This window comes from Ensifer sp. Root127 (genome assembly GCF_001425225.1).
Taxonomy (GTDB): Bacteria; Pseudomonadota; Alphaproteobacteria; order Rhizobiales; family Rhizobiaceae; genus Ensifer; species Ensifer canadensis.
Window position 1 is genome coordinate 114,208 of sequence record NZ_LMDX01000052.1, and the last position, 55,136, is coordinate 169,343.

Consider the following 55,136-nt stretch of genomic DNA (forward strand, 5'->3'; position numbering starts at 1 on the left):
CCGCCATCACATGAAGGGATCAGCAGGCAACGGAAGCGCGCACCATCGGCCGAAACACCGCATCGGCGTCGCGCGCCAGTTCGGACACCGTGTGACGTTCCAGTGCCTTCGTCACGTCGACAGCGTCCCCGTCCAGCGCCTCTGGCGCAATGAGGTTGCCGATGCGGAAATCGAAGAGGTCACCCTTCTTGTTGAGCAACTCGTGGAACACCGTCATGTCGCGCAGTTCGGTCGACCACTTGGCAAACCAGTAGAACAGGCCGGAGTTGCGCGCGCTCATATGAACCGGCAGGATCGGCAGGCCGTATTTGCGCGCAAAGCCGACCGCCGACGTCTTCCACGGCCGCTCGTTGAGACGGCCATCGGCCCAGTAGGCGATGCGGCCGGAGGGAAACAGCACCGTCGCCTTGCCCTCGCCGATCGCTCGGTTGGTCACCTGCAGCGTTTCACGGGCCTTGAGCTTGCTCTTGTGCTCTTCGCGCCATTCGACCGGAATGACCATCTCAACGAAACGCGGGTTGACGCGGATCGCGTCGCGGTTGGCGAAGAACATCATGTCCGGCCGCCGCGTCTTCAGGAGATCGAAGACGGCGATGCCGTCGGCAATCCCGGTCGGATGATTGCTGACCAGCAGGAACCCGCCCTTGGCAGGAATGCGCTCGGCCCTATCGACACGCACGTCGAGTGAGAGAAGCGAACTCAGATGCTCGAAGGCATGGAAGCCCGGCACGTTGGCCACGGCGTCGGCGAATTCCAGCGCCTTTCGGTAGTTCAGAAGCGTGTAGAGAAAGGGCCGGATAACGGGCCACATCGGGCTCCTGACGATCCTCTGGCCGCGTTCGGCAATGAGTGTATCGACGATGTGGCCGGGCTGCCCTTGCGAGACCAGGGCGATCACTTCAGCAAAATGCGCGAATCCGTTCACCGAATCCCGTCCCGCCATGGTTTCATCCGATTCTTTGCGGCTGAACATCGCAACTCAATATGATCGAAGGATGACAAAATCCAAGGCTACGTTAGCAAAAACATAAGAGGCTTCAGGGCATTGTCGATGACCGACCACCTTGGAAAGCGACAATGAACGAGCTGCTCGTCATCGGCCATCCAGACCTGCTTGCAGAGCGCCAGAGATGGCTGCAAGGGCTCTTGCAGGAGCGCCGCCTGTCCGACAATACCGTCGACGCCTATGAGCGCGACACGCGACAATTCCTCACATTCCTCACCGGCCATCTCGCCGGCCCGCCCCGTCTTTCAGACATCAGCACATTGCGGCCGGCCGACCTTCGCGGCTTTCTCGCCCAGCGTCGCAAGGGCGGTGCGGGCGCGCGCACGCTCGGCCGGGGCCTAGCCGGCCTGCGCTCCTTTCTGCGCTATCTCGAACGCATCGGACTTGCCAATGCCGCCGGTGCCGCGGCCGTCCGTTCGCCGAAGCAGCCGAAATCGCTGCCTAAGCCGCTGACGGACCGCGAGGCACTCAATGTCGTCACGACGGACGCGCAGCTTGCCGAAGAGCCGTGGGTGGCCGCGCGCAACGCCGCCGTGCTGACGCTGCTCTACGGCTGCGGCTTGCGCATTTCCGAGGCGCTCGATCTGACGCCGGGCGATTTCGCCGGCACGCCATCCTCGCTGCGCGTCACCGGCAAGGGCGGCAAGACCCGCATCGTGCCGCTCATGGCTGTGGCGCGCGACGCGGTCGCGACCTATCTCAAGCTCTGCCCCTACCATGCCGGCGCCGGCGAGCCGATGTTCCGCGGCACGCGCGGGGCGAAACTTCAGCCGGCCATCATCCAGCGCGAGATGCAGAAGCTGCGCGGCGCCCTCGGCCTGCCCGACACGGCCACGCCGCATGCGCTGCGCCACTCCTTCGCCACGCATCTGCTGGCCGGCGGCGGCGATCTCAGAACCATCCAGGAACTGCTGGGCCACGCCAGCCTGTCAACGACACAGGTCTATACCGGCGTCGACTCGACGCGGCTGCTGGAGATCTACGACCGGGCTCATCCGCGCGCCTGAATTTGGGCGGAGGGGCAGGTTAACCATACCTATTAAGGAAGCCGTGACCAACGAAGCGTAGGGTCCGCTAGACTCGGCAGAACATTAGGAAGTGATCATGTATTCGATCGCCAAGCCCGCCCGTAACCTCGCGGCCAGGGCCGCCGATATGGCCCTCTGGCTGATCGCGCTTATCCATCTGCTGCTCGCGGCCAGCCTCATTGCGATGGTCGCCTCGATCTCGCAGGCGCACGCCGCGACCGAAGCCATCTGCGGCGGTACGAACATCATCACCGGTCTCGAAAAAACCGACCCCGCAAAACTCGCCAGGCTGAAAGCCGAAGCCGACGCCATCCCGAACGGCAAGGGCATATTCTGGAAGATCGAGAAGGATGGCATCGCCCCCTCCTGGCTGCTCGGCACCATGCATGTCACCGATCCGCGCGTACTGGCGATGCCAACGGGTGCCGCCGATGCCTTCGCCACGGCATCGACCGTCATCATCGAATCGGACGAGATCATCGACGAGAAAAAGTCGGCCGCCGCCATCCTGATGCGGCCCGACCTCACCATGTTTGCCGATAACAAGACCATCAACGATTTTCTCAACCCTGAAGACCGCGAGCGGCTCGAACGCGGCCTCAAGGAGCGCGGCATACCGCTGACGCTGGTTGCCAAGATGAAGCCCTGGATGATTGCGAGCTTCGTCGCGCTGCCCGCCTGCGAGATGACCCGCAAGGCCGCCGGCGCATCCTTCCTCGACAAGAAGCTTGCCGAAGACGCCGTCAGCCACGGCAAGACGCTGAAGGGGCTTGAAACCCTCATCGAGCAGTTGGCCGCAATGGATTCGCTGCCGACCGAACTGCACCTGCGCGCCCTCATCGAGACGCTCGCCCTTGGCAAGACGATCGACGACGTGCTCGCCACCACCACCGACCTCTACCTCTCCGGCGACACCGGCATGATCATGCCGATGATGAAGGCCGTTTCTGAAGATGTGGCAAGCGAAGACGCCAGCTACGCCGACTTCGAACAGCGCATCATTATCGATCGCAACAAGACGATGGCGACGCGCGCCGAACCGATCCTCGGCAACGGCAACGCCTTCATGGCGGTCGGTGCCCTGCATCTTGCCGGCGACGAGGGCCTGGTCGAACTGCTTAAGCGCCAGGGCTTCTCCGTCACCCGCGCCAACTGACGGACCGGCCGGCAGGGATGCCGGCCACGGGCGCGTTCCGTCTTCAAGCTCCTGAATGTTTCCTTAAATCCTATTCGATTTAAGGAAACATGCAGAAATTCAAAGTGCTACAGCGACCTTTGCGCGTCTAATAAGACGCGCGGCGCTGTGGTGTTGACACAAGAGCCGGTCCCCAAGTCTGCCGCCGCGGCATGATCGGTCTCTATCCTCGACAGGCGCGGCGGTGTTGCCGCTCAGCCAGGCGGGCTCGCTGCGCCTGCCAGCAGCGTCGGCACGATGACCTTGTGAAACGGCATGACGGCCGCCAGGTAGACGCGCCCGAGCGTGTTGTGACGCCGGATCAGTGTCGTCATGCCGATGATCTGGTTGACGGCCGATCCCGCCCTGACGTCAACGACGATGCGAAAATCGAGATGGGCATCGTTGAAGCCGAGCACGACCTCATCGTCGCTTCGAGACAGAACCGGAAACGGGCCGATAAGGCCAAACTTGCCCGGTGAAGGCGCCTCCGACTTGAGGCCGACCACCGATACCACCCGGTTGCGAAGCTTAAGCAGGGTGCGGACCCAGGCGGGCGAATTGCCGAGCGAGCGCTCGGCCACCTCGATCGCCGTCAGCCCCTTTCCGTTCAGGGCAAGCTCGAAACGATCAGCCCAATCGGCATCCGGCAGATGCGGGCTCGGCAAAAGAACGGTGGCGGGTCTAGGTTTCATGATCCCTCGTGGCGGCAGCCAGAGCAATTCCAGGAAACGTGTGAAACGGTTTTCCCGGGAATTGCGCAATTGCCAAGAGCGACGGCTTTCCGTCGCAAGCGCATGGGGTCGATGATCGCGCCTAATGTCGGCGCAAGACAGGGGGCCGCTTGTCGCAGCCCCCTGCCAAATCGTCACATATGGATCGGCTTGAAGAAGGTCGACAGCGCCGCTTCCTTGACCGCTTCCGACATGGTCGGATGCGCATGGCAGGTGCGGCCGAGATCTTCCGACGAGCCACCGAATTCCATCAGAACGGCAATCTCGTGGATCATCTCGCCGGCGCCGAAGCCGACGATGTGGCCGCCGAGAACCCGGTCGGTTTCCTTGTCGGCGAGGATCTTGACGAAACCATCGGTCGCCTGCATCGCCCGCGCACGGCCATTTGCCGTGAACGGGAACTTGCCGACCTTGTAGGCGACGCCCGCTGCCTTCAGTTCTTCCTCGGTCTTGCCCACGGAAGCGACTTCCGGCTGGGTGTAGACGACGCTGGGGATGACGTCGTAGTTCACGTGGCCGGCCTGACCTGCGAGGATCTCGGCAACCGCAACGCCTTCGTCTTCGGCCTTGTGCGCCAGCATCGGGCCGCGCACGACGTCGCCGATGGCGTAGACGCCGACAACGCTCGTCTGGAAATGGTTGTCGATCTCGACGCGGCCGTGCTTGTCCATGACGACACCGGCTTTGGCAAGGCCAAGACCGTCGGTGTAGGGCTTGCGGCCGGTGGCAATCAGAACGACATCGGCATCGAGCGTCACGGCGTCACCGCCCTTGACAGGCTCGTACGTCACCTTGGCGCCCTTGCCGTCCTTGACGACGCCGGTCACCTTGGCACCGAGCTTGAACTCCATGCCCTGCTTCGCGAGCATGCGCTGGAACTGCTTGGAGACTTCGCCGTCCATGCCGCCGAGGATCGCGTCGAGATATTCGACCACGGTCACCTTGGAGCCGAGACGGGCCCAGACCGAGCCGAGCTCGAGGCCGATGACACCGCCGCCGACGACGATCATGTTCGCCGGCACCTTTTCGAGCGCGATGCCGCCGGTCGACGAGATGATCACCTTCTCGTCGATCTCGACCGACACGCCCGGGATGCCAGCAACGTCGGAGCCGGTGGCGATGACGATGTTCTTCGTCTCCAGGACCTGCTCTTCGCCCTTGTCGTTGGTCACCGAGACCTTACCCTGGCCGAGCACCTTGCCGGTGCCCTGGATGCCGTCGATCTTGTTCTTCTTGAACAGGAAGGAAACGCCCTCGACGTTGGACTTAACCGTCGCGTCCTTGTGCGCCATCATCTTTTCGAGGTTGAGCTTCGGCGCGCCGACTTCGACGCCGAGCGTATCCAGGCCGTGGCCGGCCTGGTGGAACATTTCCGAAGCGTGCAGCAGGGCCTTCGACGGAATGCAGCCGATGTTGAGGCAGGTGCCGCCATAGGTGGCGCGCTTTTCAACGACGCCAACCTTCAGGCCGAGCTGTGCCGCCTTGATAGCGCAGACATAGCCGCCCGGGCCGCTGCCGATAACGATGAGATCATAAGCCATTGGATTATCCTTCCTTCAGGGACGGTTACCGTCCGCCGCTGACATTGAGAATGGCTCCCGTCACGTAAGTCGCCTTATCGGACAGGAGGTAAAGAACCGCATCCGCCACTTCCTCGGCCGTGCCGGGTCGCTGGACGGGGATGGTTGACGCGAGATCGCGTGCCCGGTCCGGCAGGCCGCCGGACGCGTGGATTTCGGTGTCGATGATGCCGGGGCGAACCGCGTTGACGCGCACGTTCTCGGTGGCGACTTCGCGCGCAAGACCGATCGTGAACGTGTCGATCGCGCCCTTCGAGGCGGCATAGTCGACATATTGCGCCGGGGAGCCGAGTTCGGCCGCAACCGACGAGATATTGACGATCACGCCGCCCTTGCCGCCGTGACGCGTCGACATGCGGCGAACGGCTTCTGCGGCGCACAGGATCGAACCGGTCACGTTGATGCGGAACATCCGCTCGAGCCGCTCAACCGACATTTCGTCGATGCGCTGGGTCGGGCCGACGATTCCGGCATTGTTGACCAGCCCGTCGAGCCGGCCGAAAGCCTTGTCGACGGCGGCGAACATCGATTTGATGTCCGCATCGGACCCGACGTCGCCCCTGACCGCGACCGCCGAGCCGCCGCCCTTCCGGATCGTGGCCACGACCGCATCTGCCGCCTCGGCGTTCGATGCGTAGTTCACGACGACGGACCAGCCGGCTCTGGCGGCGCCGAGGCAGACAGCTGCCCCGATGCCACGGCTGCCGCCGGTGACGAGAACAACGGGCGCAGCACTCATGCGGCGCACCCCTTGAGAGTGAAGGCGTCCCAGCTGTCTGTTTCGGCCTTGCCCTTGCCCCAGGCGCTCGACGCGCGAAGGGCGGGGCCGAAATCCGGCAGCAGGATCTGGTGTGCAGCCGGCGCGGTTTCGGCCGGAATCGCGTCGATCGCACCCGTCTTGCCGACGGAATAGACAGGCCCCTGCCAGACGGTGCATTTGCGAAGCTCTTCGCCGGTGACGTCACCGGTGGGGCACTTGTGCATGACGATGCCGGTCGCGCGTTCCGGCTCGCCGGAAGGCATGACGACACCGTCGAGCAACAGGCCCGGTTTCAGAACCGCGATCTTGAAAAGATTGCTCGTCACCGCACTTTCCGATCCCACCGGCTCGAAGCGCAGTTCATAGGCGCCGTCGCGGTCGCCATAGATGGCGCGCGCCTGGCTGCATTCCTGGCCAAGCGCCGGCGTGGCGACCACGGCGCCGAGTGCAGCGACGAGCAGAGAGCGGACAATGACCATGATCAGACGGCCTTCTCGGTCGCGAGCTTCAGGCCGAGCGCGATGAACACCAGGCCGCTGGTGCGGTCGATCCACTTGCTGGCGCGGGTGAAGGCGGTGCGCATGCGCGGCGTGGTCATGAACAGGCTGACGCCGACGAACCACAGGATGAGGCAGGTTGCCATCACCAGCCCGTAGCCAAACTTGATCATGATCGGCGTGTGGGCGCCAACGACCGTCGAGAAGATCGACAGGAAGAAGAACACCGCTTTCGGATTGAGCGCATTGGCCGCAAAGCCGAGGCCGAACGCCTTGATCGCGGACTGGCTCCTTGCCGGTTCGCCTGATGGTGCGGCGTCGACCGAAATCTCCGTCTGGCCGGCCCGCAGCGCCTTGATCCCGATATAGATCAGGTAAGCCACACCGCACCATTTGACGATGTTGAACAGATAGATCGACTGCGAAATGATCAGCCCGAGACCGAGGATCGTATAGGTCACGTGGAACATCAGCGAGCTGCCGATACCGAAGGATGTGATGATCGCCTGACGGCGGCCATGGACGATCGACTGGCGCATGACCATCGCCAGATCGGCGCCGGGCGAGACGATGGCGAAGGTGAAGATCGCCATCAGCGATGCGAGTTCGAAAAGATATTGGCTCATGATTGTGCGACCGGTGCGTTGAAGGCCCAGACGTGGCCGAAGGGATCCCTGATGCGCGCATAACGCGCCTGCCAGAACGTATCCTGCGGCTCCAGAACTGTCGATGCCCCGGCCGCCATGGCCCGGACATAGGCCGCATCGACATCGCCCGCTTGAGGCAGGTTGATGCTGATCGCCACGCCGGTGCCGCCGACGGTCAGCGGCGACAGCACGCTGCCGCCGAATTCGGGAAACTCGTCATGCATCATGACCTCGCCGCCGAACAGCGCCAGGTTGGCGTGCATCACGCGCTTGCCGTCTTCGGCCATCTGATGGAACGTGTTCACCGCACCGAATGCCTTCTCGTAGAAGGCGATTGCCGCCAACCCGTCCCTGACGCAGATGTGTGCCTGGATAGGCGGTACGTCGGATCCGAATGCCATGTCGTGCTCCTCCGTCTAGAGCATTTCCAGGAAAAGTACGAAGCGATTCCGTCAGGAAATGCGTAAAAACAAATAGATAGAGCGTTTCCAAGACTCCGTTGAAAAACGGAAACGCTCTAGACGAGAATACCTGCCAGCATCAGTATGAGCCCGGCGGCAGACACCGTCCACACAGCCGAGCGGACAAGCCCGAGACCGCCGATATAGATCGGCAGATAGGCGACCCTTGCCCAGAACCAGATCATCGCGCCCCATTGGCTGAGCGCGTCGCTTCGACCCGAAAACTCGATCACGACGGCAAGCGCAATGAAGACCGGATAGGTTTCATGGAAGTTGCGCAGCGCCCGGGTGGCCCTTCCCGTGAGGACGTTCGGCTCGGGCGCCATATCCCGATTGGTGTCGGCTTCGATGATGCCGTTCTGCAGCCTATAGGTTCCCGCCTGCGCCATTACATAGACGAAGGCGAGGACGGCACTCCAGAGCAGGTAGGTCAGTTCCAGCGACATCAGGGGATCCGGAAAGAACGGGCCGGAGAAGGAAACGGGGGCTGCGATTGCGCCCCCGTCATTGCCTTAGAGATCGAGAACCAGACGTTCCGGATCCTCGAGGCTGTCCTTGACGCGGACGAGGAAGGTAACCGCTTCCTTGCCGTCGACCATGCGGTGGTCATAGGACAGCGCCAGGTACATCATCGGACGGATGACGATCTGACCGCCGACCACGACCGGACGGTCCTGGATCTTGTGCATGCCGAGAATGCCCGACTGCGGCGCATTCAGGATCGGCGAAGACATCAGCGAACCGTAGACGCCGCCATTGGAGATGGTGAAGGTGCCGCCCTGCATGTCGGCCATGGAGAGCTGGCCATCGCGAGCAAGCTTGCCCAGGCGGCCGATGTCCTTCTCGATCTCGGCGATCGACATCTGGTCGGCATCGCGAACGACCGGTACGACAAGACCCTTGTCCGTGCCGACGGCGACGCCGATGTGGCAGAAGTTCTTGTAGATGACGTCGGTGCCGTCGATCTCGGCGTTGACGGCAGGGATTTCCTTCAGCGCATGGGTGACGGCCTTGGTGAAGAAGCCCATGAAGCCGAGCTTCACACCATGCTTCTTCTCGAAGATGTCCTTGTACTTGTTGCGCAGGCTCATGACCGCGCTCATGTCCACCTCGTTATAGGTAGTGAGCATGGCGGCGGTGTTCTGCGCATCCTTGAGGCGACGGGCGATCGTCTGGCGCAGGCGGGTCATCTTGACACGCTCTTCACGAACGACGTCCTCGGTAGTCGACGGCGCGCGGGCCTGGACCTTGACCGGCTCGGAAGCGGCCGGTGCCGAAATGCCCTTGGCGACCGCGGCGAGCACATCACCCTTCAGGACCTGGCCGCGCTTGCCCGAACCATCGACCTGGTCGGCCGAGAGGTTGTTTTCGGCAAGCAGCTTGCCGGCGGACGGAGCCGGCGGCATCGACGATGCAGCCGGTGCGGCAGCGGCAACGGCGGGCTGGGCAGCCGGAGCGGCAGCAGCCGGCTCGGCCTTCTTCTCGGCAGCAGCGACTGGCGCGGCCGCAGCACCGGAACCAGCAGCGATCTGGCCAAGCAGCGCACCGAGACCGACGGTTTCGCCGGCCAGGGCAACGATTTCGGAGAGAACGCCGGCCGAGGGAGCCGGAACTTCGATCGTCACCTTGTCGGTTTCGAGTTCGAGCAGCGGCTCGTCTGCCTTGATGGCATCGCCGACCTTCTTGAACCAGGTGCCGACGGTCGCTTCACTGACGGATTCGCCAAGGGTGGGAACGCGGATTTCTGTTGCCATGATTTTTGTTCCGTTGATCAGATATCTGTTTCTATCGATTGGCTCGGCGCCAAGGGGGCAGGATCAGCCCCCCAGCGCGTCCTCGAGGAAGGCGGCCAGCTGCGCCATGTGCTTCGACATCAGGCCCGTTGCCGGCGATGCCGCAGCCGGACGGCCGGTGTAGCGCACGCGCTGATACTTGGCGTCGATATGAGCCAGCACCCATTCCAGGTACGGGTCGATGAACGACCAGGCGCCCATGTTCTTCGGCTCTTCCTGGCACCAGACCATCTCCGCGTTGCGGAAACGGCTGAGCTCGTTGATCAGCGCCTTGGCCGGGAACGGATAGAGCTGTTCGACGCGCAGCAGGTAGACATCGTCGATGCCGCGCTTCTCGCGCTCTTCGAGCAGATCGTAGTAGACCTTGCCGGAGCAGAGCACGACGCGGCGGATCTTCGAATCCTTCTGCAGCTTGATCGGGCCGTCCTTGATGACCTCGGCGTCATCCCACAGCAGACGGTGGAACGAGCTTTCGCCGGCCATTTCCGACAGGCTCGAAACCGCACGCTTGTGGCGCAGCAGCGACTTCGGCGTCATCAGGATCAGCGGCTTGCGGAAGTCGCGCTTCACCTGGCGGCGCAGGATGTGGAAGTAGTTCGCCGGCGTCGTGACGTTGGCGACCTGCATGTTGTCTTCCGCGCAGAGCTGCAGGAAGCGTTCGAGGCGGGCGGAGGAGTGCTCCGGACCCTGACCTTCATAGCCGTGCGGCAGCAGGCAGACGAGGCCCGACATACGCAGCCACTTGCGTTCGCCCGACGAGACGAACTGGTCGAACACGACCTGTGCGCCGTTGGCGAAGTCGCCGAACTGGGCTTCCCAGAGTGTCAGCGCGTTCGGACGGGCCAGCGAGTAGCCGTATTCGAAACCGAGCACGGCCTCTTCCGAAAGCATCGAGTTGATGACTTCGTAGCGGGCCTGGGTCGGCGTGAGGTTGGCAAGCGGGATGTAACGGTCTTCGGTCTGCTGATCGTAGAGAACCGAGTGACGCTGCGAGAAGGTGCCGCGTTCGCAGTCCTGGCCCGAAAGGCGGATCTTCGTGCCTTCCGTGACGAGCGTACCGAACGCAAGCGCTTCTGCCATCGCCCAGTCGATCCCCTCGCCGGTCGAAACCATGTTGGCGCGGTTTTCCATGAAGCGCTGGATCGTGCGGTGCGCATTGAAGCCGGCCGGGATCTCGGCGATCTTGCGGCCGATTTCCTTGAGCTGCTTCATCGGCACGGAGGTCTTGCCGCGACGCTGTTCGTCCTGGTTGTCGGCCGAACGCAGGCCCGACCAGACACCATCCAGCCAGTCGGCCTTGTTGGGCTTGTAGGACTGGCCAGCCTCGAACTCCTGCTCGAGATGGGCGCGCCAATCGGCCTTCATCTTCTCGACTTCGCCTTCGCTCATCAGGCCTTCGGCGACCAGGCGGTCGGAGTAGAGCTGGACGACGGTCTTGTGGGCGCGGATGACCTTGTACATCTTCGGCTGCGTGAACGCAGGCTCGTCGCCTTCGTTGTGACCGAAGCGGCGGTAGCAGAACATGTCGATGACGACAGGCTTGTGGAACTTCATCCGGAATTCGGTGGCGATCTTGGCAGCGTAGACGACCGCTTCCGGATCGTCGCCGTTGACGTGGAAGATCGGCGCCTCGATCATCTTGGCCACATCCGACGGATAGGGCGACGAACGCGAGAAGGCCGGGTTCGTGGTGAAGCCGATCTGGTTGTTGATGATGAAGTGGACCGTGCCGGCAACGCGGTGACCGCGCAGGCCGGACAGGCCGAGGATTTCGGCAATGACGCCTTGGCCGGCAAACGCCGCATCGCCGTGCAGCAAGAGCGGCATGACCTTTGAGCGTTCGCGCAACGGGATGATGTCGCCTTCGAACACTGTCGCCATCTGGTCCTGCTTGGCGCGGGCCTTGCCCATGACGACAGGGTTGACGATTTCCAGGTGCGACGGGTTCGCCGTCAGCGACAGGTGAACCTTGTTGCCGTCGAATTCGCGGTCGGAGGAAGCGCCGAGGTGGTACTTCACGTCGCCCGAACCTTCGACGTCATCAGGAGCGTAGGAGCCGCCCTTGAATTCGTGGAAAATGGCGCGGTGCGGCTTTGCCATCACCTGGGAAAGCACGTTCAGGCGGCCGCGGTGGGCCATGCCGAGAACGATTTCCTTCAGGCCTTCCTGGCCGCCGCGCTTGATGATCTGCTCGAGCGCCGGAATGAGCGATTCGCCGCCGTCGAGACCGAAGCGCTTGGTGCCCTTGTACTTGACGTCGATGAACTGCTCGAAGCCTTCCGACTCGATCAGCTTCTGCAGGATCGCCTTCTTGCCCTCGGGCGTGAACTCGACGCCCTTGTCCGGACCTTCGATGCGTTCCTGGATCCAGGCTTTCTCTTCCGGGTTTGACATGTGCATGAATTCGACGCCGATCGTCGAGCAATAAGTGCGCTCGAGGATTTCGACCATTTCGCGAATGCTCGCGTATTCGAGGCCGAGCACGTTGTCGATGAAGATCTTGCGGTCGAGATCCTTCTCCTCAAACCCGTAGTTCGAGGGCGAAAGCTCGTTGTAGTCATCGACCGGGGCAGCAAGGCCGAGCGGATCGAGCTTGGCATGCAGGTGGCCACGCGCACGATAGGCGCGGATCATCATGATGGCGCGAACGGAATCGCGCGTCGCCTGATGGATATCTGCCGCGCTCACGGCGGTGCCGGTGACGGCAGCGGCTTCTTCCGCCTTCGCCTTGACCTTCTTCTCGATGACCTTTTCGACCCTACCCCAGTCGCCATCGAGCGCCGAGACGAGTTCGCCATTAGCGACGATCGGCCAGTTGGGCTTCTTCCAGGAGGCGCCCTTGGCGGCCTTCACCACGTCTTCCGGCTTGTCGGCCAGCGCCTTGAAGAAGGCCTGCCATTCAGCCGAGACGGACGACGGATCCGTTTCGTAGCGTGCATAGAGCTGCTCGATATAGGCGGCGTTCGCGCCGTCCAGAAACGATGTGAGCTGGAATTGCTCGTTGGCCTCTTGCCTTGCCATGGGTTCTCGCGGACGTTTTGGTCCGCCTCCTGACTTAAGTTGGGATGCCGGGTTTTCCCGGTCGTTCATCATTGTCAGACGCATCCAGTGCGCCCTGCTTTTGGGTCCTTGCAGCGCCGTGCGTCGATCAGGACGCGCGAAGGGCGCTGTAACACTTTCAACCTGCTGCATGATCTTGTCCTTAAATCGATGCCGACCGAAGGACTTGTGCAGGCAGTGCGGTCATCGGGGCCGGCTTTGATGGCCGGCCCCGATGACGCAATTCTGAGGTCAGCCCTTGAGGACTTCGACCAGCGTCTTGCCGAGGCGAGCCGGCGATGGCGACACGCGGATGCCTGCCGATTCCATCGCAGCGATCTTGGATTCCGCATCGCCCTTGCCGCCGGAAACGACGGCACCGGCGTGACCCATGGTGCGGCCCTTCGGCGCGGTACGGCCCGCGATGAAGCCGGCCATCGGCTTCTTGCGACCCTTGTTGGCCTCGTCGATGAGGAACTGCGCCGCATCCTCTTCGGCCGAGCCGCCGATTTCGCCGATCATGATGATCGAGGTCGTGGCCTCGTCGGCGAGGAACATCTCGAGCACGTCGATGAACTCGGTGCCCTTGACCGGGTCGCCGCCGATGCCGACGGCCGTCGTCTGGCCGAGGCCTTCGTTGGAGGTCTGGAACACGGCTTCATAGGTCAGCGTACCGGAGCGCGAGACGATGCCAACCGAACCCTTGCGGAAGATCGAGCCCGGCATGATGCCGATCTTGCATTCTTCCGGCGTCAGGATACCGGGGCAGTTCGGGCCGAGCAGGCGCGACTTGGAGCGGTCGAGACGAGCCTTGACGCGCACCATGTCGGCAACCGGGATGCCTTCGGTAATGCAGGTGATGAACGGGATTTCCGCATCGATCGCCTCGATGATCGCGTCCGCGGCGCCTGCCGGCGGAACATAGATCACGGATGCGTCCGCACCGGTCTTCTCACGGCCTTCGGCAACCGACGCGAAGATCGGCAGGGTTTCGCCCTTGGAACCGGTCCAGGTTTCGCCACCCTTCTTCGGGTGAATGCCGCCGACCATCTGCGTGCCATAGTAGGCAAGCGCCTGTTCGGTATGGAAGGTGCCGGTCTTGCCGGTCAGGCCCTGAACGAGGACCTTGGTGTTCTTGTTAACGAGAATCGACATGAGGTCTGGTCCTTCAGTTAGCCGTTGATCGCGGCAACGATCTTCTTGGCAGCGTCGTCCAGATCGTCGGCGGCGGTGATCGCCAGGCCGGATTCGTTCAGGATCTTCTTGCCAAGCTCGACATTGGTGCCTTCGAGACGCACGACCAGCGGAACCTTGAGGCCGACTTCCTGCACGGCCGCAACGACACCTTCAGCGATGACATCGCACTTCATGATGCCGCCGAAGATGTTGACGAGGATACCCTCGACCTTCGGGTCGGCCGTGATGATCTTGAAGGCTGCCGCGACCTTCTCCTTGCCGGCGCCGCCGCCGACGTCGCAGAAGTTCGCCGGCTCCTTGCCGTAGAGCTTGATGATGTCCATCGTCGCCATGGCAAGACCCGCGCCGTTGACCATGCAGCCGATGTTGCCGTCGAGCGCCACATAGGCGAGGTCCCACTTGGAGGCCTCGATTTCCTTGGCGTCTTCTTCGGTTTCGTCGCGCAGCGCCTTGATGTCGTCGTGGCGGAACAGGGCGTTGCCGTCGAACGAGACCTTGGCATCGAGAACGCGCACGCGGCCGTTCTTCATGACGATCAGCGGGTTGATCTCAAGCAGGCTCATGTCCTTCTCGACAAAGGCCTTGTAGAGGATCGGGAAGAGCTTTTCGGCGTCGGCCTTGGCTTCGCCTTCGAGCTTCAGGGCCGAGGTGAGCTTGGCGAGATCAGCGGCGGTGACGCCAGCTTCCGGATTGATCGCGACGTTGACGATCTTTTCCGGCGTGTCGTGCGCAACAGCCTCGATGTCCATGCCGCCTTCCGTCGAAACGACGAAGGCAACCTGGCCGACCGAGCGGTCAACGAGCAGCGAAAGATAGAGTTCGCGATCGATGTCGGCGCCGTCCTCGATGTAGAGGCGGTTCACCTGCTTGCCGGCAGGGCCGGTCTGCGCCGTGACGAGCGTATTGCCGAGCATGTCCTTGGCATGAGCCTTGGCTTCATCGATCGAGAAAGCAAGACGAACGCCGCCCTTGGCGTCGGCGGAGAGTTCCTTGAACTTGCCTTTGCCGCGACCGCCGGCATGGATCTGGCTCTTGACGACGTAGAGCGGGCCCGGGAGCTTCTTGGCAGCCGCTTCTGCTTCGTCGGCGGAGAAGATCGCGACACCTTCCGCGACCGGCGCGCCGTAGCTCTTCAGGAGAGCCTTGGCCTGATATTCATGAATGTTCATGGTGTTTTTCCTGTCTGGAGCATTTTGCAGGCGGGGGAAATACCCGCCCGCGAAAATGCGGCAAAAACAAAAGGTCGAGCGAATGCAGGCATCCGCTCAACGGGACGCGATTACTGCTTCAGGCTCGGCGCAATGCCGATGCAGGCTTCGCAAAGGCCGGCGACCGAAGCGACCGACTTGTCGAAAGCTTCCTTCTCGGCCTTGTTGAGGTCGATCTCGATGATGCGCTCGACGCCGCCGGCACCGATGACGGTGGGAACGCCGACATACATGTCCTTGACGCCGTACTGACCGGTCAGGTGTGCCGCGCAAGGCAGAACGCGCTTCTTGTCCTTGAGGTAGGCTTCAGCCATTTCGATCGCGGAGGCGGCCGGTGCGTAGTAGGCAGAGCCGGTCTTGAGCAGGCCGACGATTTCGGCGCCGCCGTCACGGGTGCGCTGGATGATTTCTTCGAGGCGTTCCTTGGTGACCCAGCCCATCTGGATGAGGTCGGTCAAAGGAATGCCGGCAACGGTCGAATAGCGGGCGAGCGGCACCATGGTGTCGCCGTGGCCGCCGAGAACGAAGGCGGTGACGTCCTGAACCGAAACGTTGAATTCCTGGGCGAGGAACAGGCGGAAGCGGGCGCTATCGAGAACGCCGGCCATGCCGACGACCTTGTTCTTCGGCAGGCCGGAGAACTTCTGCAGCGCCCAGACCATGGCGTCGAGCGGGTTGGTGATGCAGATCACGAAGGCGTTCGGGGCGTACTTCTTGATGCCCGCGCCAACCTGTTCCATGACCTTGAGGTTGATGCCGATCAGATCGTCGCGGCTCATGCCCGGCTTGCGGGCGACACCGGCGGTGACGATGCAGACATCGGCGCCTTCGATGGCGGAATAGTCGCTGGCACCCGTCAGGTTCACGTCGAAGCCTTCGACCGGGGAGGACTGGCCGATGTCGAGGCCCTTGCCCTGGGGGATGCCGTCGGCAATGTCGAAGAGGACGATGTCGCCCAGTTCCTTCAGGCCGGCGAGATGCGCCAGCGTGCCACCAATCATCCCTGAACCGATAAGTGCGATCTTGTTGCGCGCCATGAAAGTGCTTCCTTTGTGATCCCAAACTGATCGAGGCCTGAAACGCCGCAAACGCCAAACCTTCGCCGGAAGCCATTAAACGGCAATCGTTAAAATATCAATCGATACTTTTGGATGGAACAATTTCAATCGGTTAGATCATAAAATTCTTACGTAAACGTAAAAATTATCGTCATTCGCGCGTCACGAAACCGCAATATTTTCAGGATGTTCTGCCGCATATTCCGCGCTCTGCATCTCGATCAGCCGCGAAACGGTCCGGTCGAACTCGAAGCCTTCCGTGCCCTTCTTCAGCGTCAAAAGGTTCTGCGGTTCGGCAGCGGCCGAGGCAAAGAGGCGGGCGCCGTTGTCGTAGAGCGTGTCGACCAGCAGGATGAAGCGCTTGGTTTCGTTGCGCACATGCGGCCCGAGATGCGGCACGTGATCGACGAAGAGGGTGGAATAGCGCTCGAGGATCGCAAGATAGTCGGCAGCACCGAGCGGCTGCTGGCAAAGGTCGGTGAAGCTGAAACGGGCCGCCTTTCCGGCTGCTGCCGGCACCGGAATCTTGCGGCCCTTGCGCGGCACCTCGGCGGGCGCGACGGCGGCCCCTGCCGTTTGCCTGTTCCAGGCCTGCGCCATCGCCGCGTCGGCCTCGGGTCCGAGCGGTGAGATCCACACCGGGCTGCCGTCCGTCTTCATCAGGCGGTAGTCGGTATCGGTGTCGAGCGAGATGATCTCGGCATTCGCCTTCAGGAGATCGATGAACGGCAGGAAGAGCCCGCGATTGAGACCGTCGCGGTAGAGATTGTCAGGCGCCACATTGGAGGTTGCGATCAACACGCAGCCCTTGGCGAAGAGTTCGCTGAAAAGCCGGGCGAGGATCATCGCATCGGCAATGTCTGTCACCGTGAATTCGTCGAAGCAGAGGAGCCGCGCCTCGCCGAAGAGGTCGGAGGCAACCGGCGGAATGGGATCGGCCTGCTTCGTCTCGCCGTTCTTCAGCTTCTGGCGGTGCCTGTAGATCCGCTCATGCACGTCGGCCATGAACTCGTGAAAATGCGCCCGGCGCTTGCGCTGGATCGGCACCGCCTCGAAGAACATGTCCATCAGCATGGTCTTGCCGCGACCGACACCGCCATGGATGTAGAGCCCCTTGACCGGGGGATGATCCTTCTTGCGCGAGGCAAAGAGCCAGCCGAGCGCATTGGTCTTGCGCGATGGCCTGCTTGCCAGGAGCTCGGCCGAAAGATGATCGAATCGCCGGGCGATCGCGAACTGGGCCGGATCGCGTTTTCGCTCGCCGCTCTGAACGAGTGTTTCGAGCTTGCGGTAGATGCTGTCGTCAGGATTGAGCACGTCTCACCCGAGGTGGACCGGAAAACAAGAAGCCCGGCGATTAGCCGGGCTGGACCAGGTCATTAGCGGCTGAGGCTGACCGGCTGGCCGCCATTGGTGGAGCCGTCGAAGCGCGCATCGGCCGTCTTGTAAAGGCGAGCGATGGCGTTGCCGGTGCGGTCCTTGAGGACGACCTGCTTGCCGGCCACTTCCCAGGAACCCATAGCCGTCAGCTCGCCGGCGCAACCACGCGTGCCGCCGCGCGAACCGCTGCCGAGGTTGGTCAGCGTCAGGAACATGTCGCAGGAGCTGCCGGCGCTCGAAACGCGCCAGTTGCCGACCATCGATTCCTTGGTCACATCGAGCGCGTTGGTGGCTGCTGCTACCTGGGTACCAGGTTGAGCGGCACCGGCCATTGCCGTTCCCGCCGTCGGTGCAGCCGGGAATTGTGACGTGTTGCCGGTGGGATCAGGGAGTTGGTTCGACGAGACCGACGGTACGGGCTGGGCCTGGAGGGGAGCAGGTGAAGAATCCTGGGAGCTGAAGCCACCCATGGATGTCCGCTGGCATCCGGTCAGCGCAAGCACAACCGCCAGCCCCGCCGCCGCATGAATAACCCGCATATCTTTACTCCCGATGTGTTCCGCGAACCATGATGCAACGCGATAATATAGGCCGAAATACAGCAAATCCACCTGTCAAATCAAGGGACGACGATTCATGTCTACCTGTTGCAGGATTGAAACGTCTGCGCGAACGGGACAATGACGACTTCTGGCCCGGCAGCATGTTGCTTCAGGTGACCGAAATGACTGTCTTGCGCCGGCACAATCAACGATTGCCGGACGGACAAACAAGGCCGTTCGAGGAAGCTCCTTCACCCGGCGAAGAAAAAACGCAAACGGCGGGCACAGGGCCCGCCGCAACATGCGATAGCGCGTCGATTACCTCGGATCAGACCCGACGCTCGACCAGCATCTTCTTGATCTCGCCGATCGCCTTGGCCGGGTTGAGACCCTTCGGACAGGCCTGCGCGCAGTTCATGATCGTGTGGCAGCGATAGAGGCGGAACGGATCCTCGAGATTGTCGAGGCGCTCGCCGGTCGCTTCATCGCGGCTGTCGATCAGCCAGCGATAGGCCTGCAGCAGAACAGCCGGACCGAGGTAACGGTCGCCGTTCCACCAATAGCTCGGACAGGAGGTCGAGCAGCAGGCGCACAGGATACATTCGTAGAGGCCGTCGAGCTTCAGACGGTCCTCATGGCTCTGCTTCCATTCCTTGGCCGGCGTCGGCGTGACCGTCTTCAGCCAGGGCTCGATCGAGCGGTGCTGGGCATAGAAGTGGGTGAGATCCGGCACCAGGTCCTTGACCACGGGCATATGCGGCAGCGGATAGACCTTCACCGTGCCGTTGACCTCATCCATGCCCTTGGTGCAGGCAAGCGTGTTGGTGCCGTCGATGTTCATCGCGCAGGAGCCGCAGATGCCTTCGCGGCAGGAGCGGCGCAGCGTCAGTGTCGGATCGATCTTGTTCTTGATGTAGAGCAGACCGTCGAGCACCATCGGGCCGCAATCGTCGATATCGATATAGAAGGTATCGATGCGCGGATTGGCGCCGTCATCCGGGTTCCAGCGGTAGATGCGGTATTCGCGAACATTGGTCGCGCCTTCCGGCTTCGGCCAGACCTTGCCTTCGGTCATCTGCGAGTTCTTGGGGAGAGCGAGTTCAACCATGTGCCTAATTCCTCAAGATCAGTAGACGCGAGCCTTGGGCTCGATCTTTTTCGGATCGATGCCTTCGGCGATCAGGTCGGTATGAACAGGGCGATAGTCGAGCTTGACGTCGCCGGCCTCGTTGACCCAAGCGAGCGTGTGCTTGCGCCAGTTGACGTCGTCACGGCCGCCAAGCGCCCCGCCGGTATAGTCTTCGCGGGCGTGCGAGCCACGGCTCTCCTTGCGCGCTTCGGCGCCATAGATCGTGGTGATGGCGTTGGCCATCAGGTTCTGCAGTTCCAGCGTCTCGACGAGATCGGAGTTCCAGATCATCGACCGGTCCGTGACCTTGACGTCGGGCAGTTCCTTCCAGATCGCCGAGATGCGCTTGCAGCCCGATTCCAGCGATTCCTGCGTGCGGAACACGGCCGCATCTTCCTGCATGGCGCGCTGCATCTTTTCGCGCAGCACCGCCGTCGGCGTCGAGCCGTTGGCGAAACGCTGGGCGTCGAAGCGGGCCATGATCTTGTCGCAGGCGGCAACGTTGATCGCCGGGATCGCTTCGTTGCGGTCGATGACCTGGCCGGCGCGGATGGCGGCGGCGCGGCCGAAGACCACCAGGTCGATCAGCGAGTTGGAGCCGAGACGGTTGGCACCGTGCACCGAGGCGCAGCCGGCCTCGCCCACGGCCATCAGGCCGGGCGCGGTGCGCTCCGGGTTCTGGCTGTCGGCGTTCAAGACTTCGCCCCAGTAGTTGGTCGGCACGCCGCCCATGTTGTAATGCACGGTCGGCAGGACCGGGATCGGCTCGCGGGTCACATCGACGCCGGCGAAGATCTTTGCCGATTCCGAGATACCGGGCAGGCGTTCGTGCAGCACGGCCGGATCGAGATGGTCGAGATGCAGGAAGATGTGATCCTTGTTCTTGCCGACGCCGCGGCCTTCACGGATTTCCATCGTCATGCAGCGCGAAACGACGTCGCGCGAAGCAAGGTCCTTGGCCGACGGCGCATAGCGCTCCATGAAGCGCTCGCCTTCGGAGTTGACGAGATAGCCGCCTTCGCCGCGCGCACCCTCGGTGATCAGGCAGCCTGCGCCGTAGATGCCGGTCGGGTGGAACTGGACGAATTCCATGTCCTGCAGCGGCAGGCCGGCGCGTGCGATCATGCCGCCGCCGTCACCGGTGCAGGTATGAGCGGAGGTTGCCGAGAAGTAGGCGCGGCCGTAACCACCGGTCGCAAGCACCACCATCTTGGCGGAGAAGCGGTGGATGGTGCCGTCGTCGAGGTTCCAGGCGACGACGCCGGTGCAGCGGCCGTCGTCCGACATGATCAGGTCGAGCGCAAAATACTCGATGAAGAACTCGGCGTTGTTGCGCAGCGCCTGGCCATAGAGCGTGTGCAGGATGGCGTGACCGGTGCGGTCGGCGGCAGCGCAGGTGCGCTGCACCGGCGGGCCTTCGCCATAGTTCTGCATGTGGCCGCCGAACGGCCGCTGGTAGATCTTGCCTTCCTCGTTGCGCGAGAAGGGCACACCGTAGTGCTCGAGCTCATAGACCGCCTTCGGCGCTTCCATGGCGAGATACTGCATGGCGTCGACGTCGCCGAGCCAGTCGGAGCCCTTGACGGTGTCGTAGAGGTGCCACTGCCAGCTGTCCGGCGTCATGTTCTGCAGCGAGGCGGCGATGCCGCCCTGGGCGGCAACCGTGTGCGAGCGTGTCGGGAAGACCTTGGTGATGCAGGCCGTCTTCAGGCCCTGCTCCGCCATGCCCAGCGTGGCGCGCAGGCCGGCGCCGCCGGCGCCAACGACGACGACGTCGAAGGCGTGGTCGACATACTGGTAGGCCTTGCCGTTTGCAGCGGGTGAACTGTTCGATGCCATGACGAAATTACCCTGCAAAAGCGATCTTCAGGATGGCGAAAAGACAGAGCCCGCCAACCACGATCGCGAAAAATGTGTTGAGCATGAGAAGGGCGATCTTCGCGCCTTCACCGTGCACGTAATCCTCGATGATCACCTGCATGCCGAGCTTCATGTGGATCAGTCCCGAAAGCAGGACCAGGCCCATGACCACGGCGACGAAGGGGTTCGAAAGGGCCGAAACGACCTCCGCATGGGGAGCGCCGGCATAACGAACGAGGAAGATGACGAAGAAGATCAAGAGCGGAACGTTGGCGACTGCCGTGACGCGCTGGCGCCAGAAGTGGTCAGTGCCTTCCTTGGCGGAGCCGTAGCCGCGGACCTTGCTGAGAGGTGTGCGCATGTTCATGGTCCTGTCCCCTCAGTACCGCACGAGATAGCCGACCACCCAGATCAGCACGGTAAGCGCTACCGACCCGACGATCGTTGCCTTGGCCAGCTTGGTGGCGAAGTGCTTCTCGTAGCCGTAGCCGAGGTCCCACATGAAGTGGCGCAGGCCGCCGAGCATATGGTGCACCAGCGCCCAAGTGTAGCCGAAGAGCACCAGCTTGCCGAGAAGCGTGCCGAACAGCCAGCTGACCCAGTCGTAGTACGCTTCGCCGGACGCGGCGGCGATCAGCCACCAGGCAACGAGGATGGTGCCGAAGTAGAGCGCGCCGCCGGTAATGCGGTGCACAATGGACATCACCATTGTCGGGATAGGCTTATAGATTTGAAGATGCGGCGACAGCGGCCGGCTTCTTGTGACATCCGTCATCGGAACCTCACGGAAATGCCCGGATTCACGCCCAAAAAGTGGACGATTTTAGTCCGGTATCGCACCTGATTGTGCGCAATTCAGTCCTTCGGACCTTTAATCACCATATTGCTTAACGACAAGTGTGTTTGCAGTGCAAAATCAATTTAATCGATTAGACGAAAAGCGGCATTTTCAGGTCCGACCGAGACGTGGCGCCCAGTTAACGATACGGGCGAAAACCATAACCAAATCCGTGACTTTCCAGCGGAATTGCCCCAGAGTGCGGTTAACGATTTGTTAAGCGTTTTGCGGAGGACGGACAGAATGACTCTGTTGCGGGCATTCCATGCGACCAAAGTTCTAGCACTTGCGGGCCTGCTTGTCGCGACTGCCTGCCTGCCGGTGCGGGCGGGAGACTGGGGCGGGCCACGGGAAGTGCAGACGCGCACCCGACACATCAGGCTGTATTCGCATCGTTCCTTCAGTCGCCACGAGTTCGACCGCATGGGCTACGGCACAACGTACAGCCGCAATCGCCTGCCACGCAACCAGTGGGCCGCCGAGAACGGACCGCCAGAAGTCGAGACCCGGACCCGGCATATCCGCTTTCCCCGGTATCGTCCTTACGACAGGCAATATAGCGAACGCCTGCGCTATCGCGACGGCTGGGGGCGGGACCAGGCAGTGCGTAACATCTGGACATCAGGCGACCGCTATGATCATCGCCCGGATAGCTACGGCGGTGAACGGCTTGATATCTACGGCGGCGATGGCTTCCCGGACACGATCGGTAGCATCGGCACCTATGCCGGCGGCATTTCGGCCTATAGGGATCCCGGCAACGGCATCTACTTCAGCCAGGAGGGCAACTACAGCTACTATGACGACGGCCAGTTTACGCCGCCGCCGCAGGTGAAGCGCGCAAAGATCATCGTGATGTCGCCGAAAACGTTCAATCGCGCCTGCGCCTGGGAGCACGGCGTCTGCGTGATCCGGCGATAGCGGTGACGGCTCCCACCGAGGAGCCACCGGGCCTGCGCGCGGTCACACGCCCATGGCGCCGATGATGGCGCCCATCGCCGACAGCACCAGCAGCCAGTGCACGCCGTCGATCAGCGACAGGCTCCAGCCGAATCCCTGGTAGCGGTGATTGACGACCATGCTGGTTGCGACGAAACCGAGCCACAGGAAGAACGCGGAGACAATGCCGTTAAAAGCGGTGACCTGGGCCGGGCCGAGATGGCCGACGACACCGGCGACCATCGTCGCCATCACTAGTTCTGAGACAAAGGAAATCGCGAAAAGAACCGGCGACATCTGCGCCGTCGCGGGGTCGATGCGCGCCGCCTTCATCCAGGGTTTGCCGAGAACGCCGTAATAGCCGGCGCCAATGACGAAGGCCGCAATGGCGGCAATCAGCACCGCCAGATAGTTCATGCCCGCAAAAGCCATCTTCGTTCCCCTCATCCCCTTATCGTTTTTAGGAAGTTGGAAGCGAATGCGTTGCCGCTGTCAATCGGGCACGGAAGGAGCCGTTGATGCGCCGAACTGCCAGACCGTCGTGCGCTTGACCTCGCTGTCTTCAAGCGCCCTTGTGACCGGCACTTCGTAGGTCGCCAGCGCCGTCATCCTGTCGCGCGGACAATAGGAGCGGCCGGGATCGCCGACGATGACGGTCGCGCCGCCGGAGCTGAGCGCCGTAAACCAGGGCAGCAGGCGCTCGGCAAAGGACTTGTCGTAGAAGACGTCGCCGGCAAGGCAGAGGTCGGCGGCCAGATCGCGGCCGGTAATATCCTCTGCGGTGTAGGCAATATCGACGCCGTTCAGTTCGGCATTGAGCCGCACCGCCGTCTCGGCCCAGGGATCGATATCGGCCGCAAGAACAGAAGCCGCCCCCGCCTTCATCGCGGCGATGGCGACCAGCCCGGAGCCCGAGGCAAAGTCGACGACGCGTCGGCCGCGAACGACCTCCGGATGATCGATGATATAACGCGCGAGCCCCTGCCCGCCGGCCCAGGCAAAGGCCCAGAACGGCGGCGGCAGACCGATTTCCTCCAGCTCCTCCTCGGTTTTCAGCCAGAGCTCATGCGCTTCCGTCGCCAGATGCAGCCGGATTTCTGGCACATGCGGCGGCGACAGAACGTCGGTGTTGGCGCGGATGAAGCTTTCGGGATCGGTCTTCAAGAAACACTCCGAGCGTGATCCGAAATGCGGGAGCCGGTTTTCGGATAAATCACGCGGAAAAACAAAGCTACCGTGGCGGACTGTCGAACCCGGCCATGCGGCAGACCTCGATCCATTCGTCCTCGGTGACCGGCTGGACTGAAAGGCGCATGCTGGTGACCAGCGCCATGTTGGCGAGCTTGGGGTTATCCTTGATCTCCTTCAGCGTCACCGGGCGCGGCACGTCGCGAACAGCGCGAATGTCGACGCAGTCCCAGCGGGCATCGCCCTCGGCGGTCGAATCCGGATGCGAAAGCGCGCAGACCTCGGTGATGCCGACGATTTCAAGCCCTTCGTTCGAGTGGTAGAAGAAGCCCTTGTCGCCGATCTGCATCGCCCGCATGTTGTTGCGTGCGAGGTAGTTGCGCACGCCGGTCCATTCGGTGCCCTTCGCGCCGGCATCCTTCTGCATCTGCCAGGACCACTTGAAGGGCTCGGATTTGTAAAGCCAGAATGCCATCGCGCCTCAAGCCTCCGGGTTGTTGAAGACCCAGTTGAAGGCCTTGATTTCGACGTTGGAGAACAGGCCGGCCTTGGCGTAGGGATCGGCTTCGGCGATGGCGCGCGCATCGTCGATCGTCTCGGTCTTGACGATCACCAGGCTTCCGGTCGGCTTGCCGTCGTCGCCGAGGAAGGGGCCGGCCATCTTCAGAATGCCCTTGGCATTGAGGTCGTTGAGATAGGCGACGTGATCCGGACGCGTGTCCAGCCGAAGCTGCAGCGCGCCTGATTTGTCGGTGCATTGAAGTGCGAAGAGCATGCTTCCTCCTGACGAAGTCATTCCTGGGTGATCGGACGGGACATCAATTGTTCAAGGGCGGTGCGCACATCGAGCTTGCCGTCGATGATGGCGGCGACCGCCTCGGTGATCGGCATCTCGACGCCAAGATCGCGGGCGACGCGGGCGGCGACCGAGGCTGCAAAGGCCCCCTCGACGAGTTCGCCCTGGCGTCCGCTGCCGCGGCCATCCTTGCCGAGCGCAATGCCGAAGCGCAGGTTGCGCGACTGGTGGCTGGTTGCCGTCAGCACGAGATCGCCGAGCCCCGAGAGGCCGCGAACGGTATCGGCATCCCCGCCTTCGGCGACGACGAAGCGGGACATCTCCGCAAGGCCGCGCGAGATCAACGCCGCCCGGGCGCTGTCGCCCAAACCTGCGCCTTCGACGATGCCGCAAGCGATGGCAAGCACATTCTTCAGCGCGCCGCCAAGTTGCACGCCGATGCGGTCTTCTGAAGGGTAGAGACGGAAGGTCGGGCCTGACAGAGCCTCCGCAAGCAGCGTCGCCGTGTCGTTGTCGGCGGCAGCAACCACCATCGCCGTCGGCAGCCCCTTGGCGATGTCAGCTGCAAAGCCGGGGCCGGAGAGCACGCCGATGCCGTGGCCCGGCAATTCTTCCGCCAGCACGTCGGTCAAAAGCCGCCCCGTTGCCTGCTCCATGCCCTTAGCGCAGGTGACGATCGTCGCCGCGGCATTGATCGACGGACCGTATTGCCGCGCCGCATCGCGGTGTGCCTGCGATGGCATGACGAACAGCACGATCTCAGCGTCGCCAAGCACCGCAGCATCCGCGCTGTGCTTGAGCCCTGCCGGCAGGTCGATGCCCGGGAGCGACGGCTCGTTGCGGCCGGTCAGCCGGCATTCATCCGCGGTTTCCTCGCGCCGGGCGAGAAGGGTCACATCGCTGCCGTTAGCGGATGCGGCGACGGCCGCAAGCGCCGTGCCGAAGGCACCCGCTCCGACCACCACGATCTTCGGGTTGGTGTTCATATCCTGTCCATCATGCCCTGGCTGCTTTCCGTCATGCCTTGGCGCCGCGCTTGCCCGAACCAAGCAAGGTCTGCGCCTTTTGGTCGAGCGGCCAGCGCGAGCGCGGCGCGACATCGAGACCATCCGCCGGCAAACCGGCGGCAAACCGTTCGGCACCCGCCCAGGCGATCATCGCGGCATTGTCGGTACAAAGCGCAAGCGGCGGCGCGATGAAATCGAAGCCGTTCTTGTTGCAGAGTTCCTGGAGCGTTGTCCTGAGCACCTGGTTGGCGGCAACGCCGCCGGCAACGACCAGCGCCGGCCTTTCCACGGACGCGTGATCCGTCTTGAACCGCTTCAACCCGCGCCCGATCCGATCCTTGAGCGTGCGCGAGATCGCGCGCTGGAAGGAGGCGCAGATGTCGGCAATATCCTGGTCCGTCACCGGCTCCAGCGACTGCGCCGCCTGGCGCACCGCCGTCTTCAGCCCGGAGAATGAGAAATCGAGCCGGGCATCGCCGACCAACGGGCGCGGAAAATCGAAACGCTCGCCATTGCCATTGCGGGCGGCACGCTCGACGGCCGGCCCCCCGGGATAGGGAAGACCGAGCAGCTTGGCCGTCTTGTCGAAGGCCTCGCCGAGCGCATCGTCGATCGTCGTGCCCCAGCGCTCGTAGTCGCCGACGCCCTTGACCAGGATCAGCTGCGTGTGGCCGCCGGAAACGAGCAGCATCAGATAGGGAAAACTCAGACCATCGGTGAGCCGCGCGGTCAGCGCGTGACCTTCCAGGTGATTGACGGCATAGAGCGGCTTGCCGGTTGCCCGCGCGATCGCCTTGCCCGTCATCAGTCCGACGATGAGGCCGCCAATCAGACCGGGACCACTTGTCGCAGCAATCGCATCGATGTCGTTGAGCGTCACGCCGGCCCGCAGCAGCGCCTCCTCGATCAGGGTGTCGAGCGCTTCGACATGGGCGCGCGCGGCAATCTCCGGAACCACGCCGCCATAGGCGCTATGCTCTTCCAGCTGGCTCAGGACGACGTCGCCGAGGATGCTTCCCCTGCCGTTTTCGTCGCGCAGCACGACGGAAGCCGCGGTTTCGTCGCAGCTTGTTTCTATGCCGAGGATGCGCATGGGCGGAGACATCAGGAACTACTCAAAGATTGCGGTCGCACCGAAAGGTGGGTACACGGAACTCCGGTAACAATGGATAGCCTTTGATGCAAACAAAACCTTTCCGGATCGGCACGCGTGGCAGCCCACTGGCGCTCGCTCAAGCCCATGAAACGCGCGATCGCCTCGCGGCCGTGCATGGTCTGTCGCCGGAAATGTTCGAGGTTGTCATCCTTTCCACCAAGGGCGACCGCATCACCGATCGGTCGCTGGCCGAGATCGGCGGCAAGGGCCTGTTCACCGAGGAAATCGAGCAGCAGCTCCTGTCGGGCGAACTCGATTTCGCCGTGCATTCCTCGAAGGACATGCCGACCAAGCTTCCAGATGGCCTGTTTCTTTCCGCCTTCCTGCCGCGCGAGGACATTCGCGACGCCTTCATCGGCCGCACCGCACCCAGGCTCCTGGAATTGCCCGAAGGCGCGACTGTCGGCTCGTCGTCGCTGCGCCGGCAGGCGCTGATCCGGAGGCTCAGGCCCGACATCAACGTCATCACCTATCGCGGCCAGGTCGAGACGCGGCTGCGCAAGCTCGCCGAAGGCCAGGTCGATGCGACGCTGCTTGCCTATGCCGGCCTGAAGCGGCTCGGCATGGCCGACGTGCCGACAGAACTGCTCGACCCGGAAGAGTTTCCGCCGGCACCGGCGCAGGGCGCGATTTGTATCGAGAGCAGGATCGGCGACAAACGCGTCAACGACCTGCTCGCCGCCATCGACGATAGCAGAACCCATGAGGCGGTCGCCTGCGAACGCGGCTTCCTTGCGACGCTCGACGGCTCCTGTCGAACGCCTATCGCCGGCCTGGCGGTCTCGGACGGCACGCATCTGCGTTTTTCCGGCATGATCCTGACGCCGGATGGCAGCACCCATCACCGCATCACGGTCGAAGGCAAGGCTGCCGATGCCGAAGCCCTCGGGCAAAAGGCCGGCGAAGATATCCGCGCGCAGGCGGGACCGGGCTTCTTCTCGAGCTGGACTTGAGCCATGCGGCTGCTCGTGACCCGGCCGCAGCCCGCCGCCGAGGCTACGGCCCGCCGTCTGGAAGTCATGGGTCATCAGCCGCTGCTGTTGCCGCTGGCGCGGGCGGAACATTTGCCAGAGGCGGCACGGAAAGCACTCGAAAGACCACATGCCGCAGTCGCGCTGACCAGTGCCGAAGCCGTACGGGCGTTGGGCGAACTTGGCGCCGATCTGGAGCCCTATAAAGCGGAACCCTGCTTCTGCGTCGGCGAAGCGACGGCCCGGGCGGCGCGCGATCTCGGCTTTACCTCGCTCCACACGGGAGAGGGAACCGGCAGGAGCCTTGCCGAAACGATCGCCGCCACGCTTTCTGCATCGCGGGCGCCCCTCCTCTATCTCGCAGGTTCCCCCCGCTCCGACGGACTTGAAGCCACGCTACGGCAGCTTCGCATCGAGCATGTCACGGTCGAATGCTACCGGATGCAGCCGATCGCCCATCCGCCCGACATATTGGCGCGCCTGATATCGGCCGGCCGGCCGGACGCGGTGCTGCTCTATTCCCACGACACCGCGCGACGCTTCGCCGCGCTGCTTGTCGAAGCCGGCCTCAAGACCGCCGCTTTCTCTCCGCGCTATCTCTGCCTCAGCGCCGCCGTTGCCGGAGCGCTCCCGGATGGAGCCTCAGTCGAGGTCGCAGCAAGACCAGACGAAGAAAGCCTTTTCAGCCTTCTCTAATGCTATTTCGATCAAAAACGGAAGCAAGGGGGCTTTCCCTCACCGGCCAGCCTGACTAGGTTTGTTGCAAGAACCGACAGGCAACAACGGTAAGAGGTCACCATGGTATCGGAAAACCCGCCGCGCCGCTCGAAAGCCGAGAAAGAGCCGCTGACGATCGACCTTGAAGCGGAAAAGACCGTGACGGAAAATGCCGAAACGACGGCAAACCCCGCGGCAACCGCCGATGAACCGACCGAAATCCCCGAAGCCGATGGCGCAGCGGAAGCCCGCGTCGAAGAGGAAATCGAGGAGCAGCGCGCCGATGCGGCAGCCGCCGCCTTCAACGAGGAGCCGCCGCATTTAAGCCGTGAGCCTGAAGCAAGCCCCGTACAAAAGCCGCCGTCCAATTCCGGTTCACTGGCAGCCGGGATCCTCGGCGGCCTGGTGACGCTGCTCGGCTTCGGCGTGCTGCAATATGCCGGCTATGTGCCGGGGCTCGGCCCCGACCGCGGCACGTCTTCCACAGAGCTGACGCTTTCGAGCGAGATCCAGGCCCTGCGCGATCAGGTGGCCGGCATACAGGCGCCAACCACAACCGTCGACATTGCACCGCTCGAGAACCGCCTCGCCGCATTGGAACAGACGGCAGCACAACCGGGCGCCGGCGGAGTGGCGACCGGCGAGATGACGGCACTCAAGGCCGAAGTGACGAACCTCACCAAGGAGATCGCCGCGCTGAAATCAGGCCTTGCCGAAGCGCAGCAATCGGCAACGACGGCCAGAGCCGAACTGGCAAGCCGCATCGATTCCGCCGAACAGAAACTCAACGAACCCGCCAACGATATCCAGGTTGCCAAGGCCGTCGCCGTCACCGCGCTTAAGACCGCGATCGATCGTGGCGGGCCGTTCCTGGCTGAACTCGATGCGCTTCGCAGCATCGCCCCTGATGAAACGGCCGTCACCGCCCTCGCTCAGGATGCGACGACGGGCGTGGCAACGCGCGCCGACCTTCGCCGGGATTTTGCAACCACATCCAATACCATGCTCGACGCGCTTAATCAGCCGGACCCGAACGAGGGCATCTTCGATCGCCTCGTCTCCAGCGCCATGTCGGGCATTCGCGTGCGTCCCGTCGGCAGCGTCGAAGGCGACACGCCGGAGGCCGTCGTCGCCCGCATCGAGGACAAGCTCAACAACGGCGATCTTAAGGGCGCGGCATTGGAATGGGACGGTCTTCCGGCTGCGGCCAAGACCGCCGGTGAACCGTTCAAGGTCAAGCTTGACCAGCGTCTCCGGGTCGAAGGCATCATCGATGCGGCGGTCGCGGCAACGATGAACAAGTCCACCACCCAGGGCTGAGGAAGACAGACATGATCCGCATTTTGATCTTCATCCTGATCGTTCTGGGTCTCGGCCTCGGCTTCGCGTGGCTCGCGGATCGGCCGGGCGAACTGTCGCTCGTCTGGCAGGGCCAGCTCATCGAAATGAGCCTGATGCGCGCGGCATCGCTGCTGATCTCGCTGGTCGCCGCCGTGCTGATCGCCATCTGGCTGGTGCGCACCATCTGGCTGTCGCCACACACCGTCACCCGCTATTTCCGCGCCCGAAAGCGCGACAGGGGCTACCAGGCACTGTCGACTGGCCTGATCGCCGCCGGCGCCGGCGACGCCAACCAGGCGCGCAAGATGACCGCCCGCACCCGCGGCCTGATCAGCGCCGATCAGGAACCGCTGATCCACCTGCTCGAAGCCCAGACGTTCCTGATCGAAGGCAAATACGACGACGCGCGCAAGAAGTTCGAACTGATGGCCGACGATCCGGAAACGCGCGAACTCGGCCTGCGCGGTCTCTATCTCGAAGCCAAACGCCTCGGCGCACACGAGGCGGCGCGTCAATATGCCGAGCGGGCAGCCGAAAAAGCGCCGCACCTGCCCTGGGCGACACTGGCAACGCTCGACAGCCAGAGCCAGGCCGGACAATGGGATGACGCACTGCGCTTGCTCGACCAGAGCAGGACAGCCCATGTGCTTGAGCGCAAGGAGGCCGACCGCAAGAAGGCCGTGCTTCTGACCGCCCGCGCCATGACGCGCCTCGACGGCGATGCCAAGGCGGCCCGCGACGACGCGCTTGCAGCACTCAAGCTCGACGAAAATCTGGTGCCCGCCGCACAGGTGGCGGCAAAGGCGCTGTTTCGCGAGGACAACCTGCGCAAGGGAGCATCGATCCTCGAAAAGGCCTGGAAACATGAGCCGCATCCCGATGTCGCCCGCCTCTACGTGCGGGCACGCGGCGGCGACACGGCGGTCGACCGGCTGAAGCGGGCGAGAAAACTCGAATCGCTGCGCCCGAACAACGCGGTGGCCATGGCAGCCGTCGCCGAAGCAGCACTCGAGGCGCGCGAGCTTCTGCTTGCCCGCACCAAGGCGGAGGCCGCAGCCCGGCTGGAGCCGACCGAAAGCATCTTTCTGCTGCTTGCAGATATCGAGGAGGCCGACACCGGGGACGAGGGTCGCATCCGCCACTGGATGGCCCAGGCCCTGAAGAGCCCGCGCGATCCGGCCTGGACGGCCGACGGCGTGACTTCCCCGACCTGGCTACCGGTCTCGCCGGTCAGCGGACGGCTCGACGCCTTCGAATGGAAGGCACCGGCCCTGCAACTGGCCGCACAGGTCGAGGATGGCCACCTGAGCGCCGATGAAGCGATCCGCAGCCTGCCCCCTGTCATGGCTGAGCACCATCCCGTAGGCCACGGCACGGCTCCGGCCAAACCGGTCGTCGATACGCCCGTGATCATCGAAGCCGCAGCCGAGACGCCGCGCGAGCGCGCCGAGCCGATCAAGGTGGTGGAAACGAAAAGACCTGCCCCGATCGTCGAGAGGACACGCGAGAAGGACGGCGCCTCCAATGGCGAGCCGGTCGCCGACCCGTTCTTCGGCCGTCCTCCGGATGATCCCGGCGTGCGGGAACCGGCTGTCGGCAAAAAAGTGTCGGAAAAGACCACTTTCCGATTGTTCTGAGTTTTGAGGGGCTGTGGGCGAAAACATGTTTGAACGCTTCCGGACGTTTCTTGAGGGCCTGACCGGCCCGACGACGCGGATCGAGAGGGGTGATCCGCGCGTGGCGGTCATCGCGCTCTGCATTCAGGTGATGGAGGCGGACGGCAAGATCCTCGCCTCCGAGCAGCGCAAGATGCGCGCCATCATCAAGCAGCACTATGAACTCGACGATGCAGCACTCGACGCGCTTGTCGAAGCCGGCAAGTCCGCCGAAAGCGAGGCCATCGACTTCTATCAGTTCACCGCCGAAGTGAAGCGCCACCTCTCCGAAGAGCAGCGCATCGAATTGATCGGCATGCTCTGGGAGGTCGTCTACGCCGATGGCGAGCGCAGCGAGATGGAAGATCACGTGATCTGGCGGATCGCCGATCTACTCGGCGTCTCCGGGCGGGACCGGGTTTTGAAGCGACGGGAGGTCGCGGCCAGGATCGATGCGGCGGAAGAAGGCGAACCGCAACAGGAAAGCTGAAATGCCGATAGCCGCCGAGACCGACAGGAAGCCCATCCTCATCGTCCTGCACCAGGAGCGATCGAGCGCCGGCCGTGTTGGCCAGATCCTCGCGCAGAAGGGTTTTTCCCTCGACATCCGTCGTCCGGCGCTTGGCGACGAGCTGCCACCGACGCTCGAGCACCACGGCGGCACGATCATCTTCGGCGGGCCGATGAGCGCCAATGACGAGGAGGATTTCGTCCGCCGCGAGATCGACTGGCTATCGGTGCCGCTCAAGGAAAACAAGCCCTATCTCGGCATCTGCCTGGGCGCGCAGATGCTGGCGCGCAACCTTGGCGGCAAGGTCGCGCCGCATCATGAAGGCATGACGGAAATCGGCTGGTACCCGCTGGTCGCCACCGACGCCGGGCGGGCACTGATGGACTGGCCTGACATGGTCTATCACTTCCATCGCGAGGGGTTCGATCTGCCTGCAGGTGCCGAGTTGCTGGCAACCGGCGAAACCTATCCGAACCAGGCCTTCCGCTATGGCGAAAACGCCTGGGGCATCCAGTTCCATGGCGAGCTGACGCGCGCGATGATGCATCGATGGGTGGTGCACGGCGCGCACCGCTTCGAACTGCCCGGCGCCCAGATGGGCAAGGCCCATCTCGACGGGCGCATGCAGCACGATGCGCCGTTGCGCACCTGGATGGAAAATTTCCTCGATCTCATTTTCGTGCAGGCGGGCTCCAGGCAGGCGGCCTGACGCCAAGCTTTGCAGCTCGAACCCGCGCATTTCCTGGAAAGGCTCTAACGATGATGCTCCGGCACGTCGAGCGTGTCGATCTTGCGCAACTGCGGGAAGCCGAGCGCCCAGAGCGCTGACACCAGCAACGTGCCTGCGCCGCCGAAAGCGACGGCAAAGATTGCGCCAAAGCCGGATGCCATCATGCCGGCCCGGAACTCGCCGAGCTCGTTGGAGGCGCCGACGAACACCATGTTGACGGCATTGACGCGGCCGCGCAGCTCGTCCGGCGTCCACAGCGTGATCAGGATCTCGCGTACATAGACCGAAATCATGTCGGCAGCGCCCATGACCACCAGTGCAGCGATCGATATCCATGGCGTTGCCGACAGGCCGAAGACGACGGTGCCGAGGCCGAAGAGCGCGACGCCGGTGAACATGTAAAAGCCGGCGCGGTGGCGAATGGGGTGGGCGGCAAGCCACACCGCCATGCCGACGGCGCCAACGCCGGGGGCGGCGCGCAGCAAGCCTAGGCCCCATGGGCCAAGATCAAGGATATCGCGGGCAAAGACCGGCATCAGCGCGACAGCGCCGCCGAGCAGCACCGCGAACAGATCGAGCGAGATCGCACCGAGCACCACCTTCTCCGCCTTGATATAGCGGAAACCGGCTGTGATCGTTTCCCAGCTCTGCACCGGTGCCTTGGAGCGCGCCGCCGGCTTGGGGATGGCAAACACCATCAGCGCCGCGGCGGCGAAGAAGCAGACGCCGACGGCATAGGGCGCAACGGAGCCGAAGCCATAGATCAGGCCGCCTGCAACCGGACCGACGATCATCGCCGTCTGCCACGAGGTCGAATTCCAGGCGATCGCATTGGGTAGATCTTCGGGCGGGACGAGATTGGGTGCCAGCGACTGCGAGGCGGGGGCGAGAAACGCCCGCTCGATGCCGAAGACGACCAGGATCGCATAAACAGGCCAGGGCGAGAAAAGCCCCGTGACCGTCAACGTGAGCAGCGCCACGGCACACAGCGTGCTGACGGCCATGCAGATGCCCATGATCATGCGCCGGTTATAGCGATCGGCAACTGACCCCGTGACCAGAATCAGCACCAGCGACGGCAGGAACTGGAAGAGCCCGATAAGCCCGAGGTCGAACGGATCGCGCGTCAGGTCGTAGATCTGCCAACCGACCGCGACTGAAATGATCTGAATGGCAAAGTAGGCAAGGAAGCGCGAGAAGAAATAGCGGCGATAACCGACATGCCCGAAGGCGGCAAAACGGTGGGTGGTATGAACGGCAGACATAGGGGAAACGCTCCTCGATGGTACCGATCTTTGTCCGATCCGCATTAAACATGATCGCGCACGGTAAATCGGCGTACTTGCTCGTTTAGGTCTCAATGTCTACATGTCTGTCAATAACGATTTGGAGACCGGCATGATTGCTGTCATCGGCACCTTGAACTTTATTATCAACATCGCGTGGTTTCTGATCATCGCGTCAGCCATCTTTTCGTGGCTCTATGCGTTCAACGTCATCAACGTGAACAACCAGGCGATCAACATGATCGGCCGCTCGCTCTACCAGCTGACCGAGCCGCTCTATCGTCCGATCCGCCGGGTCCTGCCCAATATGGGCGGCGTCGACCTTTCGCCGCTGGTCGTGCTGGTGATCCTCTATTTCATCCAGCTTTTCCTGAACACGACGATCGCGCCGGCGCTCCTGCGCTGATCCATTGACGCAGCAAGCGTTCACCGCCCACGGAGATCACGTGCGCGTCACCGTTCGACTGACACCGAACGGCGGACGCGACGGGATCGATGGGGTGGAGAGCGGCGCCGACGGGCAGGACCATCTCAAGGTCCGCGTGCGCGCCATTCCGGAAAAGGGCAAGGCCAACCAGGCCCTGATCGCCGTCCTCGCCAAAGAGATCGGCGTCGCCAAGAACCGCATTTCCTTCATCTCAGGCGAAACGCAGCGCAAAAAAATCCTCCGGATCGACGCCGACCCGGAGGATGTTTTGAAACGGCTTGCCGAACTGGTCGGCAAATAGCCAGATGCTTACTTCTTTTCGCCCTTGGCGCGCTCGACCGCTTCCTTGATCAGTTGCTTGGCGACGGAGGCATCCTTCCAGCCGAAAATCTTGACCCACTTGCCGGGCTCCAGATCTTTGTAGTGCTCGAAGAAGTGCTCGATCTGCTTGAGCGTGATTTCCGGCAGGTCGGTGTATTCATGCACCTTGTCGTAGCGCTGCGTCAGGTGACCCGACGGAACCGCGATGATCTTTTCGTCCTGGCCGGAATTGTCTTCCATCATCATCACGCCGATCGGGCGGACGTTGATGACGCAGCCCGGAACGAGCGGACGGGTGTTGCAGATCAGAACGTCGATCGGATCGCCATCATCGGAAAGCGTGTGCGGCACGAAGCCGTAGTTCCCCGGATAGGTCATCGGCGTGTAGAGGAAACGGTCGACGACGAGCGTGCCGGCTTCCTTGTCCATCTCGTACTTGATCGGATGGCCGCCAACAGGAACTTCAACGATGACGTTGACATCTTCCGGTGGATTCTTTCCGATGGAAATCGCATCGATACGCATGGAATACTCCCAGGGTCGGTTGAGAAATTTGCCCGTCGGATAAAGGGAAACATGCCGCGATGCAACATAACTTTCGTCCGGAGTGCAGATTCACCTTGCCAACCCGCCGTGACCTGAAGTTGATTGCATCAGAGGATTTCTCGTAAGGAGGGATTTTGGATGACCGCAAAGGCCGCATGTTTCCTTGCTGCAGCACTTGCCGCCACGCCGGTTCTGGCCAACGACAGCGTCTATTCGGATGTCAGCCGCGACAAGTGCACTATTGTGGAGGAAGTCGAAGGCATCTTCATGTCGATGACCTGTCCTGGCCCTGACGGCTACCCCGCCCACTTCAAGGAATCCGATATCCGGCAAAGCTTCTTCTTCGGGCATCTGAATGCGCGATACCTGAAGGAAGGTTTCGAAACCTTCGGCCCCTTCAACCACGCCGGCACGATGGTGGAGTGGCGCCTGAACAAGGACAAGGTGCCGGTATCGGCCATCCTGCGCTGGGTGATCGAGAACGGCGATCCGAAAACCGGCGAAGGCAACTCGGCCTATGACGGCCAGGTCCTGGTGATCTCAAAGGTTGCGCAGAAGGAAGACGGGATCGGCTGCGTCGCCGGCTATGTCGATGCACTCGCCAATCCGGATCCGAACACGCTCGCCCGCAAGATCGCCGACGACATTGCCCCGGGGTTCCGGTGCGGTATCGACGAAGCAGCCTACCATGGCAAGCGCGGTGAGAAGGCGAGCGGGTCGCGTCACCAATTGCCTACCGCGCCGCGCGTCAAATAGGAGGCGCAAAGGACGCTGTAGCGCTTTAAATTTGCTGCATAATTTTGTCCTTAAATCGGATCCGATTTAAGGAATTATGCAGGAGGTGACATCGAGGTCAGACGCAAGCAGGCGTCAGTTCCAGGCAAAGCCGATCTTCTTGAGGTGCTTGTCGCCGAAATCTTCCATGCCCTCGGCGATATCGCTGCCGCCAGCCCCCTGGAAGAACTGATAGGCGTTATCGCTGTCTTCGAGGCACCAGACGACCAGTCCCCTGCAGCCGAGCGACCGCAGCAGGCTCTTGGCTTCGCCGAAGAGAACCCGTCCAAGGCCGATGCCCTGATATTCCGGCCGCAGGTAGATCTCGTAGATTTCGCCTTCCTGCGGCAGCGCCTTGGCGCGGCTGAGGCCGAGGGTCGCATAGCCGGCAATCGTTCCGGCCACGTCGACGACCAGCAAGGTCGCCGGACCCCGCGTCGCCTTGCGCCACCAGACCTCGTCTCGACGATTGACCATCTGGACCAGGGGGCGGTGCGGAATGATGCCGCCATAGGCTTGTAGCCACGAAACGCGATGCACGTCGGCAATCGCCGACGCCTCTTGCGGTTCTCCAGGCCTGACCTCGATCGAAACAGTCTTCATGACTCACGACTCTAAACGCACACAGGGCGAACAGGAATCCCACCCGGGGGCCGCGTCGCGTTAACCCACAGGCAACTTTAACGGCATCCCATGGAAGGTTAACGCCTTTTTAACTTTATCCGCAAGCCGCCCCCCGCTGGCACACACAGCAAAAAACCCCGGATTGCTCCGGGGTTTCGCTAATCGCTCGCTTTTGTCGGTGGGCGCTTAAGCGGCGCCAGCCGTACGCGACTTCTCGAAGCGCTTACGGTCGTTCGAGTCGAGGTACATCTTGCGCAGACGGATCGACTTCGGCGTGACTTCGACCAGCTCGTCGTCCTGGATCCAGGACAGCGCGCGCTCGAGCGTCATGCGGATCGGCGGCGTCAGCTTGACGGCTTCGTCCTTGCCGGATGCACGCATGTTGGTGAGCTTCTTGCCCTTCAACACGTTGACTTCCAGGTCGTTGTCGCGCGTGTGGATGCCGATGATCATGCCGGCATAGACCTTCTCGCCGGCTTCGATGATCATCGGGCCGCGGTCTTCCAGGTTGAACATGGCGTAGGCGACCGATTCGCCGGCGTCGTTGGAGAGCAGCACGCCGTTGACGCGGCCGCCGATCTCACCCTTGTACTGCTGGTAGGCGTGGAACAGACGGTTCATGACCGCTGTGCCGCGCGTATCCGTCAGCAGTTCCGACTGGTAGCCGATCAGGCCACGGGTCGGTGCGAAGAACACCAGCCGGACGCGATTGCCGCCGGACGGACGAAGCTCGACCATCTCGGCCTTGCGTTCGGACATCTTCTGAACGACGACGCCGGAATGCTCTTCGTCGACGTCGATGACCACTTCTTCGATCGGCTCGAGCAGCTGGCCGTTCTCATCCTTGTGCATGACGACGCGCGGACGCGAGACGGCGAGTTCGAAACCTTCGCGGCGCATGGTTTCGATCAGAACCGCGAGCTGCAATTCGCCACGACCGGAGACGAAGAACGAATCCTTCTCGGAGGATTCCTCGATCTTCAGCGCGACGTTGCCTTCGGCTTCCTTGAACAGACGGTCGCGGATGACGCGGCTCGTCACCTTGTCGCCTTCGGTGCCGGCAAGCGGGCTGTCGTTGACGATGAAGGACATGGTGACGGTTGGCGGGTCGATCGGCTGTGCGGTCAGCGCTTCGGAGACCGACGGGTCGCAGAAGGTGTCGGCGACGGTGCCCTTGGTCAGGCCGGCGATCGCGACGATGTCGCCTGCATGGGCTTCTTCGATCGGCTGACGCTCGATGCCGCGGAATGCGAGGATCTTCGAGATACGGCCGTTTTCAAGCAGCTTGCCGTCCTGGCCGAGAACCTTGACCGGCTGGTTCGGCTTCAGCGAACCCGAATGGATGCGGCCGGTGATGATACGGCCGAGGAAGGGGTTTGCTTCCAGGATCGTGCCGATCATGCGGAACGGGCCCTCGCCGACCGTCGGCTCGGGAACGTGCTTGAGCACGAGGTCGAGAAGCGGTGCCATGCCCTGGTCCTTCGGGCCTTCAGGCGCGACGTTCATCCAGCCTTCACGACCCGAACCGTAGAGGATCGGGAAGTCGAGCTGCTCGTCGGTGGCGTCGAGGTTCGCAAAGAGGTCGAAGACTTCGTTGATGACTTCTTCGTGGCGTCCATCAGGACGGTCGATCTTGTTGATCGCGACGATCGGCTTCAGGCCGACCTTCAGCGCCTTGCCGACGACGAACTTCGTCTGCGGCATCGGGCCTTCGGAGGCGTCGACGAGAACGATGGCGCCGTCCACCATCGACAGGATGCGTTCGACTTCACCGCCGAAGTCGGCGTGGCCGGGGGTGTCGACGATGTTGATGCGCACACCCTTCCACTCGACCGACGTCGCCTTGGCAAGAATGGTGATGCCGCGCTCTTTTTCGATGTCGTTGGAGTCCATGACGCGTTCGGCAACGCGCTGGTTTTCGCGGAACGAGCCCGACTGCTTCAGAAGCTCGTCGACAAGGGTCGTTTTCCCATGGTCGACGTGCGCGATAATCGCGATGTTACGAATGCTCATTTTTCGTCTCGGAAGGTTTAGGGCACGCCCCAATGGGCCACGCCGCTTTTTCAATGGTCGGGCTCATACAGGTTTTTTTGCGATTGCGAAAGGGGGGCGCGCGCAAGAGCCCGGCTCCGAAGTCCCGACAGGCCATGGGTTTGCAACCGGAAAGGGTCGCGCCAACCGGGTTTGGAAAGGGTTCAACCAAAGCCAAAACGCTCATGCGACGGCGGCCGGGTCGAGCGTCACGCGCCACAATTCCTGGTCCTGCCGATCCATCAGCCGCACGGTCATCTGCTTGGTCTGGCCGTTGATATCGACGATGCCGAAGAACTGCAGCCCGGCTGATGGAGGCAGGTTGCTGTCCACACCTCCACCGGACGCCTTGATGAAGCGCACGTCCGGGCCGAACGTCATGTCCAGCTCCTTCGGACCATAGGTACCGGAATGCAAGGGACCGGAAACGAACTCCCAGAATGGCAGGAAATCCTTGAAGGCCGCCCGCGACGGATCGTAGTGATGCGCGGCCGTATAATGCACATCCGCCGTCAGCCACACGAGGTTGTCGATGGCATTGTCCCTGATGAAGCGGAGCAGCTCGGCAAACTCGGTTTCGCGACCCGTCGGTGGACCATTGTCGCCATTGGCGATTGCATCGGAACCACGCCGGTTGGCATAATCGTCCCAGACGACGAGACCAACAGGCATATCGCAGGCGATCACCTTCCAGACGGCGCGCGACGCGGCAAGCTCCCGCTTCAGCCAGTCCGCCTGGCGCCAGCCGAACAGGCCACCATCACCCTCCCCCTGGTTGGGGCCGCGATAGGACCGAAGGTCGACGAAGAAGACATCGAGCAGCGGACCGTAGGCAATCTTGCGGAAGATGCGGCCGGGCTGCGTCGGCGGCGTGCGGACCGGCGTCATCTCGTTAAAAGCGCGCCCCGCGCGCGCGGCGTAGACCGCAACGTCCTTTTCCGGATAGCGCGGATCGTCGCTGAGGTCTGTCGAGGCCGACCAGTTGTTCAGGACCTCGTGATCGTCCCACTGATAGAAGGTCGGGCAGACGGCGTTGAGTTCACGCACATGGTTGTCGAGCAGATTATACTTCCACTGGCCGCGATATTCCTCGAGCGTGCGCGCCACATCGCGCTTCTCATGCGTCACCACCCGGTTCTTCCAGATGCCGCCGTCGCGCAAGGCTATCTCGTCGGGAATGGGATTGTCGGCGTAGATCGTGTCGCCGGAATGGATGAAGAAGTCCGGCTCGTGCAGGCGCATGGTCGAATAGGTCTTCATGCCGACATCGTCGATGCCCCAACCCTGGCCGGCCGTGTCGCCGGACCAGACGAAGCGGACCGAGCGCTTGCGCAACGGCGCGGTGCGAAACCGCCCGACGACCGGCTCGGACACCCGGTTGATGTCGTAAAGATCGGTCGCGGTGAACCGATAGAAGATGTCCTGGTCCGGAAGCAGATCCTCCAGCGCGCATTTGACCGCACAATCCGTCTGCGGTGTTGCGGTGAGTTCGGCGAGACGAACCGGATTGGAAAAGCTTTCGGTCGTCGAATAGTCGAGCGTCACCCGCGACGGCCTGTCGACCCGCGTCCACACCATGCCGGAACTCGTGTCGACATCGCCCGACTGCACCCCGTGGATGAATTCCGGACGGCCGTAGCCGCGGGCATAGAACGGTGTTGCAAGACCGGAGGACGCAACGAGGCCGGCAGCACCGGCAGACAGAAGGAAGGAACGGCGGGACAGCGTGGTGAGGATTTCGGCCAAACAAGCCTCCGGTTCGAGCCCTGCGAAAGCGGATTTCGCGTGCCGGACCTTTAGCTGTTCGTATGTCAGCGACTTAACAGTGGCGTGAAACTATTTGAACGGTTTCGCGACAATTCGGTGAATACAGGGCCTTCGAAGGTGGCTCGTCTTCGACGGCGACTGGGCCGGGCCGAAGGCAGTCGGACGTTTCTCGACCTGGGCGATCCGCCAGGGATCGAAGGCTGCCGGCTTCGAGACCATCGAACGCGCCTCGCACCAATCGATCGCCGCCGCACAGCGCAAATCTGCAAACCTGCGAAACTGCCTGCGCACTTTCGTCTATCGTCGGTTCATTCTCTGCGCGCATAAACCCTGCTGAATATCCACTTGCATGGAGGCGGTGCGGCGGGTGCAACCTCATGGCATTTGCCGCAAGCCCTGCTATGAAGAATCTCGTCCGCGGCCGCGGCCCCCCTTGCTGCGCTACGGACGAAACGCTTCAGCTCGCCGCCCGGCGACGTCAGATATCGGCAGGTTCCTTATCGTGTCCCATTCGAACACTCCCGTGCGTGATCACCTCGAACAGATCCTGAGCCGGCTCGATGCCCGTCGGGAGAACGAGAAGACCTATGTCAAGCTCTATGCCGACAGCGCCCGCATCGAGGCCGATGCCGCCGACCGCCGCCTTCAGGCCGGCGCCACGCTCGGACCGCTCGACGGCAAGATCGTTTCGATCAAGGATCTTTTCGACGTTGCCGGAGAACCGACGCTCGCCGGCTCGATCATCAAGCGCACGGCAGCCGTGCCGCAACAGGACGCCGTCGTGGTCAGGAGATTGCGCGCCGCCGGCGCCGTGATCGTCGGCAAGACCCATATGACCGAATTCGCCTTCACCGCGGTCGGCCTCAATCCCCATTATCCGGTTCCCGGCAACGCGACCGATGAAAGCCTGATCCCCGGCGGCTCGTCCTCGGGCGCGGCCGTGTCGGCGGCGGAAGGCACCTGCGATATCGCCATCGGCTCCGACACCGGCGGTTCCGTGCGCATCCCGGCGGCGCTGAACGGCCTCGTCGGTTTCAAACCGACCGCCAGCCGCGTGTCCCTCGACGGCGCCTTCCCGCTTGCCCCGAGTCTCGATTCTATCGGGCCGCTCGCCCACACGGTCAGCGACTGCGCAGCTGTCGATGCCGTCATGGCCGGCGAGCCGGTAACAGCGCTTGTTCCCCAGCCGATTGCCGGCCTGCGGATCGGCGTGCCACGCGGCCAGCTCCTGGCCGCGCTCTCAACCGAAATAGCCACACACTTTACGGCATGTCTCGACCGCCTCACTGCTGCGGGCGCCGACCTTGTCGATTGCGGTATCGACGACCTTATCGACCGGTTGAAGAAGGCGACCGCGATCGGCTCGATCGCCGGCCTCGAGGCGAGCCGTCTGCATGCCGACTGGCTTTCGGATCACGACGCACCGGTCGACATCAGGGTTTCATCGACGCTTCGACGTCGTTTGCTGACGCCGCAGGCAGCACTAGATGCGCTGTTGGAAACGAGAGCAGGCCTAGCAAGTGCCATGGACGATCGGCTCTCCGCCTACGATCTCATCGTCTTGCCGACGACGCCGATCGCCGCAGTGCCGATCGCCTCCGTGGAGGCGAATGAGGCAGAATATGATCGCGTCGAGGGCTTGCTCTTGCGCAACTGCCAGGTCGCAAACCAGTTCGATCTCACGGCCATAACCTTGCCGATGCCGGGGCCGACCCGCCCGGCTGGCCTGATGTTGGTGGGCAGGAACGGAACGGACGGGACGCTGCTGGCGGTAGCGGCCTCGGTCGAGGCGCTGTTACGGGAAAGGTGATGCGTCCGGTTCGACCCGAACCAAACCCCGGCACATAATCAGTTGAGGGCGCTCACGCGAGGGCGCCCGTATCGTATATATGAAGCCTGGCCAGCGAACCGAACGGCTTTGCAGTTGGCGGCCAGTTGCAAAGCCCACGCCTGTGCTTGCATAGCGAACTGGGCCTCGCCGTCTCGCCTCAGTGCATCGTTTCGCCGGAAACCTCGTCGCGAAGGATGCGGAACGCATCCTCGAGTGCTGCGACCAGCACATTGGTTAGCTCTTCGCCGTCATTGTTCGTGAGGTAGAGGGCAACGGCCGAATCCTGCGGATCGGTATAATGCTCGATATCGCTTGACATATCATCGTCCTTTGTTCGCCGTGTCACATCCCGGCTCTTGGCGCGATGGTATAAAGCCCGACTTGTGCAAAGCTTGACGGGCAGAGCTTTGCATGACGCTCTGGTCGCGGCTTGGCATCGGGCTCGGCCTCTCGAAACAAGTGGCCCGATATACGCGGCTTGGCGGCATCGCCTTTTTACTCGCCCTCGCCCGCGCGGCGCGCTAGAGGACGCAGGAGATGAACGTCGGAACTGAAAATGTCGAAAAAGCCGAAGCGCGATAACGCCCATTATGAGCAGCGGTTGAAGGCCGAGTTCCCGGACATCCACAGTGATGTGCTCACCGGCAGGATCTCCTCGCTTCGCAAGGCTCTCGTCATCGCCGGCCTGAAGCCGCAGCGGACCCGCCTTGAGAAACTCAAGAATTCGTGGGCAAAGGCCACCCCTGGCGAGCGCGACGGCTTCCTGACCTGGCTGGCGATATCAGGCGTGTTGCCTGTTGCCACTCCAGTTCCGCCCACGGCCGCCGTGCCTTCTCCCATACCCGCAGGTGCCCCCATCGCCAGCGGACGTTACCTGTTTCCCTCCACGATCACCCGGATCAAGGCGATCATGGCAAAGCAACGCCTGAAGCCCGACGACGTCATGCACGAGATGGGTTTTTTGTCCGATGGACAGTCCCTTGCCCGAGCGCTTGCCAAGAACGCAAGCCTGAGGCTCGCGGTGATTGCCGGGCTGGAGGCGTGGCTGCGCACGCATGAAGAGTGACATCGTCATCGCAGCGGTATCCCTGGACTACAGCGCCGCGCGTCTTTATTACACGCGCAAATGTCGCTGTAGCACTCTGAATTACTGCATGTTTCCTTAAATCGAATTCGATTTAAGGAAACATGCAGTAGACACGAGATCACTCCCGGCCGTCGAGGCTCGCTTGAGCAGCGCGTTTCAGTTCCCGGAACGTTCGCACATGCCGTCCATAGGCGGCGGTCATCACGCCTGAATCCGGCACAGAAATGTTCCGGCGCATCGTCCGGGCCGCCCTCTAAGAGAAGGAGAAGACGGACAAACGGGAGAGGCGAGGCAAGGCCCGGGTGGGCGACAAGCGACACAACACGCTTATTTCCGAAGGTTGTTGCGAACTGGCGCAATACACCTACAGGTGCTAGTATTTCTGCGCCTACTGCATGTTTCCTTAAATCGAATTCGATTTAAGGTTAAAAACATGCAGCAATTCAAAGTGTTGCAGCGACCTTTGCGCATCTAACAAGACGCGCGGCGCTGTAGAGTTCCTGGCGAACAAATCTCGCAGTCGATAATCAGTTAAACGCGAATTGCTTGCAGCCAATTGCCGCGCCGTCGAGCCCCGCTCGATGACCAGAGTCGTTGTTCGACGACATCAACGTGGAGGAAAAGCCAATGGCCAGCAATCTTGTTTCCTACATCGCGCAGATGCTTACCCCTGACATGATCGCGCGCATCGCTTCAGTGCTTGGCCTGGATAGCAGCAAGGTGCAGAGCGCCGTCGCCGCTGCCGTACCGGCAATTCTGGCGGGCCTGACCGGCGTCGCCGCGCAGCCGGGCGGCGCGCAAAAGATCGCCGACAGCGCCAAACAACAGAGCGGCTCGCTCGACAATCTCATGGGAATGCTGGCGGGTGGCGACCAGGTTTCGCTTGCCCAAAACGGCTCACAGATCATCTCATCGCTGTTTGGCGCCAAGGACGGCAGTGCGCTGGCAACGGCCATAGGCGGGGTTTCCGGCATGGATCAAAGGGCGAGCGGCTCGCTGCTGGCAACGCTTGCTCCGCTGGTCATGGGCGGCCTCGCCCAGCAGAGCGGAGGCGACCTGAGCGCCAACGGCATCGCCGGTCTGCTCGCCAGCCAGAAGGACAATATCGCCGCCGCATTGCCATCCGGCGTCAGAGACCTGCTCGGCGGCACCGGCCTGCTCGGCTCGCTCGGCGCTCCGGCACAAACCGCTGCAGCCTCTGCCAGCCAAGCGACCCGCAGCGCTGCCGCTTCGGCCTCCGCAGTCGGTGGTGCCGGCCAACGCGCAGCGGCAGCAGCGGCCGCCGCGCCAGCCTCGTCGCGCAACTGGCTTTATTGGGTGATTGCCGCCCTGGTGATTGCCGGCGTGCTTTTCTACCTGTTCGGCAGGCCAAAGGAACCGGTCGCACCCCAGGCCGGCACGCCTGAGCAGAGCTTGACGGTCGGCGGGGTCGATGTCGGCCAGCAGGTCAAGGACGGCATGGCCAGCCTGCAGACAGCGCTGACGGGCGTTACCGATGCGGCCTCCGCCACGGCGGCCTTGCCGAAGCTGGAGGATGTCTCGAGCCAGCTCGACAAGGTCAGCGGTGTGGCCGGGCAACTCTCAGCCGGGCAGAAGGCAGCCCTCACGGCCCTGATCACGCCGATGATGCCCACGCTCAATGGGCTGTTCGACAAGGTTTTGGCCATCCCCGGCGTTTCGGACATTCTGAAACCCACTATCGATGCATTGAAGACGAAGCTGACGGCCCTGTCGACCTGATGTTTCGAGAAACCGTCGGCACTCGGCGCGCCGCGTGGATCGGCAACGACTGTCATGAACACGAAATCGAACGAAGGAGGGTCAGCCATGGCTGACAAATCGGCATTCACCCCGGAGGAATGGACGTTGCTTCTGGAGAGCGTGATGATGGCGGGCATAGCCGTGACCGCGGCGGAGCCGAGCGGCCTGTGGGGCATGCTCAAGGAGGGCCTCGCCAACAGCCGCGCCCTGCTGCAGGCAAAAACGATGCCGCGGCCAATCCGCTCGTCAAAGCGCTCGTCGCCGACTTCGAAACCTCGGTAGGACGAACGACGGCACGCGACGGCCTGCAGGCGAAACTGAAAGGCTCCAAGCCTGAGGACATGAAGGCCAGATGCATCGAAACGTTGCAGCAGGCGCGAACGGTCGTCGAAACCAAGGCTCCGGATGATGCCAGCGCCTTCGCCGCATGGCTGTATCAGATCAGCCAGCGCGTAGCGGAAGCCGCCAAGGAAGGTGGATTCCTGGGTTTCGGCGGTGTCGCCGTCAGCGAAGCGGAGAAAGCGACCCTATCGGAAATATCGGCCGCGCTGAAAATCGCCTGACGCTGCGCCGGCAATGCCCGCTTCGTCGCCTGAAGCTACTCTGGCGAGCTGGGAGGAATTCGGGCTAAAGCAGGATTGAAGTCCCGATGGCGGAGAGGGTGGGATTTGAACCCACGATACCCTTGCAGGTATGCCGCATTTCGAGTGCGGTGCATTCGACCACTCTGCCACCTCTCCGCATAGTCGGTCGGCGCTTGTTCGGCGCGGTCGGGTTCATAGCGGCAGATTCGGGTGCTGGCAAGGGCCTCGGTGAAGATTATCCAATGCGGCGAGTGCCTTCTTCTTGACAGAGGAGCGCGTTTCCCGTAATTCGCGCAATGAAGTGGTGTGGCTTGCCCTCACCGCAGCGGGTGTGATTTGCGCCCATTCACCGGCAGGGCTTCGGGAATGATCCCGGAGTTCTGCTAAAAATGTCGACTGACAAAAAGACGGCCTTGCCCCTGGGGTAAAGAGCCGGCCCGAACATGAAAGGATAAAGAATGTTCGCAGTCATCAAGACCGGCGGTAAGCAGTACCGCGTGGCAGCCAACGACGTCGTAACCATCGAAAAGCTGGAAGGCGTAGCAGGCGACAAGATTGAATTCACCGAGATCCTGATGGTCGGCGTCGGCGCCGATGCAACCATCGGCGCTCCGTTTGTCGAAGGTGCCGTTGTCAGCGCCGAAGTCGTTGAACAGGGCCGCGCCAAGAAGGTCATCGCCTTCAAGAAGCGTCGCCGCCAGAACTCCAAGCGCTCGCGCGGTCACCGCCAGCACCAGACGACCGTCCGCATCCTGGACATCGCTGCTGCCGGTGGCAAGGCAAAGAAGGCTTCCAAGAAGTCTGAAGCCGCCGCTGAAGCTGCAAACTGAGTTTTGGGATCGAAGGTTTAAAGGAGAACACCAATGGCACACAAAAAAGCTGGCGGTTCGTCGCGCAACGGTCGCGATTCCGAGTCCAAGCGCCTTGGCGTGAAGAAGTTCGGCGGCGAGAAGGTCATCGCCGGCAACATTATTCTGCGTCAGCGCGGCACCAAGTGGCATCCGGGCGCCAATGTCGGCCTCGGCAAGGACCATACGATTTTTGCGCTTACGGCAGGTAACGTGGACTTCCGTACGAAGGCCAATGGCCGCGTGTACGTGTCTGTAATGCCGAAAGCGGAAGCAGCGGAATAAGCCGGTAGCGCTCTAAAACAGCCGGCGTCTCATCGACCCGGCTGACGCACCTAACGGTTCCAAGCCAGACCTAAAAAGGGGAGATGGGGCAATACCCAACTCCCCTTTTTTTCGTTTCTGGAGGACGAACCATGCAAACCGAGCTACTGAGGGAAGACCAATCACGGTCTCCCGAACAAAGGCTGAGGCCCCAACGGTCAAGGACCGATTGCCCGATATTGTTGTCACCCCGGCTCGTTCTGCGCGCGCCCCATGAAGACGATATCGACGCCCTTGCCCATCTTGCCAACAATGCCAATGTCGCCACCATGGTCTCGCGCATGCCGCACCCGTATACGACGGCCGATGCCGCCGATTTCGTGCGACGCGCCAAAGCCGGCACGATTGGCAAGTGCGTCTACGCGATTACCAAAGCGGATAATGGCGCATTCCTCGGTTGTTGCGGTATCGAGCCGCACCCCGATGGCAAGACGGCGGAACTCGGCTACTGGCTGGGCGAACCCTATTGGAACCAAGGCTATGCCACAGAGGCTGCCCAGGCGCTCACCGACATGGCCTTTCGCACCCGTGACATCGACCAGATCGATGCGCGCTGCCGGGTCATGAACCTCGCCTCGCGCCGGGTCATCCAGAAGTGCGGCTTCCAGTTCCAGGGCAGCGGCATGGTCGGCAGCCTGGCGCTCGGCGGCTCGATCTCTGTCGAATGGTATCGGCTCGACCGCAAGACCTGGGTTTCGCTCAGAAGCTGGGGAGGCATGCGATGAACGCGCTCACCTCCGAACGCTCGCGCACCGCGATCCGTCCCGGCCCCGGGCCCTGCCCGGTCATCGAAACCAGGCGGCTGGTGCTGAGGCCCCACAGCCGAAGCGATGCCGAGGCGATCGCTCAGTCGCTGGGCGATTTCCAGGTGGCGCGCATGCTCTCGCGTGTGCCTGCACCTTACGACCAGCAGGATGCGCTCGATTGGCTGGCAAGCCAGACCTCGGGACTCACCCCCGACTGGACGCTGGCGATCACCACCGGCGACGACGTGCATATCGGTTGCATCGGCATCGAGCTCAGGCACGGCCAATGGCATGTCGGCTACTGGCTGAACCGGTTCTACTGGGGCAAGGGCCTGGCGAGCGAAGCAGCCTATGCGGCGATCGAGCGCTTCTTCCGGCGCATGCCGGAAACGACCCTGCATTCCGGCGTCTTCGCCGACAATCCGGGGTCGCTCAAGGTCCAGGAAAAGCTCGGCTTCCAGATCACCGGCTGCAGCCAGATCTATGCGCTCGCCCGCAATGCCATGGTCGCCCATATCGAGACCCGGCTGAGCGCGGCAGATCTGCGCCGGCCACACTGAAGAAACAATCCCCGCGAAGCCATGCCTTTGCGGGGATATTCGTCAAGCGAGTTCAAAACCAACAGGAAGATGATCGGACCCCTTGGCGTCGTAATCGGTCCAGGCGTCCTTCAGCTGCGGCACCAGGCCGGTGCTGATGAAGCCATAGTCGAGATGCATGCGCTTTTGAGGATTGTCGGGATGAACCCAGCTATAGCTTTCCGGCGTCAGCCGGTTGAGATGGGCGAGCACGTCGACCGGATTTTCGAGCCGAAGCGAGCGTCCGTAATAAGCGTCGCGCGAGCCGGCCATCGCGCAATATTCCGGCGTCTCCGGCTCCATGTTGAAGTCGCCCATGACGACGAAATCCTCCGGATGCGGCGGCTCAGCAAGACCGAAATCGGCAGCCCCGGTAATGCCGCCGCCCTCAAGCGGATAGCCGAGCAGCCGCTCCTTGAGGAAGCGGATCTGGGCGATGCGCTCGGCGGGAAGCACATGGTCGAGATGCACGGAATAGACGCGCAGCGGCCCGCCCGGCGTGGCGACCAGCGCTTCGGTGGCGCCGCGCTGCAGGTTCATCGGGCTGATGGTCCGGGTGCGCGGCAGCGATATCAACCGGGTCGACAGGATCGGCCAGCGCGACAGGATCATGTTGCCGAACTGGAAGCGCCGGTTGACGGCGCGGCCGCCCTCGATCGAAGAGCCGATATCGATGTCGCAAGGGGCATGAAAGGCTGAGAAATGACCGGGGAAGAGCGCTTCGAAACGGGCAACCAGATCGACGTGGCCGTTGCGGTGAAAACCGCGTGTCACTTCCTGCAGCGCGATGATGTCGGCGCCGCCAAGCGACGCAGCAATGCGCTCGGGTTCAAACTGGCCGTCAAGACCGATGCCGTATTGGATGTTGTAGCTGGCAAAACGCACGATATTCTTTGACCTCCGGATGAACCGCCTATATCGATGGCGGCAAAATACGACCGCGCAAATACACCGAACAGATGGCAGTCCAATGAAATTTCTAGACGAAACGAAAGTCTACATACGCTCCGGCGACGGCGGCGCAGGCGCCGTGTCGTTCCGTCGTGAAAAATTCATCGAATTCGGTGGACCTGATGGCGGCGACGGCGGCCGCGGCGGCGACGTCTGGGTCGAGGCGGTCAACGGCCTCAATACCCTGATCGACTTCCGCTACCAGCAGCACTTCAAGGCCAAGACCGGCACGCACGGCATGGGCCGCAACCGCACGGGCGCCGGCGGCGCCGACGTGACGCTGAAGGTTCCGGTCGGCACCCAGATCTTCGAGGAAGACAGCGAGACGCTGATCGTCGACATGGTCGCCGAAGGCCAGCGCTACCGGCTTGCCGCCGGCGGCAATGGCGGCTTCGGCAATGCCCATTTCAAGTCCGCCACCAACCAGGCGCCAAGCTGGGCCAACCCCGGCCTCGAAGGCGAAGAAAAAACCATCTGGCTGCGGCTGAAGCTGATCGCCGATGCCGGCCTCGTCGGCCTGCCCAATGCCGGCAAATCGACCTTCCTTGCCGCCTGCACCCGGGCGCGGCCGAAGATCGCCAATTACCCCTTCACCACGCTGCACCCGAACCTCGGCGTCGCCACCATCGACGGCAACGAGTTCATCATCGCCGACATTCCCGGCCTGATCGAAGGCGCGCATGAAGGCGTTGGTATCGGGGACCGTTTCCTCGGCCATGTCGAGCGCACGCGCGTGCTGCTTCACCTCGTCTCGGCCCAGGAAGAAGACGTCGCCAAGGCCTACAAGACCGTGAAACACGAACTCGTAGCCTATGGCGGCGGGCTCGAAGACAAACCCGAGATCGTCGCGCTGTCGCAGATCGACGTGCTCGACGAGGACGAATTGAAGGTGAAGGCCAAGGCGCTGGCAAAGGCCTGCGGCGAGCAGCCTCTCCTGCTTTCGGCCGCCACCAGCAAGGGCATGACCGAGGCATTGCGGGCGCTACGCACCGTCATTGTCGCGGCAAAGTCCGGAGAAGAGACCGCCTGACATGACGAAGACCCGCAAGCCGCTTCAGAAGTATCGCCGGGTCGTCATCAAGATCGGGTCGGCCCTGTTGGTCGATCGCGCGACCGGGCTGAAAAAGGCCTGGCTCGACGCCATGTGTGCCGACATCGCCGCCCTCAGGGCCAAGGGCGTCGACGTGCTCGTCGTCTCCTCCGGCGCCATCGCGCTCGGCCGCACCGTACTGAAACTCCCTTCTGGCGCGCTAAAACTCGAGGAAAGCCAGGCGGCCGCGGCCGTCGGCCAGATCGCGCTTGCCCGCGCCTGGTCGGAAAGTCTTTCGACAGACGCGATCGTCGCCGGCCAGGTGCTACTGACGCTCGGCGACACCGAGGAGCGTCGACGCTATTTGAATGCCCGCGCCACGATCAACCAGCTGCTGAAGCTCGGCGCCGTGCCGATCATCAACGAGAACGATACGGTGGCGACCACCGAAATCCGCTATGGCGACAACGACCGCCTGGCCGCCCGCGTCGCCACCATGGTCGGCGCTGACCTCCTGGTGCTGCTTTCCGACATCGACGGCCTCTATACGGCGCCGCCGCATCTCGACCCCGATGCCCGTTTCCTCGACACGATCGCGGAGATCACGCCCGAGATCGAGGCGATGGCAGGGGGGGCTGCCTCCGAGCTGTCGCGCGGCGGCATGCGCACCAAGATTGATGCCGGCAAGATCGCAACCACCGCCGGCTGCTCCATGATCATCGCCTCGGGCAAACCCAACCATCCGCTGGCGGCCATCGAGGAAGGCGCTCGCTCGTCCTGGTTTGCACCATCGGGCTCACCGGTGACCGCACGCAAGACCTGGATTGCCGGGCAGCTGCTGCCGGCCGGCACGCTCGCCATCGATGCCGGCGCCGAGGAGGCGCTGCGCTCCGGCAAGAGCCTGCTGCCTGCCGGCGTGCGCGAAGTGAAGGGCACCTTCAGCCGCGGCGACACCATTGCCATTCTCGGCGCAGCGGGCCGCGAAATCGCCCGTGGTCTTGCCGGCTATGACGCCGACGAGGCTCGCCAGATCGCCGGCAAGAAATCCGCAGAGATCGCGGCGATCCTCGGCTATGCCGGCCGCGCCGCCATGGTGCATCGCGACGATCTGGTGATGACCGGCAAGCGCGCCGACGAGAAGGACGGCCGGAGGGATGAAGTCCATGCTTGATGAAGTCAGGAATAAGGATGACGTCGAAGGCGTCATGCTGGAGATCGGCCGCCAGGCGAAGGCGGCAAGCCGGCCGCTTGCCGTCGCCACCGCCGAACGCAAGCATGCGGCCCTCGTTGCCATGGCCGAGATCATCGTCAATCGCCGCGACGAGATTCTTGCCGCCAACGCGATCGATCTTGAAAACGCCCGCCAGTCCGGCATCGCCGCGTCCTTCATCGACCGCCTGACGCTGACGGAGAGCCGGATCCGCGACATGGCCAACGGCATTCGCGCGATTGCCGACCTCAAGGATCCGGTTGGCGACGTCATTGCCGAGTGGGATCGCCCCAATGGCCTGCACATCGAGCGCGTGCGTACGCCGCTCGGCGTCATCGGCGTGATCTACGAAAGCCGCCCGAACGTGACGGCAGATGCCGGTGCACTGTGCCTGAAGGCGGGCAATGCCGTCATCCTGCGGGGCGGCTCCGACAGCTTCCATTCCTCGCGCGCCATCCATGCCTGCCTCGTCGAAGGCCTGAAGGCTGCTGGCCTGCCCGAGCATGCGATCCAGATGGTGCCGGTTGCCGATCGCGCTGCCGTCGGCGCCATGCTCTCGGGCCTCGGTGGCACGATCGACGTCATCGTTCCGCGCGGCGGAAAAAGCCTCGTCGCACGGGTCCAGAACGAGGCGCGCGTGCCGGTGTTCGCCCACCTCGAAGGCCTCTGCCACATCTATGTCGACGCATCCGCTGATCTCGCCATGGCCGAAAAGATCGTCGTCAATGCCAAGATGCGCCGCACTGGTATCTGCGGTGCCGCCGAGACACTGCTGATCGACAGCAATGCTGCGGACAAGCTGGCAAGGCCGCTACTTCAGGCGCTGCTCGCAGCCGGCTGCGAAGTGCGGGTGTCCGAAGAGCTTGCCGGAACCATCGATGGCTTGCGGCCGGCGACGGACGCGGATTGGTCGACGGAATATCTCGACGCGATCATCTCTGTCCGACTGGTGGACGGGATTTCCGGCGCGATCGAACATATCAACACCTGGTCCTCGGCGCATACCGAGGCGGTAATCGCCGAGGATGCCGATGTCGTCGAGCGCTTCTTCGCCGAAATCGATTCCGCCATCCTGCTGCACAATGCCTCCACCCAGTTTGCCGATGGCGGCGAATTCGGCATGGGCGGCGAGATCGGCATTGCCACCGGCAAGATGCACGCCCGCGGCCCCGTTGGCGTCGAGCAGCTGACATCGTTCAAGTATCGCGTGCGCGGCGCCGGACAGGTCAGGCCCTGACGTGACGTCCAGCGAAGTGAACGGCCGCTATCTGCGCATGCCCCATGTCGAAAGCGGCATGGTGGTCGGCCTGTTCGGCGGCTCGTTCAATCCGCCGCATCAGGGGCATGTGCTGGTCGCCGAAACGGCGATCCAGCGCCTCGGCCTCAACCAGCTCTGGTGGATGGTCACCCCCGGAAACCCGCTGAAGAACCACAATAATCTGGCGCCGCTTGCCGATCGCATCGCGCTCAGCGAGAAGATCGCCCCGAATCCGCGCATCAAGGTGACCGCCTTCGAAAAGGCGCTGGGGCAGAGCTATACCGCTCGCACGCTCGAGATGGTAAAGGCCCGCAACCGCGATATCCGCTTCGTCTGGATCATGGGGGCCGACAACCTGCGCAGCTTTCACCGCTGGCAGAATTGGCAGAAAATCGCCCGCACGGTTCCGATCGCCGTCATCGATCGGCCGGGCTCGACGCTTGCCTATCTCTCCTCGCGCATGGCCAAGACTTTCGACTATGCCCGCATCGACGAAGACGATGCCCGGCGCCTTGCTTTTCACCCGGCACCCGCCTGGACCTTCATACACGGGCCGCGCTCCTCGATGAGTTCGACGGCACTTCGATCCGCCAGAACGGCGTGAAATCGAATGATTCATTTCTCGTGTCTTGAAACCGTTCTGGTTTGATGCCTACATTTACTGACGGTTCGAGCGAAACAGTCGAATCGGAAGTGCCTGTTCTGTTCACCTGGAAAGGAAAAACCCTGACAACAGCACACGCCAAGGGATATGCGGCCTCCGCGTTCCCACGCAGCACGGGATCTAGCGACGAAGCCGCTGTCCGTGCGCTTCAACTGGTCCTCGAAAGCCTAGAGGACTCGAAGGCAGAAGATATCGTTACCATCAACATTGCCGGCAAGTCGGCGCTGGGGGACTTCATGGTCGTTGTCTCCGGGCGATCGAGCAGGCATGTGGCGGCGATTGCCGACCATCTGACCACGGACCTGAAGGACGAGGGCTTCGGCAACGCCCGCGTCGAAGGTCTGGAAACGGGTGACTGGGTGCTGATCGATACCGGCGATGTGATCATTCACATCTTCAGGCCGGAAATCCGGGAGTTCTACAACATCGAGAAGATGTGGGCGACACCGGAGATCGAGGACGGCACGCTGCATTGAGATCGCACGGTTCGTCGGGCGTCTGAGCCGCCGCACGCACCGTATTGCGATCATACATATTGGGAATGTGGCTGTCATCGCCGAAGCGGCGTTCGCAGCCAGGATAATTGTTGCGACTGATCGTAGCTTGCAGCGCCGCGTCTGGCATGACGTGCAAATGTCGCTGTAACGCTTTAGTGCGCTGCATGACCTTCTCCTTGAATCGGCCCCGGTTTCAGGAGGTGTGCAGCAGTGCGGTCCAGCGCAGGCGGAGACGGATTGGGTCATGCGTATCGGACTTTTCGCAGTCGGCCGCCTCAAGGCGGGGCCGGAAAAGGATCTTGCGGCCCGCTATCTCGATCGTTTTGCCAAGGCCGGTCCGGCGATCGGTCTCGAGCTTTCCCGCGTGGTCGAAGTCAACGAAAGCCGCGCCTCCAACTCCGATACGCGCAAGCGGGAGGAGGCAGCCCAGCTTGAAAAAGCGCTCACTGACGGCAGTCTGCTGGTGCTGCTTGACGAACGCGGCAAGGCGCTCGATTCCGAAGGCTTCGCATCGCTGCTCGGCAGTTTTCGCGATAGCGGCAAACGCGACCTGATGATCGCGATCGGCGGCGCCGACGGGCTCGACCCTGGCCTTCATTCGCGCGCCGACGCCGTGCTCAATCTCGGCAAGATGACCTGGCCGCATCAGCTGGTGCGCATTCTGATCGCCGAACAGCTCTATCGCGCCGTGACCATCCTTTCCGGACATCCCTATCACCGTGTCTGAGACGCGCCATGCACCGGCGATAACGAGAATATGTGTTGGTCGCATCCGCCAAATCAGATTAGGCTTTTTGAGGAGAGCGTCACGCACCGGGGAAAGATGCCCGGCGAGCGCTCAGAAACGTTGAAACTGCGCATGACGCTTTCCGAAAATCGGTTCCGGTTGGCGGAAGTAAGCGCGAAGCATTTCCAGTTGGATGCATAGGGACGAATGACGCGCCGAAGCATGATGAGCGCTTTCAGCAAGATCGGTGGCGAAGCATGGCGGCCCGGCCGCAGTGCGGCGCTGCTGGCGCTTGTGCTTGTTGCTGCGCTTCCGGCAGCCG

General features: G+C 62.7%; 60 protein-coding genes and 1 tRNA gene (1 of these 61 running past the window's edge). 28 read left to right on the plus strand and 33 right to left on the minus strand.

Annotated elements, in window-relative coordinates:
• Positions 1–19: 19 nt before the first annotated feature.
• Entirely contained in the window at positions 20–943 is a 924-nt protein-coding gene (locus tag ASD03_RS33015; RefSeq protein ID WP_025425072.1) for a GNAT family N-acetyltransferase, read from the minus strand.
• A gap of 134 nt (positions 944–1,077) precedes the next feature.
• Between ASD03_RS33015 and ASD03_RS33020 the strand changes: the two genes are divergently transcribed.
• On the plus strand, positions 1,078–2,013 hold the full coding sequence (locus ASD03_RS33020) for a tyrosine recombinase XerC (RefSeq protein WP_025425073.1): 936 nt from the start codon (positions 1,078–1,080) through the stop codon (positions 2,011–2,013).
• A 97-nt stretch (positions 2,014–2,110) separates the two neighbouring features.
• On the plus strand, positions 2,111–3,190 hold the full coding sequence (locus ASD03_RS33025; RefSeq protein WP_025425074.1) for a TraB/GumN family protein: 1,080 nt from the start codon (positions 2,111–2,113) through the stop codon (positions 3,188–3,190).
• A gap of 233 nt (positions 3,191–3,423) precedes the next feature.
• Here the strand turns inward: ASD03_RS33025 and ASD03_RS33030 are convergent, their stop codons facing one another.
• From ASD03_RS33030 to sdhC, 18 genes are all read right to left on the minus strand, one after another.
• Positions 3,424–3,903 carry a DUF2867 domain-containing protein gene (locus tag ASD03_RS33030; RefSeq protein WP_025425075.1) on the minus strand — a complete coding sequence of 160 codons (480 nt, stop codon included), beginning with the start codon at positions 3,901–3,903 and terminating at the stop codon, positions 3,424–3,426.
• Between the two features lie 173 nt (positions 3,904–4,076).
• Complete coding sequence (gene lpdA / locus ASD03_RS33035) at positions 4,077–5,483, minus strand: dihydrolipoyl dehydrogenase (protein WP_025425076.1); 1,407 nt, start codon at positions 5,481–5,483, stop codon at positions 4,077–4,079.
• 25 nt (positions 5,484–5,508) lie between these two features.
• Positions 5,509–6,261 (minus strand): SDR family oxidoreductase, encoded by a 753-nt coding sequence (locus ASD03_RS33040; RefSeq protein WP_025425077.1) that lies wholly within the window; start codon positions 6,259–6,261, stop codon positions 5,509–5,511.
• Positions 6,258–6,761, minus strand: coding sequence for a hypothetical protein (locus ASD03_RS33045; protein ID WP_025425078.1), 504 nt, complete (start codon positions 6,759–6,761; stop codon positions 6,258–6,260). Before ASD03_RS33045 ends, ASD03_RS33040 begins: the two co-directional genes overlap by 4 nt.
• A gap of 2 nt (positions 6,762–6,763) precedes the next feature.
• Positions 6,764–7,405, minus strand: a complete 642-nt coding sequence (locus ASD03_RS33050; RefSeq protein ID WP_025425079.1) for a LysE family translocator — start codon at positions 7,403–7,405, stop codon at positions 6,764–6,766.
• A complete protein-coding gene (locus ASD03_RS33055; RefSeq protein WP_025425080.1) occupies positions 7,402–7,827 on the minus strand; it encodes a VOC family protein in 426 nt (141 codons plus the stop codon). Before ASD03_RS33055 ends, ASD03_RS33050 begins: the two co-directional genes overlap by 4 nt.
• Before the next feature lie 116 nt (positions 7,828–7,943).
• On the minus strand, positions 7,944–8,333 hold the full coding sequence (locus tag ASD03_RS33060; RefSeq protein ID WP_025425081.1) for an MAPEG family protein: 390 nt from the start codon (positions 8,331–8,333) through the stop codon (positions 7,944–7,946).
• Between the two features lie 66 nt (positions 8,334–8,399).
• Entirely contained in the window at positions 8,400–9,641 is a 1,242-nt protein-coding gene (gene odhB, locus ASD03_RS33065) for a 2-oxoglutarate dehydrogenase complex dihydrolipoyllysine-residue succinyltransferase (RefSeq protein WP_025425082.1), read from the minus strand.
• A gap of 63 nt (positions 9,642–9,704) precedes the next feature.
• On the minus strand, positions 9,705–12,701 hold the full coding sequence (locus ASD03_RS33070; RefSeq protein ID WP_025425083.1) for a 2-oxoglutarate dehydrogenase E1 component: 2,997 nt from the start codon (positions 12,699–12,701) through the stop codon (positions 9,705–9,707).
• Positions 12,702–12,971: 270 nt separating this feature from the next.
• A complete protein-coding gene (gene sucD, locus ASD03_RS33075) occupies positions 12,972–13,874 on the minus strand; it encodes a succinate--CoA ligase subunit alpha (protein WP_025425084.1) in 903 nt (300 codons plus the stop codon).
• 17 nt (positions 13,875–13,891) lie between these two features.
• Positions 13,892–15,085 (minus strand): ADP-forming succinate--CoA ligase subunit beta, encoded by a 1,194-nt coding sequence (gene sucC / locus ASD03_RS33080; RefSeq protein WP_025425085.1) that lies wholly within the window; start codon positions 15,083–15,085, stop codon positions 13,892–13,894.
• Between the two features lie 110 nt (positions 15,086–15,195).
• Complete coding sequence (gene mdh, locus ASD03_RS33085; RefSeq protein ID WP_025425086.1) at positions 15,196–16,161, minus strand: malate dehydrogenase; 966 nt, start codon at positions 16,159–16,161, stop codon at positions 15,196–15,198.
• A gap of 183 nt (positions 16,162–16,344) precedes the next feature.
• Positions 16,345–17,499 carry a cell division protein ZapE gene (zapE, locus tag ASD03_RS33090; protein ID WP_025425087.1) on the minus strand — a complete coding sequence of 385 codons (1,155 nt, stop codon included), beginning with the start codon at positions 17,497–17,499 and terminating at the stop codon, positions 16,345–16,347.
• A gap of 62 nt (positions 17,500–17,561) precedes the next feature.
• A complete protein-coding gene (locus ASD03_RS33095; RefSeq protein WP_025425088.1) occupies positions 17,562–18,101 on the minus strand; it encodes a protease inhibitor Inh/omp19 family protein in 540 nt (179 codons plus the stop codon).
• 331 nt (positions 18,102–18,432) lie between these two features.
• Positions 18,433–19,212: a succinate dehydrogenase iron-sulfur subunit gene (locus ASD03_RS33100; RefSeq protein ID WP_025425089.1), complete on the minus strand. Its 780-nt coding sequence runs from the start codon at positions 19,210–19,212 to the stop codon at positions 18,433–18,435.
• Between the two features lie 18 nt (positions 19,213–19,230).
• The gene (gene sdhA / locus ASD03_RS33105) at positions 19,231–21,072 is read right to left on the minus strand and encodes a succinate dehydrogenase flavoprotein subunit (protein WP_025425090.1); all 1,842 of its coding nucleotides are present in this window, start codon (positions 21,070–21,072) and stop codon (positions 19,231–19,233) included.
• 7 nt (positions 21,073–21,079) lie between these two features.
• Positions 21,080–21,460, minus strand: coding sequence for a succinate dehydrogenase, hydrophobic membrane anchor protein (gene sdhD / locus ASD03_RS33110; RefSeq protein ID WP_025425091.1), 381 nt, complete (start codon positions 21,458–21,460; stop codon positions 21,080–21,082).
• A gap of 12 nt (positions 21,461–21,472) precedes the next feature.
• Positions 21,473–21,868, minus strand: a complete 396-nt coding sequence (sdhC, locus tag ASD03_RS33115; protein WP_025425092.1) for a succinate dehydrogenase, cytochrome b556 subunit — start codon at positions 21,866–21,868, stop codon at positions 21,473–21,475.
• A 306-nt stretch (positions 21,869–22,174) separates the two neighbouring features.
• Between sdhC and ASD03_RS33120 the strand changes: the two genes are divergently transcribed.
• Positions 22,175–22,852, plus strand: a complete 678-nt coding sequence (locus ASD03_RS33120) for a hypothetical protein (protein WP_025425093.1) — start codon at positions 22,175–22,177, stop codon at positions 22,850–22,852.
• A gap of 42 nt (positions 22,853–22,894) precedes the next feature.
• Here ASD03_RS33120 and ASD03_RS33125 read toward each other — a convergent pair whose 3' ends face one another.
• The 6 genes from ASD03_RS33125 to tsaD form a co-directional block, all read right to left on the minus strand.
• Positions 22,895–23,302: a DUF1761 domain-containing protein gene (locus ASD03_RS33125; RefSeq protein WP_025425094.1), complete on the minus strand. Its 408-nt coding sequence runs from the start codon at positions 23,300–23,302 to the stop codon at positions 22,895–22,897.
• 60 nt (positions 23,303–23,362) lie between these two features.
• Positions 23,363–24,034 (minus strand): methyltransferase, encoded by a 672-nt coding sequence (locus ASD03_RS33130; RefSeq protein ID WP_025425095.1) that lies wholly within the window; start codon positions 24,032–24,034, stop codon positions 23,363–23,365.
• Between the two features lie 67 nt (positions 24,035–24,101).
• Positions 24,102–24,533: an EVE domain-containing protein gene (locus ASD03_RS33135; RefSeq protein ID WP_025425096.1), complete on the minus strand. Its 432-nt coding sequence runs from the start codon at positions 24,531–24,533 to the stop codon at positions 24,102–24,104.
• A gap of 6 nt (positions 24,534–24,539) precedes the next feature.
• The gene (locus ASD03_RS33140; RefSeq protein WP_025425097.1) at positions 24,540–24,833 is read right to left on the minus strand and encodes a YciI-like protein; all 294 of its coding nucleotides are present in this window, start codon (positions 24,831–24,833) and stop codon (positions 24,540–24,542) included.
• Between the two features lie 17 nt (positions 24,834–24,850).
• On the minus strand, positions 24,851–25,840 hold the full coding sequence (locus tag ASD03_RS33145; protein ID WP_025425098.1) for an NAD(P)H-dependent glycerol-3-phosphate dehydrogenase: 990 nt from the start codon (positions 25,838–25,840) through the stop codon (positions 24,851–24,853).
• A gap of 31 nt (positions 25,841–25,871) precedes the next feature.
• Positions 25,872–26,966: a tRNA (adenosine(37)-N6)-threonylcarbamoyltransferase complex transferase subunit TsaD gene (gene tsaD, locus ASD03_RS33150; RefSeq protein WP_025425099.1), complete on the minus strand. Its 1,095-nt coding sequence runs from the start codon at positions 26,964–26,966 to the stop codon at positions 25,872–25,874.
• 74 nt (positions 26,967–27,040) lie between these two features.
• On the opposite strand from tsaD, the gene hemC reads away from it, so the two are divergent.
• The 6 genes from hemC (at position 27,041) to ASD03_RS33180 (ending at position 32,921) form a co-directional block, all read left to right on the plus strand.
• Complete coding sequence (gene hemC, locus ASD03_RS33155) at positions 27,041–27,970, plus strand: hydroxymethylbilane synthase (RefSeq protein WP_025425100.1); 930 nt, start codon at positions 27,041–27,043, stop codon at positions 27,968–27,970.
• 3 nt (positions 27,971–27,973) lie between these two features.
• Positions 27,974–28,684: a uroporphyrinogen-III synthase gene (locus tag ASD03_RS33160; RefSeq protein WP_025425101.1), complete on the plus strand. Its 711-nt coding sequence runs from the start codon at positions 27,974–27,976 to the stop codon at positions 28,682–28,684.
• 102 nt (positions 28,685–28,786) lie between these two features.
• The gene (locus ASD03_RS33165; RefSeq protein ID WP_025425102.1) at positions 28,787–30,025 is read left to right on the plus strand and encodes a COG4223 family protein; all 1,239 of its coding nucleotides are present in this window, start codon (positions 28,787–28,789) and stop codon (positions 30,023–30,025) included.
• A gap of 11 nt (positions 30,026–30,036) precedes the next feature.
• Positions 30,037–31,683, plus strand: a complete 1,647-nt coding sequence (locus ASD03_RS33170; RefSeq protein WP_025425103.1) for a heme biosynthesis protein HemY — start codon at positions 30,037–30,039, stop codon at positions 31,681–31,683.
• A 25-nt stretch (positions 31,684–31,708) separates the two neighbouring features.
• Positions 31,709–32,191 (plus strand): TerB family tellurite resistance protein, encoded by a 483-nt coding sequence (locus tag ASD03_RS33175; RefSeq protein ID WP_025425104.1) that lies wholly within the window; start codon positions 31,709–31,711, stop codon positions 32,189–32,191.
• Position 32,192: 1 nt separating this feature from the next.
• The gene (locus ASD03_RS33180; protein WP_025425105.1) at positions 32,193–32,921 is read left to right on the plus strand and encodes a glutamine amidotransferase; all 729 of its coding nucleotides are present in this window, start codon (positions 32,193–32,195) and stop codon (positions 32,919–32,921) included.
• A gap of 44 nt (positions 32,922–32,965) precedes the next feature.
• Here ASD03_RS33180 and ASD03_RS33185 read toward each other — a convergent pair whose 3' ends face one another.
• A complete protein-coding gene (locus ASD03_RS33185) occupies positions 32,966–34,207 on the minus strand; it encodes an MFS transporter (RefSeq protein ID WP_025425106.1) in 1,242 nt (413 codons plus the stop codon).
• 133 nt (positions 34,208–34,340) lie between these two features.
• On the opposite strand from ASD03_RS33185, the gene ASD03_RS33190 reads away from it, so the two are divergent.
• Entirely contained in the window at positions 34,341–34,634 is a 294-nt protein-coding gene (locus ASD03_RS33190; RefSeq protein WP_025425107.1) for a YggT family protein, read from the plus strand.
• A gap of 4 nt (positions 34,635–34,638) precedes the next feature.
• On the plus strand, positions 34,639–34,956 hold the full coding sequence (locus ASD03_RS33195; protein ID WP_025425108.1) for a DUF167 domain-containing protein: 318 nt from the start codon (positions 34,639–34,641) through the stop codon (positions 34,954–34,956).
• Positions 34,957–34,964: 8 nt separating this feature from the next.
• Here ASD03_RS33195 and ppa read toward each other — a convergent pair whose 3' ends face one another.
• The gene (gene ppa / locus ASD03_RS33200) at positions 34,965–35,501 is read right to left on the minus strand and encodes an inorganic diphosphatase (protein WP_025425109.1); all 537 of its coding nucleotides are present in this window, start codon (positions 35,499–35,501) and stop codon (positions 34,965–34,967) included.
• Between the two features lie 159 nt (positions 35,502–35,660).
• Here ppa and ASD03_RS33205 point away from each other — a divergent pair, with 159 nt between their 5' ends.
• On the plus strand, positions 35,661–36,278 hold the full coding sequence (locus tag ASD03_RS33205; RefSeq protein ID WP_025425110.1) for a hypothetical protein: 618 nt from the start codon (positions 35,661–35,663) through the stop codon (positions 36,276–36,278).
• A gap of 114 nt (positions 36,279–36,392) precedes the next feature.
• Here the strand turns inward: ASD03_RS33205 and ASD03_RS33210 are convergent, their stop codons facing one another.
• The 3 genes from ASD03_RS33210 to ASD03_RS33220 all read right to left on the minus strand — a co-directional run bounded on the left by ASD03_RS33210 (position 36,393) and on the right by ASD03_RS33220 (position 40,697).
• Positions 36,393–36,899 (minus strand): GNAT family N-acetyltransferase, encoded by a 507-nt coding sequence (locus ASD03_RS33210; protein WP_025425111.1) that lies wholly within the window; start codon positions 36,897–36,899, stop codon positions 36,393–36,395.
• A 207-nt stretch (positions 36,900–37,106) separates the two neighbouring features.
• A complete protein-coding gene (typA, locus tag ASD03_RS33215) occupies positions 37,107–38,933 on the minus strand; it encodes a translational GTPase TypA (RefSeq protein ID WP_025425112.1) in 1,827 nt (608 codons plus the stop codon).
• A 201-nt stretch (positions 38,934–39,134) separates the two neighbouring features.
• The gene (locus tag ASD03_RS33220) at positions 39,135–40,697 is read right to left on the minus strand and encodes an alkaline phosphatase (protein ID WP_025425113.1); all 1,563 of its coding nucleotides are present in this window, start codon (positions 40,695–40,697) and stop codon (positions 39,135–39,137) included.
• A gap of 523 nt (positions 40,698–41,220) precedes the next feature.
• Between ASD03_RS33220 and ASD03_RS33230 the strand changes: the two genes are divergently transcribed.
• Complete coding sequence (locus tag ASD03_RS33230; RefSeq protein ID WP_025425115.1) at positions 41,221–42,528, plus strand: amidase; 1,308 nt, start codon at positions 41,221–41,223, stop codon at positions 42,526–42,528.
• Between the two features lie 178 nt (positions 42,529–42,706).
• Here ASD03_RS33230 and ASD03_RS40100 read toward each other — a convergent pair whose 3' ends face one another.
• Complete coding sequence (locus ASD03_RS40100; RefSeq protein WP_164474930.1) at positions 42,707–42,868, minus strand: hypothetical protein; 162 nt, start codon at positions 42,866–42,868, stop codon at positions 42,707–42,709.
• A 237-nt stretch (positions 42,869–43,105) separates the two neighbouring features.
• On the opposite strand from ASD03_RS40100, the gene ASD03_RS33235 reads away from it, so the two are divergent.
• The 4 genes from ASD03_RS33235 (at position 43,106) to ASD03_RS40880 (ending at position 45,960) form a co-directional block, all read left to right on the plus strand.
• Entirely contained in the window at positions 43,106–43,615 is a 510-nt protein-coding gene (locus ASD03_RS33235; RefSeq protein WP_057218348.1) for a hypothetical protein, read from the plus strand.
• Between the two features lie 648 nt (positions 43,616–44,263).
• Positions 44,264–45,376, plus strand: coding sequence for a DUF937 domain-containing protein (locus ASD03_RS33240; RefSeq protein WP_025425117.1), 1,113 nt, complete (start codon positions 44,264–44,266; stop codon positions 45,374–45,376).
• 87 nt (positions 45,377–45,463) lie between these two features.
• Positions 45,464–45,679 (plus strand): hypothetical protein, encoded by a 216-nt coding sequence (locus ASD03_RS40875; RefSeq protein ID WP_225906506.1) that lies wholly within the window; start codon positions 45,464–45,466, stop codon positions 45,677–45,679.
• 59 nt (positions 45,680–45,738) lie between these two features.
• The gene (locus ASD03_RS40880; protein WP_225906505.1) at positions 45,739–45,960 is read left to right on the plus strand and encodes a hypothetical protein; all 222 of its coding nucleotides are present in this window, start codon (positions 45,739–45,741) and stop codon (positions 45,958–45,960) included.
• A gap of 87 nt (positions 45,961–46,047) precedes the next feature.
• Here ASD03_RS40880 and ASD03_RS33250 read toward each other — a convergent pair.
• Positions 46,048–46,137 (minus strand) — tRNA-Ser (locus ASD03_RS33250).
• Between the two features lie 302 nt (positions 46,138–46,439).
• Here ASD03_RS33250 and rplU point away from each other — a divergent pair.
• The 4 genes from rplU to ASD03_RS33270 all read left to right on the plus strand — a co-directional run bounded on the left by rplU (position 46,440) and on the right by ASD03_RS33270 (position 48,459).
• Positions 46,440–46,811 carry a 50S ribosomal protein L21 gene (gene rplU, locus ASD03_RS33255; protein WP_025425118.1) on the plus strand — a complete coding sequence of 124 codons (372 nt, stop codon included), beginning with the start codon at positions 46,440–46,442 and terminating at the stop codon, positions 46,809–46,811.
• Positions 46,812–46,844: 33 nt separating this feature from the next.
• Complete coding sequence (rpmA, locus tag ASD03_RS33260) at positions 46,845–47,114, plus strand: 50S ribosomal protein L27 (RefSeq protein ID WP_025425119.1); 270 nt, start codon at positions 46,845–46,847, stop codon at positions 47,112–47,114.
• Between the two features lie 131 nt (positions 47,115–47,245).
• Positions 47,246–47,878 (plus strand): GNAT family protein, encoded by a 633-nt coding sequence (locus ASD03_RS33265; RefSeq protein WP_025425120.1) that lies wholly within the window; start codon positions 47,246–47,248, stop codon positions 47,876–47,878.
• Positions 47,875–48,459, plus strand: coding sequence for a GNAT family N-acetyltransferase (locus tag ASD03_RS33270; protein ID WP_025425121.1), 585 nt, complete (start codon positions 47,875–47,877; stop codon positions 48,457–48,459). The genes ASD03_RS33265 and ASD03_RS33270 overlap by 4 nt, the downstream gene beginning before the upstream one ends.
• 42 nt (positions 48,460–48,501) lie before the next feature.
• On the opposite strand, the gene ASD03_RS33275 is transcribed toward ASD03_RS33270, so the two are convergent.
• On the minus strand, positions 48,502–49,362 hold the full coding sequence (locus ASD03_RS33275; RefSeq protein WP_025425122.1) for an endonuclease/exonuclease/phosphatase family protein: 861 nt from the start codon (positions 49,360–49,362) through the stop codon (positions 48,502–48,504).
• A gap of 85 nt (positions 49,363–49,447) precedes the next feature.
• Here ASD03_RS33275 and obgE point away from each other — a divergent pair, with 85 nt between their 5' ends.
• From obgE to ASD03_RS33310, 7 genes are all read left to right on the plus strand, one after another.
• Positions 49,448–50,458 carry a GTPase ObgE gene (gene obgE, locus ASD03_RS33280; RefSeq protein ID WP_057210849.1) on the plus strand — a complete coding sequence of 337 codons (1,011 nt, stop codon included), beginning with the start codon at positions 49,448–49,450 and terminating at the stop codon, positions 50,456–50,458.
• A gap of 1 nt (position 50,459) precedes the next feature.
• Positions 50,460–51,629 carry a glutamate 5-kinase gene (proB, locus tag ASD03_RS33285; protein WP_025425124.1) on the plus strand — a complete coding sequence of 390 codons (1,170 nt, stop codon included), beginning with the start codon at positions 50,460–50,462 and terminating at the stop codon, positions 51,627–51,629.
• Entirely contained in the window at positions 51,622–52,905 is a 1,284-nt protein-coding gene (locus tag ASD03_RS33290) for a glutamate-5-semialdehyde dehydrogenase (RefSeq protein ID WP_025425125.1), read from the plus strand. The genes proB and ASD03_RS33290 overlap by 8 nt, the downstream gene beginning before the upstream one ends.
• 16 nt (positions 52,906–52,921) lie before the next feature.
• Positions 52,922–53,530, plus strand: coding sequence for a nicotinate-nucleotide adenylyltransferase (locus tag ASD03_RS33295; RefSeq protein WP_025425126.1), 609 nt, complete (start codon positions 52,922–52,924; stop codon positions 53,528–53,530).
• A 44-nt stretch (positions 53,531–53,574) separates the two neighbouring features.
• Positions 53,575–54,066 (plus strand): ribosome silencing factor, encoded by a 492-nt coding sequence (gene rsfS / locus ASD03_RS33300; protein ID WP_025425127.1) that lies wholly within the window; start codon positions 53,575–53,577, stop codon positions 54,064–54,066.
• A 265-nt stretch (positions 54,067–54,331) separates the two neighbouring features.
• Positions 54,332–54,814, plus strand: coding sequence for a 23S rRNA (pseudouridine(1915)-N(3))-methyltransferase RlmH (rlmH, locus tag ASD03_RS33305; protein WP_025425128.1), 483 nt, complete (start codon positions 54,332–54,334; stop codon positions 54,812–54,814).
• Between the two features lie 222 nt (positions 54,815–55,036).
• Positions 55,037–55,136 carry the 5' portion of a murein hydrolase activator EnvC gene (locus tag ASD03_RS33310; protein ID WP_025425129.1) on the plus strand. Its footprint extends 1,319 nt past the window's final position, so the window shows 100 of its 1,419 coding nt (coding positions 1–100); it begins with the start codon at positions 55,037–55,039; the stop codon falls past the right edge of the window.

What these genes read in the sequence shown, in the direction of transcription:
- ASD03_RS33015 (WP_025425072.1), bottom strand. Translation starts at nt 943, where the DNA reads ATGGCGGGACGGGATTCGGTGAACGGATTCGCGCATTTTGCTGAAGTG.
- ASD03_RS33020 (WP_025425073.1), top strand. Translation starts at nt 1,078, where the DNA reads ATGAACGAGCTGCTCGTCATCGGCCATCCAGACCTGCTTGCAGAGCGC.
- ASD03_RS33025 (WP_025425074.1), top strand. Translation starts at nt 2,111, where the DNA reads ATGTATTCGATCGCCAAGCCCGCCCGTAACCTCGCGGCCAGGGCCGCC.
- ASD03_RS33030 (WP_025425075.1), bottom strand. Translation starts at nt 3,903, where the DNA reads ATGAAACCTAGACCCGCCACCGTTCTTTTGCCGAGCCCGCATCTGCCG.
- lpdA (WP_025425076.1), bottom strand. Translation starts at nt 5,483, where the DNA reads ATGGCTTATGATCTCATCGTTATCGGCAGCGGCCCGGGCGGCTATGTC.
- ASD03_RS33040 (WP_025425077.1), bottom strand. Translation starts at nt 6,261, where the DNA reads ATGAGTGCTGCGCCCGTTGTTCTCGTCACCGGCGGCAGCCGTGGCATC.
- ASD03_RS33045 (WP_025425078.1), bottom strand. Translation starts at nt 6,761, where the DNA reads ATGGTCATTGTCCGCTCTCTGCTCGTCGCTGCACTCGGCGCCGTGGTC.
- ASD03_RS33050 (WP_025425079.1), bottom strand. Translation starts at nt 7,405, where the DNA reads ATGAGCCAATATCTTTTCGAACTCGCATCGCTGATGGCGATCTTCACC.
- ASD03_RS33055 (WP_025425080.1), bottom strand. Translation starts at nt 7,827, where the DNA reads ATGGCATTCGGATCCGACGTACCGCCTATCCAGGCACACATCTGCGTC.
- ASD03_RS33060 (WP_025425081.1), bottom strand. Translation starts at nt 8,333, where the DNA reads ATGTCGCTGGAACTGACCTACCTGCTCTGGAGTGCCGTCCTCGCCTTC.
- odhB (WP_025425082.1), bottom strand. Translation starts at nt 9,641, where the DNA reads ATGGCAACAGAAATCCGCGTTCCCACCCTTGGCGAATCCGTCAGTGAA.
- ASD03_RS33070 (WP_025425083.1), bottom strand. Translation starts at nt 12,701, where the DNA reads ATGGCAAGGCAAGAGGCCAACGAGCAATTCCAGCTCACATCGTTTCTG.
- sucD (WP_025425084.1), bottom strand. Translation starts at nt 13,874, where the DNA reads ATGTCGATTCTCGTTAACAAGAACACCAAGGTCCTCGTTCAGGGCCTG.
- sucC (WP_025425085.1), bottom strand. Translation starts at nt 15,085, where the DNA reads ATGAACATTCATGAATATCAGGCCAAGGCTCTCCTGAAGAGCTACGGC.
- mdh (WP_025425086.1), bottom strand. Translation starts at nt 16,161, where the DNA reads ATGGCGCGCAACAAGATCGCACTTATCGGTTCAGGGATGATTGGTGGC.
- ASD03_RS33095 (WP_025425088.1), bottom strand. Translation starts at nt 18,101, where the DNA reads ATGCGGGTTATTCATGCGGCGGCGGGGCTGGCGGTTGTGCTTGCGCTG.
- ASD03_RS33100 (WP_025425089.1), bottom strand. Translation starts at nt 19,212, where the DNA reads ATGGTTGAACTCGCTCTCCCCAAGAACTCGCAGATGACCGAAGGCAAG.
- sdhA (WP_025425090.1), bottom strand. Translation starts at nt 21,072, where the DNA reads ATGGCATCGAACAGTTCACCCGCTGCAAACGGCAAGGCCTACCAGTAT.
- sdhD (WP_025425091.1), bottom strand. Translation starts at nt 21,460, where the DNA reads ATGAACATGCGCACACCTCTCAGCAAGGTCCGCGGCTACGGCTCCGCC.
- sdhC (WP_025425092.1), bottom strand. Translation starts at nt 21,868, where the DNA reads ATGACGGATGTCACAAGAAGCCGGCCGCTGTCGCCGCATCTTCAAATC.
- ASD03_RS33120 (WP_025425093.1), top strand. Translation starts at nt 22,175, where the DNA reads ATGACTCTGTTGCGGGCATTCCATGCGACCAAAGTTCTAGCACTTGCG.
- ASD03_RS33125 (WP_025425094.1), bottom strand. Translation starts at nt 23,302, where the DNA reads ATGGCTTTTGCGGGCATGAACTATCTGGCGGTGCTGATTGCCGCCATT.
- ASD03_RS33135 (WP_025425096.1), bottom strand. Translation starts at nt 24,533, where the DNA reads ATGGCATTCTGGCTTTACAAATCCGAGCCCTTCAAGTGGTCCTGGCAG.
- ASD03_RS33140 (WP_025425097.1), bottom strand. Translation starts at nt 24,833, where the DNA reads ATGCTCTTCGCACTTCAATGCACCGACAAATCAGGCGCGCTGCAGCTT.
- ASD03_RS33145 (WP_025425098.1), bottom strand. Translation starts at nt 25,840, where the DNA reads ATGAACACCAACCCGAAGATCGTGGTGGTCGGAGCGGGTGCCTTCGGC.
- tsaD (WP_025425099.1), bottom strand. Translation starts at nt 26,966, where the DNA reads ATGTCTCCGCCCATGCGCATCCTCGGCATAGAAACAAGCTGCGACGAA.
- hemC (WP_025425100.1), top strand. Translation starts at nt 27,041, where the DNA reads ATGCAAACAAAACCTTTCCGGATCGGCACGCGTGGCAGCCCACTGGCG.
- ASD03_RS33160 (WP_025425101.1), top strand. Translation starts at nt 27,974, where the DNA reads ATGCGGCTGCTCGTGACCCGGCCGCAGCCCGCCGCCGAGGCTACGGCC.
- ASD03_RS33165 (WP_025425102.1), top strand. Translation starts at nt 28,787, where the DNA reads ATGGTATCGGAAAACCCGCCGCGCCGCTCGAAAGCCGAGAAAGAGCCG.
- ASD03_RS33170 (WP_025425103.1), top strand. Translation starts at nt 30,037, where the DNA reads ATGATCCGCATTTTGATCTTCATCCTGATCGTTCTGGGTCTCGGCCTC.
- ASD03_RS33175 (WP_025425104.1), top strand. Translation starts at nt 31,709, where the DNA reads ATGTTTGAACGCTTCCGGACGTTTCTTGAGGGCCTGACCGGCCCGACG.
- ASD03_RS33180 (WP_025425105.1), top strand. Translation starts at nt 32,193, where the DNA reads ATGCCGATAGCCGCCGAGACCGACAGGAAGCCCATCCTCATCGTCCTG.
- ASD03_RS33185 (WP_025425106.1), bottom strand. Translation starts at nt 34,207, where the DNA reads ATGTCTGCCGTTCATACCACCCACCGTTTTGCCGCCTTCGGGCATGTC.
- ASD03_RS33190 (WP_025425107.1), top strand. Translation starts at nt 34,341, where the DNA reads ATGATTGCTGTCATCGGCACCTTGAACTTTATTATCAACATCGCGTGG.
- ppa (WP_025425109.1), bottom strand. Translation starts at nt 35,501, where the DNA reads ATGCGTATCGATGCGATTTCCATCGGAAAGAATCCACCGGAAGATGTC.
- ASD03_RS33205 (WP_025425110.1), top strand. Translation starts at nt 35,661, where the DNA reads ATGACCGCAAAGGCCGCATGTTTCCTTGCTGCAGCACTTGCCGCCACG.
- ASD03_RS33210 (WP_025425111.1), bottom strand. Translation starts at nt 36,899, where the DNA reads ATGAAGACTGTTTCGATCGAGGTCAGGCCTGGAGAACCGCAAGAGGCG.
- typA (WP_025425112.1), bottom strand. Translation starts at nt 38,933, where the DNA reads ATGAGCATTCGTAACATCGCGATTATCGCGCACGTCGACCATGGGAAA.
- ASD03_RS40100 (WP_164474930.1), bottom strand. Translation starts at nt 42,868, where the DNA reads ATGTCAAGCGATATCGAGCATTATACCGATCCGCAGGATTCGGCCGTT.
- ASD03_RS33235 (WP_057218348.1), top strand. Translation starts at nt 43,106, where the DNA reads ATGTCGAAAAAGCCGAAGCGCGATAACGCCCATTATGAGCAGCGGTTG.
- ASD03_RS33240 (WP_025425117.1), top strand. Translation starts at nt 44,264, where the DNA reads ATGGCCAGCAATCTTGTTTCCTACATCGCGCAGATGCTTACCCCTGAC.
- ASD03_RS40875 (WP_225906506.1), top strand. Translation starts at nt 45,464, where the DNA reads ATGGCTGACAAATCGGCATTCACCCCGGAGGAATGGACGTTGCTTCTG.
- ASD03_RS40880 (WP_225906505.1), top strand. Translation starts at nt 45,739, where the DNA reads ATGAAGGCCAGATGCATCGAAACGTTGCAGCAGGCGCGAACGGTCGTC.
- rplU (WP_025425118.1), top strand. Translation starts at nt 46,440, where the DNA reads ATGTTCGCAGTCATCAAGACCGGCGGTAAGCAGTACCGCGTGGCAGCC.
- rpmA (WP_025425119.1), top strand. Translation starts at nt 46,845, where the DNA reads ATGGCACACAAAAAAGCTGGCGGTTCGTCGCGCAACGGTCGCGATTCC.
- ASD03_RS33265 (WP_025425120.1), top strand. Translation starts at nt 47,246, where the DNA reads ATGCAAACCGAGCTACTGAGGGAAGACCAATCACGGTCTCCCGAACAA.
- ASD03_RS33270 (WP_025425121.1), top strand. Translation starts at nt 47,875, where the DNA reads ATGAACGCGCTCACCTCCGAACGCTCGCGCACCGCGATCCGTCCCGGC.
- obgE (WP_057210849.1), top strand. Translation starts at nt 49,448, where the DNA reads ATGAAATTTCTAGACGAAACGAAAGTCTACATACGCTCCGGCGACGGC.
- proB (WP_025425124.1), top strand. Translation starts at nt 50,460, where the DNA reads ATGACGAAGACCCGCAAGCCGCTTCAGAAGTATCGCCGGGTCGTCATC.
- ASD03_RS33290 (WP_025425125.1), top strand. Translation starts at nt 51,622, where the DNA reads ATGCTTGATGAAGTCAGGAATAAGGATGACGTCGAAGGCGTCATGCTG.
- rsfS (WP_025425127.1), top strand. Translation starts at nt 53,575, where the DNA reads ATGCCTACATTTACTGACGGTTCGAGCGAAACAGTCGAATCGGAAGTG.
- rlmH (WP_025425128.1), top strand. Translation starts at nt 54,332, where the DNA reads ATGCGTATCGGACTTTTCGCAGTCGGCCGCCTCAAGGCGGGGCCGGAA.